The organism is Novosphingobium sp. GW835-FHT14H07, from assembly GCF_058793515.1.
The window spans coordinates 55,998-109,274 of the sequence record NZ_JBXAFX010000010.1 but is presented as its reverse complement, the minus strand read 5'-3'; the positions used below and the strand labels follow the sequence as shown (position 1 = coordinate 109,274).

Here is a 53,277-nt window from a genome sequence, read left to right as displayed (position 1 = left end):
GCCTGCCATTTGCCCGAAGGCGCGGTCAAGCGCGCCTGAGATTGCGGCCGGTTGCTGGGCTGGGGCGGGGCCGGCAGCCTGTGCCATCGCGTAATGCGGCAGCAGTGTCAGCGTCGTGACAAGGATCGCGAAAAGGCGCTTCACTGTGCGTCCTCCGCTTCCACCCTCGGCCGCGCCGGGGCTTCGGCAAGGCGGACGAGGCCGTTCTTGCCGGCAGAAACGAGAATCTCGCGGCCGTGAAACTCGATCACGGCAAGCCGCAGGGTGGGGCTGAGCATCTGCGTCTCGACGATGCGCACCGACTTGGGCGCGCTGCCCGCCATGAAGCGGCCTTCCATGCGCTTGGCGAACTTGAGACTGGCCCAGGCGAGGCCGCCGATCAGCGGCAGCAGCACCAGGAGCTTGAGGACGTACCAGAACATCAGGCGACATCCCCCTTGGCGGCTTTCTTCGCCGGGGCCGCAGGGGTTTCCTCGGGCTCGCTGCCGGCAAGCTCGACGATCCTGAGGCCGAAGCGGTCGCCTTGTGCAACCACTTCGCCGCGCGCGATCAGCTTGCCGTTGACCATTACGTCAAGCAGTTCATCGGTCAGGCGGTCGAGCATGACCACGGACTCCTCGGTAAGGCCGAGCACGTCCTTCAGCTTCATCGATGTGCGGCCGAGTTCGACGGTCAGGCGAACGTCCACGTCCTTGAGGAAATCGAAACCGCGGGGCTGGAAGGTCATGGGGTCAGGGCCTCTTCGGGAAATCAGGAAAGCTGGTTGAGCTGGATGGCGACGCGGTCTTCGAGCGCGCCGATAGTGCCGGTGGCGTAAGTCTTGTCGCCGACCTTGACCGGCACGTTGCGTGCGATCGGCACGGGCAGGACCTGTCCGATGCGCAGGCCCGAGACGACCGCGAGCGGGAGCCGCATGTCGACCAGCACCGCCGCAAGCTCGACCGGCAGGTCGGCAAAGGGGGCGTCGGTCGGCTGCGCCGGACCGCGCCGGGGCTTGGTGGGGCGCTTGGCATCGCCGTGGGCGAACATCAGGCCAAGCGTATCGTGCGGGAAGGCAATCGAGATGGCCCAGGGCATCCGTCCCTGCTCGACGACGTTCAGCGTCAGTCCGGCAACCCTGGTCGCATCGGGCATCGCCTGAAGCTGGGCAAGGCTGGCATCGCGCCGCACCGCACGGATTGGACCGCCACTGCCGCCCAATGCGACGGTGAGCGCGGAGGCGACGAGCTGTTCGATCCGGCCGATCATCAGCTCGGCAGAAAGCGGGAATTCCTTCGGCAGCGACGAAGGGGTATCGCCGGGACCGCCAAAAGCGCGGTCGACCAGGCGCAGCACGTTCTCGCCTTCGACGGTGACCATGAAGGGGGCGCTGCCGATGTGCATCAGGCTGTTGGCGGCAAGTCGCGGGATTTCCGAGCAGAAATCGGCAAAGTCCGTGTCCATCGGCTTCATCGGATTGATCTGCGGTTCGGCTCCGCCGAGAAGGGGGACGAGCGCCCCGCGCACCGCCTTGGCCAAGCGTTCGCTCATCCGGGTGAGCGCCGGGATCAGTTCCGCGGCGCTGGGGCCGGGGCGCAGCAGGGCCGGATCGTGCCGGGCAATGGCACGTTCGGCGATGAAGGCGCGTTCTGGTTTCATGGGGCGCTGGAGCTTTCCGGCTTGCTGGACGATGCCAGACTTACTGAACGATGAAGGTCTTGAAGTAGACGTTGTCGACGCCGCCAAAGCCTTCGTTCTCGGTGAGGACCTTGTTGATCGCGGCAGTCAGGCGCTTCTGCAGGCGTGCCTTGCCTTCCGGGCTGATGACCTCTTCCTCGGGCGTATCGGCAATGGCGATGAGCAGCGCCGAGCGGATTGCCAGCTCGTGCTTCTTCATCCACAGCACCACGCGATAGTCGCGGCGAGTGGAGGCCGAGATGTTCACCTGCAGCAGCGCATCGGTGTTCTTCAGGTTCGAGGTGAAGTCTTCGGCGAAGTTGTAATAGACAGTGCGGAACTCGCTGCCGCCTTCACCATCGGTTTCGCCAGCCCCGCCTTCGCCTTCACCTTCCTTGGCGACCGGGGCGTAGGGGTCTTCCTCGCCCTTGCGCACCAGCTTGGGATTGTTGTCCACCTTGACGACTTCATGCGTGCCGCCGCCGATGATGCCGGCAGCAACCAGTCCGAACACGCCGCCCGCGCCGACGCCCAGCAGTGCGACAGCGCCGACGATCTTGATGATCATGCCACCGCCCTTTTTCTTCTTGGGCTTGTCTTCCTTGTCGCTCTTGTCGCTCATCGGGGTTCTCTCAGGAAATGGGGATCAGGATCAGGCGTAGATGCCGCGATCGTCGCTGCGGCGGCGGGGCGCTTCTTCCTCGCGGGACGAAGTGCCATTGCCGGAGAATGGTCGGGTCGGAGCCTGCTCGGCCTGGCGCGGCTGCTGGCGCTGGCTTTCGCCCTGGCCGCCCTGCGTGCGCGGATCCGCTTGCGGCTGATGGTTCTGGCCGGCGCTTTCGCCGGAGGTGCGCGCTGCTTCGGCAGTGGCGCTGACCGCGCGCGCAAAGCCGGGATCGGCGCTGGTCATCGCCACCGACATGCCGCGATCCTCGCCCTGGTCGAAGCGCAGGGTGACCCGGCCGAACTCGGCGTGGTTGATCGACGCGGTCACGGCACGCGGCGAGGCTTCCTCGCGAGCGCGGGCCAGATTGTCGACCAGCGCGGCGAAATCGACGCGCTCACTGCGGGCTTCGTGGCGGACCGACGACGGGGCAGTGTTGTCTGGCGTTGGGAGGGAACGGTCCGCGAGCAGGCTCGTGGTACTGGTCGCTTCGACGCGCGGTGTTTCGGCCCGTTCGCTGTCCATAAGTGGCTTCGCACCGGCAACCAAGGCAGGCTGCGCCGATGCTTCGGAAGTTTCACCTTCTGCGCCCGTTGACTTGTTCTGGCGAACCTGACGTGCGGCCATGATCTGCGCGGTCGGCGTGGCTGCGACCGCTTCGGGCTGGACCGGGGCAGTAGCCGCCTCCGGCTCTGTCGTCAGTTCGATCTGTGCAGTGCGGGCCAGCGCAATTGCTGTCTGAGCGGGGGATTGGGGTGCAGTCGGTGCTGGCGCCGCCGAGGCAACGGTTGCGCGAGGGAGTTCAGTTGAAGGGCGGGCACCGGTACCCTCGGCCGGCACCAGGCGATCCGGCGCGGCGAAGAGCGCAGCGATAAGGGCCGCGTCTGGCAGAGCGGCGTCCGGCAGTTCCGGTACATCCCGGAAGTCGTCTTCGGCGTACTCGGCATCGGTCCGCGGCGTTGCGGGCTGAGTTTTCACCGGCACATCGGCCGGGCGCACTTGCGGCAAGGCGGCGAGCAGCTTTGCCGCATCCGGCAAGATCTTGCCGCTTTCCGGCAAGGGCGCGTCTGCCGGTTCTGCCGGGGTGAACTGCATGGCAAGGAGTGCATCGAAGGCAATACCAGGGGCAGCAGTGATGCCATCCGCCGATTCCGGCGCATTTCCGCCATTCTGCAACGGCGCAGCCTGCAGGGCAGGAGCGGCTGTCGGCTGGGAAAGGGCGGCAAGATCAAACATCAGCAAGGCTCCGTGGCGGTGCGTTAACCGTGTTTATTCAAGACCCGTGCCAGATTGCCTTTTGCCGGTAGTAGGTGTTGTTGCGGATGCCACCTTGCGCGCGATCAGACGCTCCTGCGCCTCGGCGCGCTCTTCCACGGCGGCGCGCCGACGTTCTGCGGCGGCGGCCTCCTGCGCCTTGGCATCGGCGATCCTGCGCGCAGCATCGGCATCGGCGCGTGTGCCCGACGTGATCCGGTCGAGTCCGGCCACGAACTGCCGCAATTGCTGCAACCCGTGCGCGTCGCGCGCATCGGTGCGGGCGGCGTACTCCGTCGAAAGACGTTGAGTCCTGTCTGCCAGCCCCTGCAACTGCGCCAGCGTGCCCTCGGCCTTGCCCGCTTCGGCGAGCGCGGTCTGGCGGGCGATGTCCCGGATGCGCTCAAGCCGTTTCAGGCGCGCCAGGCGCTCGCGCTCAGCCTTCATGCACCGATCAGCTGGCTGAGCGCGGCGACGCTTGCCGCCATCGACACGACTTCACGCTGCGGCTGGCTGATGAACCCGGTCAGCGCCTCATGCATGGCGATGGCCCTGTCGAGCTGGGGATCGGCCCCGCTGCGATAGGCGCCCATCAGGACCAGATCGCGGTTGGCCTCGTAACTTGCCACAAGCGCACGGAAGGTGCGGGCGGCGCGCTGGTGCTCGGGTGCAGTGATGTCGTTCATCACGCGGCTCAAGGATGCCGCAATGTCGATGGCCGGGTATTGCCCACGCTGCGCCAGATCGCGCGAGAGCACGATGTGTCCGTCGAGGATCGAACGCGCGGTGTCGACCACCGGATCGTCCTGGTTGTCGCCATCGGCAAGGACCGTGTAGAGCCCCGTCACCGACCCGCCGCTTTCCGCCGAATTGCCGGCGCGCTCGACAAGCTTGGTGATCGTCGCGAGGGCCGAGGGCGGATAGCCGCGCGCCGCGCCCGGTTCGCCCAGCAGCAGCGCGATTTCACGGCCCGCGTGGGCCACACGCGTCAGGCTGTCCATGATCAGCAGCACGCGCTTGCCTTGGGCTCGAAAGTATTCGGCGAGCGCCGTCGCCATCATCGCGCCGCGTATGCGCAAGTTGGGCGCATGGTCGGCAGGGACCGCGACAACGACGGAGCGTTCGCGCTTGGAGCCCTGCATGTGCCGCTCGACGAAGTCGGAGACTTCTCGTGCACGTTCGCCAATCAGGCCGACGATGACGATCTCGGCCTCGGCGCCATGCGCGATCATGTCGAGCAGCACCGACTTGCCGACGCCTGATCCCGCCATGATGCCGATACGCTGGCCGATGCCGAAGGTCGTCAGCGCATTGAGCGCGCGCACGCCGGTATCGAAGCTCTCGCGCACTGGCGAGCGGTCGAGCGCGGCGGCCCGAATGCCGCCTGCCGGCCATTCGCGGCGGTTGTGGATCGGCCCCATGCCATCAATCGGCTTGCCCTCGCCATCGATCGCGCGGCCGAGAAAAGCCTCGCCTACCGGCACCATCCCGGGGCGGCCTTCGGGCCTTACCCTGGCGCCGGGGCGCAGCAGCACCGGATCGCCCAGAAGCATCATCAAGGTACGACCATTGCGGAAGCCGATGGTCTCTGCCGTCAGCGATCCCGACCCATGAGCGATGCGGCATTGCGTGCCAATGGGGACCGAAAGCCCCGACACTTCAAGCATTCCGCCATCACACGCGGCCAGCAAGCCATAGCGCGCAGGCGTGAAGTCGGGTTCGCACAGTGCCAGGGAATCCAGCGCCCGGTCGAGCACGGAGAAAGTGGGTCCCATCAGCATTGGCGGAGCGCCTCATGGATGGCCCGGCGCCATTGTTCAGGTCCATCCTCGACTCCGCCGGTCGCGCCTTCCACGCGCAGAGCGCCGCGTTCGAGCGAAGCGTCGGGTTCGAAGTGCCAGTCTTCCGGCAATCGCGCGGCAATCAGGGCAAGGTCTTCGGGATGGAGCCGTATCACGCGCTGGTCTTCGGCGCGGGCGAGCATGGTGGCGGCCGCTTCGACCCGGCGGGTCAGCGCGTCGGGGTCAAGGGCCGCAGGCGCAATGGCAGCCTCGCACAAGGCGATCACCGTCTCGCGCAGTCGGTCTTGCAGTTCGGTCTGCATCGCCACATCCAGCTTGCCGAGCGCGAATTCGATCTTCTGACGCGCTGCTTCCTGTTCGGCAATGAGCTGCGCAGCGGCTTCCTGCGCCTCGCCCAGACCCTTGGCATAGCCATCGGCCCACGCCTCCGCGATAGGGTCGTGCGGCTCGCGCTCGTCTTCCACCGGCACCATGACAGGTTCCGGTTCGGGCGCTGCAAATTCGCGGAAGAAGCGGCGATCACGCGCGAAACCTGTGGGCACTTGCCCAAGGTCCGCCAGCGAGATCGCCCGCAAGCTGTCAGACATAGTCGTCGTCGCCCGCGCCGAACACGATCACGCCTTCGGCCGAGAGACGGCGGGCTGCCGTGACCATGGCCTTTTGCGCCTCGATCACTTCGGCCATCTTCATCCGGCCACGCGCGGCAATCTCGTCGCGCACGCCGTCCGCAGCACGGCTCGACATGGCGCGGAAGAAGCATTCGCGCTGCTCTTCGGGAATGCCCTTGAGCGCGGCGATCAGCGTATCGCTGTCTACCTCGCGCAGCAGTGCTCCCATCGACTTGTCGTCGAGCGCGAAGAGGTGCTCGAACTTGAACATTTCGTTCTCGATCGCCTTGGCAAGCTGGCGATCCTGCTTGGCGATCTCGGGCATGACGCGCTTTTCGACCGCCCGGACGGAGGCGTTGATGATGTCGGCCGCTTCGCGCGGCCCGCCCATGGCAAAGGCGCCCTGGCCGTGCCGTTCGCCGATACGCTGGTGCAGCATTTCCTCGAGCATCGCGATGGCTTCGGGTGCAACCGGTCCGAGCGTGGCGATGCGGTGGACGACCTGCGGTTGCACCTCGTCGGGCAAGCCATGCAGGACAGCCGCGGCCACTTCCGGATCCAGCTGAACCAGCAGCACGGCAATCGCCTGGGGATGCTCGTCACGGATCAGAGGCACGATCACTTGCGGAGTCAGCCATCTGGCAAGCTCGATGCTGGGCGTGCGCGAGGGGTCGTCAGGCAGGATGCGCTGCATCAGGCTGTCTGCCTTTATCTCGCCCACGGCGCGAGTCATGAGCGAGCGCACTTGTCCGACGCGATCGTGCGCGATCAGGCCAAGTCGCTCGGTCTTCTCGACAAAGCCGGCAATCGCCTGTGCGATTGCAACCGGGCCGATCTCGCCCAGCGCACACATCTTTTCGCCCAGCAGGCGAAGTTCTGCGGGCTCCAGCTGCGCAAGAATCTTCGCGGCCTGATCGTCCTCCAGCAGCATGACCATGACGGCTGCGCGTTCGGGATCGGAAATGGCGGGGGCTTCCATCAGATCGCTCATGCGCTGGCACCTTCCTCTTCAGGCTCTTTCAGCATCTGCTTGAGGGCAACCAGCGCACTGTCGGGCTTTTCGACGACAAGCCGCTGGGCAAGGCTGACCTGCCGGGCCAGTGCCTCGGCATCGACGACGCCCGTTTCGGGATCTTGCGCGGGCTGGATTGCCTGTGCGACTTCATCAGCGGTGACAGCCTCGATCGCCCCTTCTTCGGCCTCTCTGGCGTCCTCGTCCTCGTCGCCCGTCGCTTCACCTTTCTTGCGCTTCTTTGCAACCTTCACTTCGGCCGGCGCGGGTTCCTTCTTCAGCGCCTTGATCAACGGACGGACGCCGAGCAGCAGGACAAGCAGGACCGCGATCAGCGCCACGGCATTGCGCAGGATCGTGGCGAACCACGGCGTTTCCCAGAACGGTGCGGGGGCAACGTCTGCGGGCTTGAAGGCACGGACGGCCACGGCAACCTGATCGCCGCGGGCCGGGTCGGCGCCGACCGCCGCGCTGACCAGCTGCTTGATCTGCTCGATGTCCTGCGGCTTTGCCTTGGCCATGGTCTCGGCGCTCAGCGCGACGGCGACGGACAGGCGCTTGATCTTGCCGGGGGTCTGGTTCGATACCGCAACCTCGCGGCCGAGTTCATAGGTGCGCGAGGAACTGGATTCGCCGTTGGCGCCGGGGGTTGCCGCAGCCGCGGGCGTTCCTTGCGGGGCGCCGGGCTGGGCAGTCGTGGCAGGGGGCGGCGTGTTGGCGGTAACGCCGGGCACGCCCTGGGCAGTGCCGGCGCCGGTCTGCTGCGAGGCGCTTTGCGTTTCCTGCCGGACGACGCCTTGCTTGTCATAGCTTTCGCGCGCCGACGTCACCTGGTCCATGTCGAGATCGAGCTGGATCTCGGACGAGAAGTTCCCTTCGCCCAGCATCGGCGTGAGCAGTTGCGCGACCTGCTGGCGAAGCTTCTCCTCCATGCGCTGCTGGAGCTCGAGCCGGTCGCCATCGGGGCCGGAAGGGTCGGAGAGCAATGCGCCGTGCTGGTCAACGACCCGCACCGCGTCTATCGAAAGCCCGGGCACGGAACCCGCGACCAGGTTGACGATCGCGCGGACCTGGCTTTCGGAAAGCTGGCGACCGCGCTTCAATTTGACCATGACCGAGGCCGATGGCGGCACGTTCTCGCGCACGAAGACCGACTTTTCCGGTTCGGCGAGATGGACGCGCACGGCCTCCACGCCGTCGATCTCCATGATCGTCAGCTCAAGCTCGCGCTCGCGCGCGGCCTGCAGGCGCTGGCCCTCAAGCCCCCGGCTCGCGCCCATCGGCAGCTTGTCGAGCATCTGCGTTCCGGTTTCGGGCGTCGCGATCGCGCCGTCCGATGCGGCGGCCATGCGCGCCCTGTATAGGTCGTCCTCGCCGACAGTGATCGCACCGGTTGCGTTGTCGATCTGGTAGGCGATGTTGGCCTTTTCGAGGCTGGCGGTAACTTCGGACCGCTCGCTGTCGGAAAGCTGGCTGTAGAGCGTGCGCTGCGGTGCGGGCGCCATGGTCAGCCACAGCACGCCGGTCAGGCCGGCTGCGGAAACGCCGGCGAACCACGGAAGGGTGCGCCGCACTGGCGGCTGCGCCAGAAACGCCTTGGCCCGCGTCCCGAAGCTTCCGGCTGCGGGATCGGTCAGGACGCCGAAAGTGGATGGAGCTGGCGCGGCAAGGCCAGAGGCGGGAACGAGGTCAGCCATTCAATCACACTCCCATCCGCATGATGTCCTGGTAGGCGTTCAGCAGCTTGTTGCGCACCTGCAGCGTGGCCTCGAAGGCAACGCCAGCTTCCTGCCGCGCCAGCATCACCTTGGCCACGTCGACCACTTCGCCTTTTTCATAGGCTTCGCTGATCGCACTTGCCTTCTGCTGGCTGGCGTTGACGTTATCGAGCGCACCCTTGAGGCTCTCGGTAAAGCTACCAGCCGGGCCGGTGCTGGCCTGTGGTCCTTGTGCACCCTGCGTCGCTTCGGGTGACTTGACCTGCTGGAGCAGCTGCGAGCGCTCCATGATCTGCTGGCGCAGCGCCATGATGTCCTGGATGCCGGAAGCCCGGCCGCCGATGCCGGAAACGCTCATCGCCTGCCACCGACGGCTCTACCGTCCACTGACCGGCCGTTCACTTCAATCCCGGCCTCACGGAAGCTGGCGAGGCGATAGCGCAAGGTGCGTTCCGAAATGCCGAGCTGGCGGGCAGCGGCAACGCGGCTGCCGTTGCAGGCCTCGAGCGTCGAAAGGATCGCGCGGGCTTCGGACATCTGCACGATGTTGGAAAGCTTGGCATCGGCCGCGGCAGGAACCGCAACCGGTTCGTTGATCAGGCGGGCAGGGCGATCGAACACGATGTGCGAAGCCTTGATGACGGAGGCGTTCCCTGCAAGCACCAGAGCGCGACGCATCACGTTCTCGAGTTCGCGCACGTTGCCGGGCCAGCTATGCGCCGCCAACATCGCCAGCGCTTCGTCGGAAATCCAGGGAGCGACCTGCGAATGGCGCATCGCCATCGCGAAGGCGAGCGGCGCGATATCGTCGGGCCGCTCGCACAGAGCGCGCAGGGCCAGCGGGAAGACGTTTAGGCGGTAATAGAGATCGGCGCGGAAGCGGCCTTCCTCGACTTCCAGCGGCAGATCGCGGTTGGCGCAGGCGATTACCCGCACGTCCACCTTTACCGGCTGCGTTGCCCCCAGCGGCACCACTTCGCCTTCCTGCAGCGCGCGCAGCAGCTTGGCCTGCAGGGTCAGCGGCATCTCGGCGATCTCGTCGAGGAGCAGCGTGCCACCGTCAGCCGCGCGGAAGAAGCCTTCGCTGGCTGCATTCGCGCCGGTGAACGCGCCCTTCTGGTGGCCGAACAGCAGCGCCTCGAGCATGGCTTCGGGCATGGCGGCGCAATTGATGGCGATGAACGGCTTGTCGGCGCGGGCCGAGTGTTCGTGAATGAAGCGGCTCAGCACTTCCTTGCCAGTGCCGGTCGGGCCGTTGATCAGGACGGGGATGTCGGTGGCGGCGATGCGTTCGGCCAGGGCAAGGACAGACAGGCTTTCAGGATCGGCGGCAATGGGCGCGCCTGGCTTCGCGGCGCAGGCCAGCAGTGCCGACAGCGCAGCCTCGCCCGCCCCATCGGTGTATCGCAGGGTCGCCGTCCGGCTGCCGGGCTGGCGCTCGATCGCTGGCACAGCCGAACGCTCCAGCAGCACCACCTGTTTGCGCGGCGGGAGCTTCGCGTCCTCGAAGGCATCAGCCAGCATCGACTGTCCTTCCGCACCGTAGCTCGAAAGCACCGAAGCTGCGCGCTGGACAAGCGCTGCGTGGGCTTTCGCCGCCGCTTCGGTGAACTGCAGTGCCCCGCAATCGCGAATCATTTCAAGACCCCTGTTAACCATCCTGTCTGTGACCTTCTTTCGCGCGGGACCGACAAACAGGTTGAAACTTTAAGGGGACGGGTAACCCTAAGGGCGACTACCTAAGTCCGGCATTCTTTTGCCGGGCGGCAACTTAAAACCGGCTGCCATTTGCCGGTCTTAGTCCCGACAGCCGTGTCGATCCTCTGACCCGGCGGTCCTTTCGGGAACGACACACCACCCTACCGGAGAATGGAAAATGGCGGTTATCAATACAAACATCAGCGCCTTGAAGGCGACGAACTCCTCCAACACGGCCAACAAGATGCTTGGCCAGGCGATGGAGCGACTGTCGACCGGCAAGCGCATCAACGGCGCCAAGGACGACGCGGCCGGTCTGGCAATTGCCACCAGCATGACTGCCCAGATCAAGGGCATGAACCAGGGCGTTCGCAACTCGAACGACGGCATCTCGCTGGCACAGACCGCGGAAGGCGCGCTGAACGAAGTTTCGAACATGCTCCAGCGTGTCCGCGAACTGGCCGTGCAGTCGGCTTCGGGCACGTATCAGGACGCCACGGACCGTGCCTACATGCAGACGGAAGTTGACGAACTGACCGCGCAGATCGGCCAGATCATCGACAACACCAAGTTCAATGGCACTCAGCTGTTCGACGGCTCGCAAGCGACCGTGACCGTTCAGACCGGTGCGAACGGTTCTGACACCGTCGACCTGACCATGGCAGACCTCACCACCCTTTCGGCGAACGGCGGTGCTGCAGGGTCGTACGACGTGTCCAGCGCAACGGCGGCGAACACGCTCCTCGGCACGCTTGACACCGAGCTGGACTCGATTTCGAGCGCCCGTGCAACGCTCGGTGCCGGCATGAACCGCCTGGAATCGGTGGTGAACAACCTCAACGACAACATCACCAACCTGTCGGATGCCCGTTCGCGCATTCAGGACACCGACTACTCGACCGAAACCACGCAGATGGCCAAGGCCCAGATCCTTTCGCAGGCATCGACCGCGATGATCGCCCAGGCCAACCAGAGCCAGCAGAACGTGCTGTCGCTGCTGCGCTAAGCCATGACCTCCGCCTGTCTCCACCAGGCGTGATCACAAGCCCGGCGGCCCATCGCAGGCCGCCGGGCCTTCGTGCGTTCCTCGGTAAAGAAGAAGGGCGGCTCCTTGCGGGGCCGCCCTTCGACGTTTCAGCAAGGCACCCTGATCATTTCACGCCGATCGGGAACCTGACGCCATTCGGCGCTGCGGTGGACAGGCGCCCGTCGCTGCGCGGGCCACCGATGAGGACAAGACCGGCAAGGTGCGGTGTCGCCATGGATGTGCCGGAGATCGTGTTGTAGCCGCCGTTGAGCCACGTCGAGAGGATCGATACGCCCGGTTCGGCAAAGTCCACCGGATCGTTGATCACCGAGTAATTCGAGAAGCTGGCAAATGTGTCCGAGCTGTTCACCGCCGCCACGGTGTAGATATACGGGCCATCGGCCCGTGCGGGCGAGTGATTGTTGGCGTCGTCGGTCTCGTTCCCCGCAGCAAGGGCAAAGATGACCTTGCTGCTGTTGGAGGCGTTGATCACTGCCGTGTCGAGTGCGTCGGATACTGGTCCGCCAAGGCTCATGTTGGCGACGTCGCCCGCTTGGCCCACCGAGGCGACGTAATCGACTCCAGCGATGACATCGGAATAGGCACCGCTGCCACGGCGATCGAGCACGCGCACCGCGACGACCTTTGCCCCGGCTGCTACTCCGACGACGCCGGCGCCATTGAGCTTGGCGGCAATCGTACCGGCTACGTGCGTACCATGGCCGTTCAGGTCATTCGGCGAGGTTTCGCGCGCCACGAAGTTGCGGCTGAGAGCGGTGTCGACGTTCAGATCGGGATGCGTCAGGAAGATGCCGCTATCGATCACGAATGCCCGTCCCGAGCCGGCATAAGCCGCTCCACCACCAACTCGCGTGATGCCTGCGGGCGTCGTCTCGGTGGTTGAACCGCCGCCGCCGCCCGGCTTCGCCAACGCATTGATCGGGTCGATCACGGTGGCGACCTGGTCGGCCTCGCAATACTCGATGTTCGGGTTGTGCTTGGCGACGGCTGCGGCACCTTGCGCTGGCAGATTGATCGAGAAGCCCTGCAGTGCGTAACGGTAGACGTGCCCGATCTTGCCGCCAGCCTTGCCGGTGACCTTGCTGGCCTCGGCCTGTTCGGCACCCGGCGCGACGCTGCCCTTCTTGAAGACACAGATCCAGCTGTCGGGGATGGCCGATTCGGCGACTGCCGCTGCAGTGGGCCGGGCTGAAACTGCGGCAATAGAACCCGACGTTGCGGGCAGCAGCACCGCTCCCGAACCCGTGGCCTTCCCGCCCCCCGCGGCGGCAAAAACGATTCCGGCCAATGCCACCGCCGATACGGTGGCCAAAGCTGCAAACTTGCGCATCTGGATTGAACTCCCTGTCCTTTGGGCGTTGCGGTTCGTGGCTTGCGCACGACGCACCCCGCAATGACAGGAAGCTGCAGTGAAGCAGTTGCACTTGCAACCGGAACTTTCACCAATATTTCATGATGGTGTCAGTTTGTTGCTTAATCAGCCGGTAATCAAAATCGACATACGCCGATTGCGCGGGTCGGCCGGATTGTTCTGCACCAGCGGTTCGCGGTCGGCAACGCCCTCGATCCGGCGGAAGCGGGGCTCGGCAATGCCCTGGCGCATCAATGTCTGGCGTGTCGTTTCGGCGCGACCGGCTGACAGCGACCAGTTGTTGGCCACGCCGTTCTTCCACGGCAGGGAGTCCGTGTGGCCGCGGATCGTCAGCTGGGTCGGGTCGGGCGCGATGGCCTGGCCGATCGCGCGGAGAAGTTCGGCGGCGTCAGGCGTCAGCACGGTCGTGCCCAGCAGGAACATCGAGAAATCCGCATCGTCCACCAGATCCAGGCGGACGCCTTCTGGAGTCTCGGTCATGCGAACCTGCCGGGCCAGCTTCTTGAGCTTTTCGGATTGCGCGAGCTTCTGGGCGATACGTTCCTTCATCACCTGGGAGCGCTTGATCTTGCTGCCGCCCTCCTTGGGGCCGCCTGTGGCATCGCGGGGCACCGACAGGGTCTTGTTGCCGGTCTGGCCGGCGCGATGCGGATAGTCGTCGACATCGGTCAGCGATGATCCGCCGAGTACGCCATACCCGCCGGCACTTCCCTGCCGCATCTTGACGAGTGTAGGAGTGAAGTAGTCGGCAATGCCCTTGCGCTGCTTTTCGGTGGTTGCGCCCAGCAGCCACATCAGCAGGAAGAACGCCATCATCGCGGTCACGAAGTCGGCATAGGCCACTTTCCAGGCGCCGCCGTGATGCCCACCGGCAACGATGGTGATCTTCTTGACGATGATGGGCTTCGGGGGTTCGTTCTTCCCCTTGGTCGGTGCCTTGGCCACGTGCAGGGCTCCTTAGCGGCCGCGCATCGCGTCGAGCAGTTCGGAAAGTCCCGGGCGGAAGGCATGCCCCAGACCGGAGCGCGCGCTTTCGACGACGAGGGGTTGCGGCCAGCCGTGGAGGCTGGCGATGATGACCTGCTTTACCGCCTGGAAAATCATCTCGTCCTGCTCGAGCACCTGCTTGAGCCGACCTGCGATCGGGCCAACCATCCCGTAGGCGAGCAGAATGCCGAGGAACGTGCCGACGAGCGCCGAACCGATCATCGCGCCGAGAATGGCCGGCGGCTTGTCGATCGATCCCATGGTCTTCACCACGCCGAGCACTGCCGCGACGATGCCCAGCGCCGGCAGCGCATCCGCCAACCCCTGGATGGCGTGCTGGGCTTCGTGCTCCTCATGGAAATGCGTCTTCATCGCATGATCCATCACCTCCTCCACCGCATGCACTTCCAGCGTGCCCGAAGATACGACGATCAAGGTCAGCGTGTCGCAGATCAGCGAAGTCAGGGCAGGGTTGGCCAGTAGGCGGGGATACTCGGCGAAGATCGGAGAGTTCTTCGGATCGGTGACATGGCTTTCAAGCGCGACCGGTCCATCGCTGCGCAAGATCTTCATCAGTTTGGTGCACAGCACGATAACGTCTACGTGATCCTGCTTGTTGTGCTTGGGGCCCTTGAAGGTCTTGGTGAAGCCAGCGCCGATGCCTTTGAGTTCGTGCATCGAGTTTCCAGTGACGAGCGCGCCAACGGCGGCCCCGCCGATGATGAGCATCTCGTGGGGAAGTGCATGCAGGACCGGTCCAAGGTCACCGCCAGTGATGGCGAAGCCGCCGAAAACCATGGCGAGCAGGATGACGATGCCGACAATCACGAACATGAAACAGGTTCCCGGTGAGCTTGCGCGCTCAGTTCAGCACGCTGAACAGCGAAAGGTTGGCGAGCTTGGCAAAGCTCGCCTGGCTGGCCTGCAGCACCAGCATGGTGTTCTGCAGGCGGGCGATGGATTCGGTCAGGTCCGCGCCGCCGACCTCGGTTTGTTCGGTGGTGCGCATCTCGGAAAGCGTGGTGCGGCGCTCGGTGTTGAGGTCGATCCAGTTGAGCCGCGATCCGACCACGGTCTGCGCCGTGGTGATTGCATTGAGGCCATCACCCAGGGCGGTGAGGGCGGCATTGGCCGTGGCCACGCCACCGGCACCGGATTTCAGGTCGTCCGCCAGGGCCTTGGTCATTGCCAGCAGGTCAACCGTTCCGCCTCCTGACTGGAACTGCAGGAACTCAGGTCCTGTCACCCCCCGCGCGACAGATTGACCGCCGCCGATAGAGATGGTCCCTGCCGCGCTGGTGCCGGCATACGTGGCGTTGCCCGAAGCATCGAGGGTGTAGGCATCGGCTGCACTTTCGCCACCGAACAGGGCGTTGCCATTGCCATCCCGCGAATTGGCGAGTGCGACGAGGCTGTCCCGCAATTGCGCTATTTCCTCGCCGATGCCCGCGCGCTGGCTGTCGTTGACGGTCGAGTTCGCGGCCTGCGTCGTCAACTCCTGCAGGCGGGTGACGATGCTGGCGAACTGCGACAGTGCGGTGTCGGTCAGCGTCAGGTCAGTCGTGGCGCGGTTGGTCGCGGCGGTGTCGATGTCGTCGAAAACCCCTGCGCGGGCGAGCTGGCGCAGCCGCGAGGCGGCGACCGGGTCGTCGGAGGAGCGCTGCAGGCGTTCTCCGGTCGACATCTCGGCCTGCGTGTCCTCGGCCTGCTTGCGCAAGGCAGTAAGGTCCATGAGGGACCGCTCGAAGAACGCGGCTGTAGATGTGCCAAAGATCGTGCTCATGGCCGGTTACCTGATTCCCAGAAGGGTGTCGAAGATGTCGGATGATACCTGCATGACCTTGCCGGACGCCTGAAAGGCCTGCTGGAATCTTACTAGGTTGACCGCTTCCTGATCGAGATCGACGCCCGATTGCGCAGAGAGGGCAACTTTCGCGGTGTCGGCAATCGTCTGTAGCGCGCCCGACGTCACGTTGCGCCCGGCCAGCGTGCCTGAAACGTCGAACAGGATCGCATCCATCGTGCCCGACGGATTGACGCCCGCCAGCGCTGTGCGGATCGCGGTAAGGTTTGCCGCATCGCGGCTGCCCGGCGTTGTCTCGCTGGCAGGAGCGGTGGCGATCTTGCGGCCGTCCTCGACAGCGAGTGCCATCGTCGCGGCGCTCGTGCCCGAGAAGATTGCGACACCCATCGCGCCGTCGAGATCGCGACCCCCGGTCTGGGCGGTGTTGAAGGCATCAACGATGTCACCGGCAAGCGTGTCGAGATCGGTCTTGAGCTGTGCGCCCTTCGCCAATGCGAGTTGCTGTCCTGCCAGCGATCCGCCAGCGAGAGTCAGCGCCGTGCTGCCGACAGTGAAGCTGATGGTGCCGTCAGTTGGAGATGTGGTCATACCCAGGGTGGCGGCAGTGTTGCCCGTCACCAGGTCCGCCCCGCTGCTCCCGCCGATCTTGATCGCAACCTGCCCATCGGCCGAGAATTCGGTCGAGATGTTCGCAAAGCCGCTCAATTCCTCGAGCAATTGGTCGCGCTGATCGAGCAGGGCGGTCTTGTCGCTGCTGGCGTCGGACGCGCGGGCAAGGCGGGTGTTGGTGCGGGCAAGCTCCTGGGCAATGCGGTTGACCTGCGTCACCCCGTCCGAGGCCAGAAAGCGCAGACCGTCGGCCGCCGCGTCCAACTCCTGCGAGGCGATCTGGAACGTGCCGGCCATGGTGCGCGCCTTCTCGATCACCGAGGCGCGCAGGCTCGTATCCGTGGGGTTCTGCGTCAGTTGCTGGAGAGAGGACTCGAAGCCGACAATTGCGTCATAGACGCCCGACTGCTCGATCGCGGCTTCGATGTTCTCCAGCCCAGAAACTTCGGCACTGGCTCGCGCCACGTCCGAATTGGTACGGCGGACTTCGGCCTGGCGAAAAGCATCGGCATTGCGCACGATGCTGGTCAGCCGCACGCCTGAAAGGGAAAGATCGCCAATACGATAGGCGCCGCCAGTCGAAGCCACTTCGCTGAACGCGGCCGAACGCCGGACATAGCCGGTGGACGAGGCATTGGCGATGTTCTGCGCCGTGATGTCTAGGCCGATGCGGGCAGCCTGGACGCCGCTGCGAGCGATCGAGAGGAGATCGGATGCCATGGCTTAGGCGCCTCCCTCTGGCGTAGTGCCTTGGGGCAGGAGCGCGGCAAGGTGGTTCTCGATCTGCCGGGCAAAGCCGAGCGCGCCGGTCTGCGAGGCGATTTCGGCAAAGCGGTCGTCGCGCATCTGCACGAAAGTCTGATCCATCTTTCCGAAGACGTCATCGTCCCCGAAGTTGCTGGCGCGCGCGGCGGACAGCATCTGGCGCACGAAAATCGCCTCGAACTGCTTCGCCGCGCCCGAAAGCTTCTCGCGCTCGGTCTGCGCCTTAGGCGTGAGCGAAAGGTTGGCGGCGGATGTGGAAATCGTGGTCATATCACCACCATCTCTGCCTTGAGTGCGCCTGCCTGCTTGAGCGCTTCGAGGATTGCGACGAGGTCCGAAGGGCTGGTGCCAAGCTTGTTCAGCGCATCGACCAATGAAGAGAGCGAGGCACCAGGCTTGAACAGGGCAACCTTGGCCTCCTTCTCGACCGCGTCGATCTGGCTGTTGGGGACCACGGCCGTCTGGCCGCGGCTGAACGGAGCGGGCTGGGAGACCTGCGGCTTCTCGTCAATCTTCACCACCAGCTTGCCGTGGCTTATCGCTGCGGGAGAGAGACGCACCGCGCTGTTGATCACCACCGTGCCCGTGCGGCTGTTGACGATGACCTTGGCCGCGGTTTCGGCAGGCGTCACCTCGAGCATCTCGATCGCCGCCATCGTCGTCGCGCGGCTGTCGGCGCCTGCAGGCAGGCGCAGCGCCAGCGTGACGCCGTCCTCGATCGTTGCGGACTGGGGAAAGCGGGCGTTGATCGCGTCGCGCACGCGCTGGGCGGTCATGAAATCGGCGTCGAACAGGTTCCAGCGCAGCACTTCGCCACTGTCGAACCCGGTGGCGACGGCGCGCTCTACACTGGCCCCTTCGGCGATGCGGCCCACGGTTGGCACGTTGACGGTCAGTTGCGAGCCATCGCGGGCGGCAATGCCGAGGCCGCCGACGGCAAGGTTGCCCTGCGCCATCGCGTAGATCTGGCCGTCCGCACCATAGAGCGGTGCAAGGATCAGCGCACCCCCGCGCAGCGACTTGGCCTTGCCGATGGTCGAGACAGTCACGTCGATGCGCTGGCCGGGCTTGGCGAAGGCGGGAAGCTCTGCCGTCACCAGCACGGCGGCGGCGTTCTTGAGGCCGGGCGAAATGCCGGCGGGGAGCTGCACGCCCAACCGGCCTGCGGTGCCCTTCATCGCCTGGGTCAGGTATTCGAGATTGTCGTCGCCCGTTCCGGCAAGGCCAACCACCACGCCATAGCCGGTGAGCTGGTTTGCGCGCACGCCCTGGAACTCGCCAAGGTCGCGCACACGCTCGGCCAGGGCGGGCATGGGCAGGGCCGCCGCAAAGGCTGCAAGAACAGGGAGGATGTACCGGACCAGCATTGCATCAACCTTCAGAAGGGCGAAATCGCGTTGAAGAACTTCGAAAGCCAGCCTTCGCGGCTTGCCCGTCCGACCGACCCGTTGCCGGTGTATTCAACCCGCGCATCCGCGACCTGGCTGGAAAGAATGCGGTTCTCCTGATCGATGTCACCAAGTCGCACGATGCCCGAGAACTGCACCCACTCCTGTCCCTGGCTCAGCATCATGCGCTTTTCACCGCGCACCAGTGCCGTGCCGTTGGACCTCACTTCCGCGATCGTCACCGCAACCTCGCCGGCAAGCGTGCTCGTCTGCGAGGCATTGCCCTGACCATTGAACGACGAACCGCCCGAAGCATTAAGGGCGCTGGGCTTGATGAACGACAGCGGGCCGGTGGTTGGCGGTGTCACGGAGAACTGGCCGGACTTCTGCGTCTTCGATCCGGCCGTCTTGGCGCTGGTCATGTTCTCGACCAGCATGACCGTGACCAGATCGCCCACCGCATGGGCACGGCGGCCCTCGACAAAGCCGGTGTAGCCGGCGCTGGCATTGAAGATCGAACCAGCGGTCGGTGCTGCGGTCTGGACCGGCAGAGGCGGCGCGACCACCGGCTCGAAGCCTTTCTTGGGCTTGGCGGCAGAGGCCGGCTCCATGCCGAAAACGACAGCGGCGGCCACCAGCGATCCCACCAGCAGCGCGCGCAGGGCGGTTCGGCGGCGGCGAGGGCTGCCGAAGCGTTCGGGGGTGAAATGGCGATCGAAGGGCGTTTGCATCGGTGTCACAGAGTCTGGTTCGCGTTCTGGAGCATGTCGTCGACGGCCGAGATCATCTTGGAATTGATCTCGTAGGCGCGCTGGCATTCGATCATGTCGACCAGTTCCTCGACCACGTTGACGTTCGAACCCTCAAGGTAGCCCTGGCGAATGTTGCCGCGTCCCAGTTCTCCCGGAACGCCCACCTGTGCCGCGCCCGAGGCTGCGGTTTCCTGCAGGAAGTTGTCACCCATCGACCTGAGGCCGCCCGGGTTGGCAAAGCTGGCGACGGTGATCTGGCCAAGCTGCGCGGGCTCGTTCTGCCCGGCAATGGTTGCAGATACGGTGCCGTCATTGGCGATGGTGATGGCGCTCGCGCCCTCGGGAATGGTGATCGCGGGGTTGAGCGGATAGCCCTGCGCGGTCACCAGCACGCCTTCCGCCGAGCGCGAGAAGTTTCCGGCGCGTGTGTAGGCCAGCTGTCCGCCCGGCATCGTCACCTGAAAGTAGCCGTCGCCATCGAGCGCAAGGTCGAGCGCGTTGCTGGTGCTTTGCAGCGTGCCCTGGCTGTCGATGCGGGTGGTCGCCTGCACGGCAACGCCGGTGCCGAGGTTGAGGCCCGTGGCATAGGCGGTCTCGTTCGACGATTGCTGACCCGCCACGCGCGCGTCCTGATAGGCAAGGGTGGCGAAGTTGGCGCGGTCGCGCTTGAAGCCGGTGGTGCCGACGTTGGCAAGATTGTTGGCAATCACGCGCATCCGCGTGTCCTGTGCCTCGAGACCGGTGCGGGCGACGTGAAGAGCTGAGCTGGGCATCGTGGGTTACCTTTGCGATCAGGAAATGCGCATCAGCGATGCGCTGGATTCGTCGACTTCCTTGGCCTGGGCGACGACCTTGGTGCGCATGTCGAACAGGCGCTGGGCTTCGACCATCTCGACAAGGATGCGGGTGGGATCGACATTGGACTGTTCAAGGCTGCCGACCATCAGCTTGGCCTTTTCGTCCTGCGGCAGGATGCCGGGCTGGCCATTCTGGCCGGGGACGCGGAACAGGCCATCAAGGCCTTTCTCGATCCTGCTGCCGGTGGTCGATGCGATCTTGATGCGCCCGACCAGCTGGGGGGGCTGGTCGGGCGTCTCGGGATTGGCGACGGAAACGCCGCCATCGGGGGAAATCGTGACCTTCGAGCCGAGCGGAACGGTGATCGGCCCGTTCTCGCCGATGACCGGTCGGCCATCGCCGTTTTCCAGAACGCCGCCCGCGCTGACCGCCAGATCGCCGCGCCGCGAATAGGCTTCGCTGCCATCTTCTGCCTGCAGTGCAAGCATGGTGTCGCCGGTGAGCGCAACGTCGAGCGGCTTGCCGGTGGAGATCAGCGTGCCCTGCGCCATCGACGATCCGCGCACTTCGCCTTCGGTCATTGCCCGCGCTTCGAGGCTGGGGCCCTTCAGCGTCATGGGCGTGGCGGTCAGCATCTCGGCGCGAAAGCCGATCGTCTGTGCGTTCGCCATGTTGCTGGCGATCACGCGCTGGCGCACGGTCGAACCGGTCATGCCGGAATAGGCGGTGTAGATCAGGCGGTCCATCGGTCAGGCTCCGGGAGCGTTCAGGATCAGCTTTGCAGCTGGATCACCGTCTGCGAGATCTGCGTTGCCGTATCGATCGCCTTTGCGTTGGCCTGGAAGTTGCGCTGCGCGGTGATCAGGCTGACCAGTTCTTCGGCGATGTCGACGTTCGAGCGTTCAAGAGCGCCCGAAAGCAACGAGCCGTACTGACCTGTGCTGGGCTGGCCAAACGTTGGGGCGCCCGAGATGCCGGTCGTCACCCAGTTGGATGAGCCGACCTGCTTCAGCCCTTGCGGCGCGATGAAGCTGGCCAGAGCGACCTTGCCGATGATCACGTTGGAACCATCGGCGTACGAGGCGGTCACGGCCCCATCGTCGCCCACGGTGATGCCGGCGAACTCGATCGGATTGCCGTTGGCGTCGGTTCCGTTGGTCGCTGGGATCAGCGCATCGGCAGGGGTGGTCGAGGTGATCGTGCCCACCGCATCCGTCGGGAAAACCTGCAGCCGGTTGCCCGAGCCATCGCTGATGTATCCTGCGCCATCGACCGTCAGGCTGCCGTTGCGGGTAAACAAGGTCTGGCCGGTGACGACATTTTTCGTGGTAAAGAAGCCATCGCCGTTGATGGCAAGGTCGAGCGCCGAACCCGTCTGCTCGACCGGACCGAGCGCGAAGTTCTGGTTAATCGATTCCACCGCCGCGCCGATGCCGACGACCAGCTTCGGGTTGGTGAAGGCGCTGCCCACCACGATGTCGGCAAACTCGGTGCGGCTCTTCTTGAAGCCGGTGGTTTCGGCATTTGCGATGTTGTGGCTGATTACGCCAAGATCGGTCTGGGCATTCTTGAGGCCGTTGAGCGAGGTGTAGAAGGACATGCGCGTCTCCTGCGGGGCTTAGGCGTTAGTCGAGGTCGAAGTGGGCTGGCTGGCTAGCAGTTGCGCCACGGTGCTGTTCAGCGTGTCGAGCTTGGTCGCGATGGCGGAAAGCGTTTCGGACTGCCCGGTAATGGTGCCGAGCGAGTCCTTCATGTCGTTGAGGTTCGACAGCGACGAGAACTGCGCCAGCTGGGCCAGCATCTGGGTGTTGTCGACCGGCTCGGTCGGGTCCTGGTTCTGCAACTGCGTGGTCAGCAGCTTGACGAAGTCCTCCGCGCCCATTGCGCCCCAGCCTTGGCCGGCTTTCGAGGAGGTAGTGGCGCCGTTGACGCCGGTGCTGGAAGTGGCGGAAGCGATCGACATTATTTCATCCTCATCGTTTCGAGCATGAGCTGCTTTGCGGTCTGCATCGCCTCGACCACGTTCTGGTACTGGCGCGAGCTTTCGAGCATCTCGACCATCTCGGCGTTCTCATCGACCGGTGCGGTCCAGACATCGCCATTGGCATCGGCGAGCGGGTGGCCCGGATCGTGCTGGCGAATGGGCGTGGCGTCCGAGCGCTGGACTGCGGCAACGCGCACGGTCGAAAGGCCATTGGCCTGATCGAGCTGCTCGGCAAAGACCGGACGCAGGGGGCGATAGGCCTCCTGTTCGGTCGTGGTGACGGTTCCGGCATTCGCGAGATTCGACGCGGCGGCGTTCATCCGCACGAGTTGCGCCGACATCGCCCGGCCGGTGACCTGGAACAGGGTAAGGGGAGTGCTGCCAGCCATGGCTTATTCTCCCTTGATCGCGCGGGTGATCGTCTCGACCCGGCCCTTGAGGAAGTTGAGCGTGGCCGAGTATCCTACGGCATTTTCGGCAAATGCCGTCTGTTCGGTCGCCATCTCCACCGTGTTGCCATCAAGGCTCGGCATTACCGGCACGCGGAAGCGCGTGGCCGAGGCGATCGCCTTGTCCTCGCTCATGCCGGCGTTGCGGGCCTTGAGCGCAGCTGCGAAGTCTATGTCCTTGGCCTTGAAGCCGGGCGTCGCGGCATTGGCGATGTTCGAGGTCAGCAGGCCCATGCGTTGCGAACGCAATTCCAGCGCCGCGCCGTGAATGCCGAAAAGGGAGTTGCTCATGGGGTTGCCTTCACTGGCTGTCAAAACTCTGCCGGTGTTTCAGCAAGGGGCGTGCCAATTGCCCGAAGGCGCCGGAAACCGGCACCATTCGAGGTACTGGCAGGCGATGACCGGCAAGGGCTTGCCGGATGGCGGCAGAAACGCGCCCGTCGCTTTGCAACAGACTGAAATTCCTGAAGGCGCGGCCGTTCTCTTGTGACAGGAGACGTTCCGCTCATGCCACCTGCCCTTCTTTTCGACGGCCTGTCATTGTCGATTGTCCTTGCCGGAACTGCGCTGGCCACCGTGCTGCGCTCGGGCCGGCATGAACTGGTGGTCACTGGCCGGGCCATTGCCGGACTGTTTGCGAAGCGCTTCTCTTCTGTTCAGGCCAAGGCTGATCTTGCCGCACAGGTTTCGGCAATCCGCCGCGATGGGCTGCTGCGCGCCAGCACCAGCGCGATCGGCGATCGCGAGTTCGACGACGTGACCGACGTGCTGATCCGCTCGCGCTCGCTCGATGCCTTGATCGAACGACACCATGACCATCGCCGCAACAGGATCGCGGCAGCCAACGCGGCTGTCCGCACATTGGCCCAAGCCGCCGAACTCGGGCCGGTGTTCGGCATGGTCGGCACGCTGGTCTCGCTCAGCCGCCTGCCCGCGACCGGGCTTGAACAAGGCGCACTCAGCGGCGCGATCTCGATGGCCGTGCTGACCACGCTTTATGGCCTGCTGCTGGCCAATCTCGTGCTTGCGCCCCTTTCCCGGGCGGTTGAGCGGCGCTCCCAGGACGAGGAACGGCACCGACAGGAGGTGATCGACTGGCTCTCGGCGCAGATCGAACCGGCCTTGCCATCCTCGCTGCACCCAACATCGGTATCTCTGGTATCCGGCGCTTCGCATGGGCACGGCCATGGAATGCGCCCCCAGCACGGCCATGGCGGCACCGCCGCATGATCGTTCGCGCCGGAACTGGGTGGCAATACGCCCTTGCCGACCTTTCCCTGATCCTCTTTCTCGCCACTGCTTCCGCGCTTTCCCAGGCAGGTGACAAGGCTCACCAGTCGGCCACTGCCGTCCTGCCCGTTGCCGCTGTTTCCGAAAGCGAACCCGTTGCGGTCTGGAGCGCGGGCAGCAACGCGCCACCCTTGGACACATGGTTGGGGCAGGTCGCCAAGGATCCTCGGCTCGAGGTGCGGATCGTCATCCGATATACTGGCGACAGCCGCTCAGCAGCGATGGCGCAGGCGGCGCAATTGGCTGAGAGTGGCGGCCCGCGCGCAAGTCAGGCGCGCATCTTCGTTGAGCCCGGCCAGCGTGCGGGGGCCAGCGTGACGCTGGTCTACACCAGCGAAGTCTCGGCCAGGCGGCAGACCAACGACGCGGCCCGTCCGGTGATCCAGTCTGGAACCTAGGGCTCTGGCACGATGATTGCTGGGCATGGGCATCTCCAGTCTGGATGCCTGAAAATGACCAATCGTAATGCTCTTGCCAGTACCCTTGTCGCCAGTGCGATCATTGCCTGCGCCGCTGCTGCGCCCTCTTCGGCGCAGTGCTCTCCGTTCCACGATCTCGTTGCGATCGACCGCGCCGTGGCGGCTTTTACCGGCGCCGGTATCGGTGAGCCAGGTGGCGCAACGCTGCCGGTTGACCGCCGTCTGCGCCTTGCTGCGTGCCGCTCGCCCTTGTCGCTAGACTGGCAGGGCAACCGGCAGGATACTGTTCTCGTCCAATGTCCCGATGCCGGAGGCTGGCGGCTTTTCGTGGCGCTATCCGGCAACGCCCGGCAAGCTCCTGCCGCTGCACCGGCAATCTCCCGCGGCGAAGCGGTAACGATCACTGCAGCGGGCGAGGGATTCTCGGTCGCGCAGTCAGGCGAAGCTTTGGATTCGGGTGCCTTGGGCAGCTGGATACGCGTGCGGACCAGTGCTCGCGCCACCCCGATCCGCGCGCGTATCGAGCGGCCCGGGCTTGTCGTCGTGCCTATCGACTGACGCCCGCGATCGCCAATTTTAACAAACCGGCAAAAATTTTCCGCTCCCGCCCTTAAGAGATCGGCAAGACCACCGTTCTTGCCTGTATCAAACGCTAGGAGCGGAACCATGTCACCTATTGAAATCGGTGCATCGCGCCCGGTTGGGCCGGTGCAGGTCAGTACGCCCAAGTCCACGAAGGCTGCAGTGGCGGCCCCGACCGTCGACAATGCCCCCGTTGCCGATGCCGGCGCAGCTGCACAGATCGAACGCTCTGTCGCACTCGACGCAGGGCAGGCCGCGCCGGTCGATGCCGAGCGGGTCAAGGACATCCGGCACGCCATCGAGACCGGAAACTACCCCATCATCCCCACCAAGATCGCCGACGCCATGATCGCGGCCGGCATGCTGCTGAGGACTGCACAGTAATGGCCACCTCTACCGTTGCTCGCCCATCGGACCTTCGCGAGACGCTTCGGCAGATGCTTGCCGTCCTGCAGCAGGAGCGGCATGCGCTTGCCGGGCTCGATCTCGACATGATCATGGGCTGCGCATCGAACAAGGCGGACTTGTGCGGCACGCTCGCCGATGTCGACCAGACCCTGGTGGACGAGGAATGCCGTGGCCTTCTTGAAGCCGCGCGCCGCCAGAACGAGGCCAATCGCAAGGTCCGCAACCTGATTGCGGCCAATGTCTCGGCCCGTCTCGACGCGCTTTCGGGATCGGCGCCGCTCTACCGCGCGAACCCGCAGGTCCACCGCCTTCGCACGGCCTGATTCCCGGGCGCTCCCAAATTGGCACGCCCCTTGCTGAACGCTCTCCGACACGCCGCCAACCTGCGGCCGGAAGGACAGTTCAGTGAGTTCAGCCGAGACCTTTGCCTTACCCCAATCCCCGGCCGCCATCAGCGGAGCCGGGGTAAGCGTGCGTGGGGCAATCGCCGGGGCCGCGCAGGCTACGGGCACCGACTTTGCCTATCTCATGGCGCAGGCCAAGCTGGAGTCGAGCCTGGATCCGTCCGCCCGGTCGCGCACATCGAGTGCTTCGGGGCTCTACCAGTTCACCACCGGAACCTGGCTGCGCACGCTCGAAAAGCATGGCGCCGAGCACGGCCTCGCCTGGGCCAGTGACATGATCCGCAGCGGCGCGGCGAGCGATCCTGCTGCCCGCGCCCAGTTGCTTGCACTGCGTTTCGATCCGCAAGTCGCCGCAACGATGGCGGGTGAGCTGGCGGGCGACAATGGCGATTACCTGAGCGGGGTGCTCGGCCGACAGCCTGACCATGCCGAGCTTTACCTTGCCCATTTCTTCGGAGCCGAAGGGGCAGGGCGCTTCCTGACCGCCTTGGGCAACGATCCCTCGCAATCGGCGGCCGCCTTGCTGCCTTCGGCAGCGGCTGCCAATCGCTCCACCTTCTACGACCGCAGCGGATCGCCGCGCTCGGTCAGCGACGTCATGTCCCTTATCCGCAACCGCATGGCAGCAGCCAGCGAGGGTGCAAGCGGCGACGAAGCGCTGCAATGGGCCGCGAGCTTGGGCGTCACCCCGGCCACGGCGCAGGCGCAGCAATTCACCGGCGGACCGATCGCCCGCGAATTCCAGAGCGCGGCGGCAGGTAGCGGCAATCCTGTGCCGGCGGCAGCCAGCTCGATGGCCGATACACTCAAGCAGGCCTTCGCCCTCAACGACGGCGCATCGGCGCCCGCGCATGTGCGGCAGGCCTATGGCCGCCTTTCGGCAATGGGGCTCTAGGCCATGCTGAAGCGCTTCGGCTCCCCCGCCGCGATGGCCTTGCCCGCTGGCATCCTCATGCTCATCGTCCTGATGGTCGTGCCGATCCCGGCCATCCTGCTCGACGTATTCTTCGTGCTGAACATGGCGCTTTCGGTCGCCATCCTGATGGCGGCGATGAATGCTGAAAAGCCGCTCGATTTCTCGGCGTTCCCCTCGGTCCTGCTTTTTGCCACGCTGCTGCGTCTGGCACTCAACGTCGCATCCACACGCATCGTGCTGGTGAATGGCCATGAGGGCGGCGCGGCAGCAGGCCACGTCATCGAGGCCTTCGGCGCATTCCTGATCGGCGGCAACTTTGCGGTCGGCCTGTTCGTCTTCATGATCCTGATGATCATCAACATGGTCGTCGTCACCAAGGGCGCGGGCCGCGTCTCGGAAGTGTCCGCGCGCTTCACGCTTGACGCCCTGCCGGGCAAGCAGATGGCGATCGACTCCGATCTCGCCGCTGGCCTGCTCACGGCCGATGAAGCCAAGGCACGCCGCCGCGAAGTTGCGACCGAGGCCGATTTCTACGGCTCGATGGACGGCTCGTCCAAGTTCGTGAAGGGCGATGCCATCGCCGCGCTGCTGATCCTGGGGGTGAACATCATTGCCGGCTTCTGCCTCGGCATGATCAGCCACGGCTTGACCGCATCCCAAGCCGCAGAGTTCTATATCACGCTCGCCATCGGCGATGCGCTGGTGGCCCAGGTCCCCTCGCTCCTGCTCTCGATCGCCGCTGCCGTGATCGTCACCCGCGTGTCGGACAGCCGCGACCTTACCGGCCAGATCGGCGGCCAGTTCGCCAACCCTGCCATCTGGCTGCCCGTTGCCGTGATCATGGGTGCGATCGGCGCGATTCCGGCGATGCCGCAGATCGTGTTCCTGCCTGCCGCCGCGCTTGCCGGTTGGCTGTGGTGGGCGCTCAAGAAGCGCGCCGAACGCCCGGTGGTCGAGCCCGTCGTCGCGCCAGAGCCGATCGATCCCAACCGCATCACGCTCGAGGATGTCAGCGACCACACCCTTGTGACCATCGAGATGGGCTATGGCCTGATCCATCTGGTCGACGAAAGGCGCGGCTCACCGCTGGTCGCCAGGCTCACCGGCGTGCGCAAGCAGCTCAGCCAGGCCTTCGGCTTCATCGTTCCCCAGTTCCGCGTGCGGGATTCGCTGGAACTTGGCGCCAAGGCCTACCGTATCCTGCTCGGCGGCGTGCCCGTCGGCGTTGCCGACATGCGCCCCGAAAAGATCCTCGCCATCGATGCGGGCGACGCCAGCCCGGACCATGGCCTGCGCGGCGAAGCCACCCGCGATCCCAGCTTCGGCTGCCCGGCTATCTGGATCGATCCGGCGCAGCGCGATCTGGCCATTGCCGAGGGTTTCCTCACGGTCGATGCCAGCACCGTGGTCGCCACCCATCTCAATCAGGTTCTGGGCGACCGTCCCTCGGCGCTGCTCGGCCCTGACGAGGTCAAGGCCATTCTCGAGGGTGTCAAGGAACGCGCCGCGGGCCTTGTCGAGACGATCCATCCGCAGCCGATGTCCCTGGGTGCGCTTACCCGCCTGTTCCATGCCCTGCTCGACGACGGCATCTCCATCGCCCACCCGCTCCCGATCCTTTCGGCGCTGAGCGAGGCACTGCAGCAGACGAACGACCACGATCGCTTGGTGGACCTGCTGCGCGCAGACCTTGGTGCCATGATCGTCGGGCGCATTTGCGGTCCTGACGAGTGCCTGCCTGTCGTCACGCTCGAAGCCGGGCTCGAACAGATGATCGTTGGCGGAATGCACGATCCTGCCACCGGCCAGCCGGTGATAGAACCCGATCTCGCGCGCGGCATCGGCGAGCGCATCTCCACGCTGATCGCCGAGCGCGGGCCTGCCGCGCCATCGATTGCCCTGATCGTCCAGCCCCGCGCTCGCCGCCCGCTTGCCGCATTGCTGCGCCTGCGCGCGCCGAACTGCCTTGTCATGTCGATTTCCGAACTGCCGCCTTCGCAGCCGATCGAGGTCATCTCGGTCATCGGCGGAGAAGCACCGCCGCAACCTGCCCGTCCAGAGCTGCCTATCCCTGAGGGACTTGCCGCATGAAACACGACCATCGCGGTTTCGCCGCCGCCCGCGCCTATGCGAAGAACGAGGCCGCCGACAGAATCCGCCGCTTCCTGCCGCTGGTGAAACGCCTTGCCTGGCACGTCCACGGATCGGGCCGAGCCGGGATCGAGATCGAGGACCTCATCCAGGCCGGCTTGGTGGCGCTGACCGAATGCGCCCAGCGCCACGATGGCCCCACCGAGGATGGCTTTGCCGCCTATGCCAAGCTGCGCGTGCGTGGCGCCATGGTCGACCTTGTGCGCCGCTCGACGCCGCTCTCGCGCTCGGCGACCGAACGCCGTCGGCTTCTGCGCGAGAAGACCACGGCGCTGACGAACGATCTCGGTCGTCCGCCCAGTGATGCCGAACTTGCCGCTGCCATGGGCCTGACCGAGCGCGAGCTGGCAGACCAGCAGGCCGCCGACGAACCCCTGCGCTTCGAAACCATCGACGATGCCTATTCCGACAGCAACGCTGCCTTTGCTGACGATCGCCCGGATGCCTTCGCCATGCTCGCGGATGACGAGATGCGCGGCGCGGTAGCGTCGGCGGTCGCCGACTTGCCGGAGCGGCTGCAGATGATCATTCAGCTCTACTTCGTCGAGGAACTGAACCTTGCCGAAATCGCCGAAGTCCTCGGCGTCAGCATCCCGCGGGTCCACCAGTTGAAGGCCCAGGCACTCGACAAGCTGCGGTCAGCGCTGGGCGAGGGCTACGATATTCTCTGACCCCGCTTGCCAAGTTCCCTGAGTCAGTTTAACCGATCAGTTAAACGCGCATTGGGGAGAGGCAGGAATGGCGATCAGGACCCGTATCACCGAAATGCTCGGCATCGAGCATCCGATCGTGCAGGGCGGGATGATGAATGTCGGCTATGCCGAATTGGCGGCTGCGGTCTCGAACGCCGGTGGCCTCGGCATCATCACGGCGCTGACCCAGCCCAGCCCGCAAGCCTTGCGCGAAGAGATCGAGCGCACCCGCGCGATGACCGACAAGCCCTTCGGCGTGAACATGACGATCTTCCCGACCGTCAATTCGCCGGACTACAAGGCCTATGCCCAGGCGATCATCGATGGCGGCGTGAAGATCGTCGAAACGGCGGGCACGCAGGCCGTCCGCGAGATCTGGGAAATGCTCAAGCCGCACGGCGTGACGATCCTGCACAAGTGCACCGCCGTGCGCCACGCGCTTTCTGCCGAGCGCGCCGGGTGCGACATCATCTCGATCGATGGCTTCGAATGTGCTGGCCACCCCGGAGAAGACGACATTCCGGGCCTGATCCTGATTCCGGCGGCTGCCGACAAGGTGAAGATCCCGCTGCTCGCCAGCGGCGGCTTCGGCGATGGGCGCGGCCTTGTCGCGGCGCTTTCGCTCGGCGCCGAGGGCATCAACATGGGCACCCGCTTCTGCGCGACGGTCGAGGCGCCGATCCACGACAACGTCAAGCAGGCCTATATCGACAACGACGAGCGCGGCAGCTTCCTGATCTTCCGCAATTTCAAGAACACCGCCCGCGTCGGCCGTAGCGAAGTGTCGGAAGAAGTCGTCCGCCGCCTGTCGAAGCCCGATGCGAAGTTCGAAGACGTGCAGGAACTGGTCAACGGCCGCGCCGGCAAGCAACTGCTCGAGACTGGCGACTTGTCCAAGGGCGTGTTCTGGGCGGGCATGGTGCAGGGCCTGATTCACGATATCCCGACCTGCCAGCAACTGATCGAGCGCATCGTTGGCGATGCCGAAAGCATCATCCGCGGTCGCCTCGGAAGCCTGCTGGCATGAAGATCGATGGTTCGATCAGCGCTGTCGTCACCGGGGGCGCATCCGGGCTCGGCCGCGCGACAGCAGAAGCACTGGCCGCGGCGGGCGTGAAGGTCGCGATCTTCGACGCCAACGAGGAGCAGGGCGAAGCCGTGGCTCAGGCCATCGGCGGCCTGTTCTGCAAGGTCGACATTACCTCGGAGGACTCGGTCGTCGCAGGCTTCACCAAGGCGCGCGCGGCCCACGGGCAGGAGCGCGTGTGCGTCCACTGCGCGATGACCCATCGCAAGGGCAAGACCGTCAGCCGCAACCGCGAGACCGGCGAGTTCACAAGACTTTCGACCGAGGACTACGAGTACGCCGCGCAGGGCATCCTGATTGCCAGTTACCGCATCGCCTCGCTCTCGGCGCTGGGCATGGCGAGCCTCGAACCGCTCGAAGATGGCGAACGCGGTTCGATCATCCTCACCGCCTCGGTCGCGGCGCAGGACGCGCAAGTGGGGCAGGTGGCCTACGGCTCGCTCAAGGCCGGGGTCAACGGCCTCGTCCTGCCGATGGCGCGCGACCTGATGGACCTCGGCATCCGCGTCAACGCGATCATGCCGGGGATCTTCGGCACGCCACTGCTGGGCCGGCTGCCCGACAAGGTGCTCGACAGCCTCAACGCTTCCGTCCCGTTCCCCAAGCGCCTCGGCAAGCCCGAGGAGTTCGCCAGCCTTGCCATGGAACTGGTCCGCAACAGCTATTTCAACGGCCAGGCGATCCGTCTTGACGGCGCGATCCGCATGGCCCCCCGCTGAGGATTTCCGCATGACCCACTCCCCGTTCCGTGACGACGTCCTCGCCGGAAAGACCGCGTTCATCGCGGGCGGCACCAGCGGCATCAACCTTGGCATTGCCAGGCGCTTTGCAGAACTCGGCGCCCGCGTGGCGGTGCTTGGCCGCAATCCCGAGAAGGCCGCCAACGCTGCTGCCGAGATCGGCCATGACGCTGTATGGCGAGCCGCCGACGTGCGTGATTACGGCGCGATCTGCGAAGCGATGAAGTCCGTGCGCGATGAAATCGGCGCGCTCGACATTGTCATCTCGGGCGCGGCGGGCAACTTCCTAGCGCCCGTCCTCGGCATGTCGGCCAATGCCTTCAAGACCGTGGTCGATATCGATCTGCTCGGCACGTTCAACGTATTTCGCGGCTGCCACGAACTACTCAACCCCGGCGCCTCGCTGATCGCGATCACGGCGGGGCAAGCCGAACAGGCGATGGCGATGCAGGCCCATGCCTGCGCGGCCAAGGCCGGGATCAATCAGCTTGTCCGCACGCTTGCGATTGAGTGGGGCCCGGACGTACGTGTCAACGGCATCTCGCCTGGGCCGATTGCGGACACCGAAGGCATGGCGCGTCTTGCACCCGACGAGACCACCCGGCAGGCACACTACGCCCGCATCCCGATGAAGCGCTGGGGTACAGCTTATGAGATTGCTGAAGCTGCAGTCTACCTGTCCACCCCCGCCGCCAGCTACGTGACCGGCGCAATTCTCGATGTCGACGGGGGCAGCTCGGTCGGCGATGCTTCAAGGACCAGCACGAGCAAAGGACTGGCCTGATCTTGCTCCCCTCCCTCAAGCGGGAGGGTTGGAGGTGGGCACTCGTCAGCTGGCGTGTTCGCCTGTCAGGATCGGGTCGCCCACCTGCATGGTCCTGCCGTCGGTAACGATCACCTTGTCGCCCAGGCTGGCGATGCGGAACAGCTTTTCGGCAAAGGCATCGGGCACGCCAATGCAGCCATTGGTGGCATAGCCCTTTTCCACCTTGCTGCCGTGGATCGAGATACCGTCGTTGGTCAGGCGCATCATCCACGGCATTGGCGCGTCGTAGATGTTCGATACGTGGTCGGCGTCCTTTTCGGTGATCGGGAAAACGCCGGTCGGGGTCGGCTTCTCGCCATAGCCCTTGAGGATCGCCGCCGCACCGATCTCGTGCCCGTCGCGGAATACCGAGATGACCCGTGCGGCAAGGTCGACGGTCACCACCAGCGCGCCCGAAGCAGGTGCGCGGCTTTCGTCCCAGTAGAACTTGCCGAAGCGGATCGGCTCGTTGATCGGCAGGATCGACTTGACCACGAACGGCCCGTCGACCGGCTTTGGCGCCACGGCGGGAACGGGCTTGGGCACTGCGACCATGGCAGGCGCGGCTTCTGCAGTGCCGTTGCCAAAGGCGATTTGCGCGATGTCTTGTCCGGCGTGGAAGGCGAGCAATGAAGCGGCGCCCGTGGCGATCATGCCCAACGGCATCCGCACCCAGCGCTTTGTCCACCAACCCGATTGCCCGGCCATTCGCGCCACTCCTTTCCCGTTAAGGAATAGGCGTTAACGCTTGGGGGTGCCAGTCCCGATCCGCCCGCGTCCCGCTGCGGGACGGCGGGGATTTGGCAGATTACCAAGCTTGGTTAACGCGCCCCAAGCGCCAGTCGGCGCCACGCCCGCTCCAGCGGACCTTGCCCGAAACGCCGCAGCCAACACTGTGGCCAGGCCAGCATCGCCACCCAGCCCAGCAGCACGAACGCCGGAAGCCAGGCGCGCGGCATCTCCGGCCCAAGGCCAAGGGCGTACCCCGAGAAGATCGCCGTCATCAGCACGGTCGTCCCGAGATAGTTGCTGAACGCACAGCGCCCCGCGGCGGCCAGCGCCTTGCCGATCCGCCACTGCCGCACGGTTGGGAAGATCAGAACCAGCAAGGCGGCATAGCCCAGTGCCATCAGCAGGTGCGGCAGGGCCATGCCGTCCTCGATCGCCAGAAACATTGCCTGCGGCGGCCAGCCGTGCCCTTCCAGCCACCGCACCGCAATAACGGTCGGGACCCCACCGATGACAATGCCCGACCCGGCCAGCATCGCCAGCCGCCGGCGTGGCCAGCCCGTGAAGAACCCGCCGCGCACCATCGCCATGCCCAGCAGCATCAGCGGCACCGTCTCGGTGAAGGTTGAAAGCGTTGTGGTCAGAGGCTGGAGGGGGTTGTCGGTCAGCTTGAGCCAGATTGCCTGGAGGAACCCCGCGTTCAGCACAGCGGTGTCCTTTGCCACCGACGCGGCAATGCGCCCCACCATCGCGGCATGTCCGGCAACGTCGGGCTGGGACGCAGTGCCCGCCAGCACTGCCTGCTCGGTCAGCGCGCCGGGCAGGGCGGTCAGCGCTTCGATAACGTGAACCAGCACGTAGAAGGGCAGGGCGATCAGTACCAGCTGTCGCGGCTCCAGCCGGCGCAGCAGCAGCGCAGCCAAGCCGCACACCGCGTAGAGAAACAGGATGTCGCCCCACCACAGCAGCGCGAAGTGCAGGTAGCCGAACAGCGCGAGCCACAGCAGCCGCCGGATTTGCGCTACGTCAGGGTCCACGCCCTTGCGCTCCGCAGCTTGGGCGAACAGCACCATGCTGGCTCCGAACAGCATGCTGAACAGCGCCCGCATCTTGCCCTCGAACACCACGAAGGCAAACGCGAACCAGCCGTAAGAGGCAGGCTCGGCTCTGGGTATCGCCGGGGAGAAGGTGGCGAGCGAGGGCCCCCAGAACCCGGTGACATTGATCGCCAGAATCCCCAGCACGGCCACGCCGCGCAGGAAATCGATCGCGTCTATGCGGGCAGTGGCAGCGCGGGTAGGGGGAAGGTCTTCGTCCAAGTCATCAGGGCTTTACCACCAGGCAAGTGAAGCCACCAGCCTTGAGCGCGCCGCAAGCCCTGTCTGCCTCGGCCTGACCGGCAAACCCCCCGGCAAGCAGGCGCGTGACCGAACCGGACGGAAGATCGATGCGGCCGTGGCCTGCCAGTTCGGGTCGGGCCTTGACCTTGCTCCACAGCCCATCCGCATTGGACTTGACGCCGAATGCACCCAGCTGGATGCGCCAGTTGCCTTTGGCCTGTGGGGCAGGGGGAACAGGAGCAGCGGCAGCAGGCTTCGGCGCTTTGGGTGCGACCGGCTTTGCTGCCGGAAGTTCCGCCATTTGCGCAGCAGCCGATGGTGCCTTCACGATCGGCTTTGCTGCCGGGGTATTGCTGCCGACCACGCGCTTGGGGGCGGGCAGAGGCACCGGATTGGCAAAGTCGGCGCCTGCGGTAATGATCGATGGCGGCACCTCTGTCTTCTCCAGCGAGCTCGTCGGGGTGCTCGGACGGACCGGCGCGGTCGGCATGGCCTTGGCACCCAGATCGGCCGCCGCAAACTGCTCCGCGCGCTTGGCCTGTGCCTTCTGTTCAAGGTCGGCCGCCAGCGATACGCCAAGCTGGCGCTGTTCGAGCGGGACCATGTTGTCCATCATGGCCAGCGCCCGCGTGGCCTGTTCCAGCCCGTTCGACGAGGCCCGGCTCATCAGGGCATAGGCGCGAACCCAGTCCTTGCCCACCGTGTCGCCATTGAAGTGCGCAATGCCCAGGATGTACATCGCGCGCGGCTCGCCGCGTTCGGCCGATGCCTGCAGGAAAGGCATGGCATCGGCCTTGCGGTTGTCCTGGAACAGCAACAGCCCCAGCGTGTCTGACGCCTTGATATGGCCCTGCTCTGCGGCCTTGCGATACCATGCTTCGGCGCGCTTCAGGTCCTGCGGCACCCCTTTGCCCAGCTTGTAGGCCTGCCCCATGTTGAACTGCGCATCGGCATCGCCCTTGGCAGCAGGGCCGAGCCATTCCTTCACCGCCGCTTCATGCTCCCCGCGCGACCACGCCTCGACGCCCGTCTTGGTATCGGCCTGTGCCGGAGCAGCGGTAAGCATCATCGCCGCAGCGGTGATCGCCAGACTGGAATTGCGCTTGAAGTCTCTCATGGTCGCCAAAGTCCGTCCCGGTGGAATGCCAGTAAAAAGTCTTGTCCCGATCGTTCCTGCAACCCGCAGCCACCCCGTTCGGTCAGTGCCAGTTGCGATCCTGGCCTTGCTGCGCGAGCCGTATAGTCAACGAGGCGTTAGCGAAGTCTTAGCAACGGATTGTGGCTGAAAAGTGCAGTGGCCCCGACGTCTGGCCGTAGCACGTCGCCGATTGGCCATTCGCGGAATGGAACCGACGTTAACCGAAATTTCAGCCCGATCTGCGAATCCGGACGCGAAGAGAACGTGGCGTGCGCCTGCATCATTGCGAGGTGCGAATATCAGGGGGTTTGGCTTTGCGCGTACTGGCATTGGCATCGCAGAAAGGCGGATCGGGCAAGACTACGCTGTCCGGTCACCTCGCCGTCCAGGCCCAGCGCGCTGGAGCAGGGCCCGTCGTGCTGATCGACATCGACCCCCAAGGCTCCCTTTCCGATTGGTGGAACGAGCGCGAGGCCGAATTTCCGGCCTTTGCCCAGACGACTGTTGCCCGCCTCGCTTCCGACCTCATGATCCTGCGCCAGCAGGGCTTCAAGCTTGCGGTCATCGATACCCCGCCCGCCATCACCATGGCCATCCAGTCGGTGATCTCGGTCGCCGAACTGATCGTCGTGCCAACCCGCCCGAGTCCGCACGACCTGCGCGCCGTCGGTGCCACGGTTGACCTGTGCGATCGCGCCGGCAAGCCGCTGATCTTCGTGGTCAACGCCGCCACGCCCAAGGCGCGCATCACCTCGGAAGCCGCCGTGGCACTTTCGCAGCACGGCACGGTAGCCCCGGTGACGCTGCATCATCGCACCGATTTTGCTGCCTCGATGATCGATGGCCGCACCGTCATGGAATGCGATCCCGGCGGCAAGTCGGCGGCGGAAGTGGCTGCATTGTGGACCTACATTTCCGAGCGACTCGAAAAGAACTTCCGCCGCACCGTCTTTGCCGTGCCGCAGCAGGCCGCTGCCATCCCGATGGCAGGCGCGCCGCGCCCGATGGGTGGCTTCGGCCGCCGCGTCGTCGGTTCCTGAGGAGGCGCCGCCCATGAGTGCCGCCAAGCCTCTCGCCTCGCTTTCGCCCAGCCTGCTTGCCCGCAAGGGGGCTGCCCGTCCGGCGATGCGCCCGCAACTGGCCATCAGCTACGATGAGCAGAGCCGCTTCCTCTCGCAGGACGATCTCGGCTGGAATGACCTTGGCGAAGACATCGCCGAAGTCGCCGCTCCGGCTCAGGTGGAGCAGCCCGTGGTCGTCCAGCAGATCGAAGCGCTGGCCGAAAAGGTCGCCGCCTTCGAGAAGCCTGCGCCGTCGAACGAATTTGCCTCGGCAGCTTCGATCAAGATCGTCCGCAATCGCCTGAAGGGCGGCAAGCCGGTCCGGTCCGCACTGCAGGAAGGCCGCAAGGCCGCTTTCACGCTACGCCTCGATAACTACCGCCACATGCGCCTTCGCCTGGCCTGCACGCTCGAAGATCGCAGCGCGCAGGAACTGGTGACCGAGGCGCTCGACCGCTTCCTGGCCGAACTTCCCGGGCTTGAAGACCTCGCCCGCCGCGCCGTGACGCGCAACTGACGCCTGAGGGGACCATGGACATGATCACCGCATTCGCACCCAACCGCGCCGCCCGCCTGGTGATGTCCACCGCGCTGGCCGCCGGCGTCCTGACCGGCTGTGCCAGCGGCGGCGCCCACCCCGACAAGTACGCATCGTCGGCCCAAGCCGCACTGGCCAAGGGCACCACGACGGCCGCGATCGACAATGCCGAGAAGGCTGTCCTCGCCGATCCGCGCAACGCCGCCTACCGCGTGCTGCTCGGCAATGCCTACCTCAAGGCCGGGCGCTTTGAATCCGCGCGTCAGGCCTATGACGATTCAATGGAGCTTGGCGAAGACTCGAGCCGCACCGCGCTCAGCCTCGCGCTCGCCGACATTGCCCTTGGCCGCCATGCCGAGGCGATCGACACGCTCAATTCCTACCGCGACAGCATTGCCGCTTCGGACTACGGCCTCGCGCTGGCGCTCGCCGGCCAGCCGCAGCAGGGGGCACAAGTGCTTGCCCAGGCCCTGCGCGGTGGTGAGAACACGCCCAAGGTTCGGCAGAACCTCGCGCTTGCCTATGCGCTGGCTGGCCAGTGGCGCGAAGCGCGCACCATGGCCGCGCAGGACGTGCCTGCCAGCGAGCTTGGCGACCGCATGGAGCAGTGGGCGCTCATGGGCTATTCCGAACGCACCCGCGATCGCGTGGCCGGTCTGCTCGGCGTGCCGCTGCGTGGCGATACTGGCCAGCCGCAGGCGCTGGCGCTGGCGAACTTCCCGGCGACCGAACAGCTGGCCGCAGAAGCCGCCACCCGCGCGGAACCTGCCGCCGCTCCGGCACTGGCCGAAGCTGCGATCAAGGAACTGCCTGCAACAGAGCCTGAATCACCAGCCCCTTCGCTCGCCGATTCCTCGTCGCAATCGCAGCAGGCGCAGCTTGCCCTGATTGACCTGCCTGCTTCGCAACCGGCTGCGTCGCAGCCTTACGCCCGCCCCGCCGCCGTTCCGGCGCGCAAGAAGGTGCCGGCTGCAAAGCCCGTCGCGGCCCCGGCAAAGGCTGGCACCCATCTGGTCCAGCTCGGCTCCTTCTCGACGCCGGAGGGTGCCCGCCGCGCCTGGCGCCATTACACCGCGCGCAATCCCGAACTGAAGGGGTTCACGAACGTGACCACCAAGGTCTCGGTCAATGGCAAGGCGTTCTGGCGCGTGCAGGCTGCCGGCTTTGGCGGACAGGCTTCCGCCAACAGCATGTGCGGGTCGGTCAAATCGCGCGGCGGCGTGTGCCTTGTCATGCGTGGCAGCGGTGCAGCGATGCCCGGCCCGCAGCGCCCGACCGAAAGCCGCATGGCCAAGCGCTGAGTTTCTAGAGCACTTTCCGACCAATCGGGCTTACCGTGATTGTCGCAGGGAGCTTCTCGGCAAGGAGCCTTGTGCAGGGCGGGCTGGTTGCCCGTCCAAGCAAGGCGACGCTGTCCGAGGGGCTCCCTCCTCGATCCTCGCGCTCGGCCAAAATCGGCTCCGTCACGGTGAGCCAGATTGGTCGGAAAGTGCTCTAAAGTTACCGTGTGAGAGCGGGCGGGGGGCGCGGTACCGAAAGGTTCCGCGCCCTTGCCGTATCAGTCGATCCGCGCGCCGCCCTTGAACAGCGCGGTCACGCGGCCTTCCACGGGCCTGCGATCGAACGGCGTATTCCCGGCCGCCGCTGCCATCTTGTCGGAATTGACGATCCACGGCCGGGCAGGATCGACCACCGCGATGTCCGCTTCCGTGCCCACCTCAAGCCGCCCGGCCTCCACGCCCAGCAGCCGCGCCGGGTTGGCGCAGAGCAGTTCGAATGCGCGGGCCATCGTGATCACGCCATCGCGGACGAGCGTGAGCGTCAGCGGCAGCAGCGTTTCGGCCCCGGCCATGCCCGGTTCCGCATCCGCGAAGGGCAGGCGCTTGTCCTCCGGCCCGCGCGGATCGTGGCCGGATGAGATCACGTCGATCGTGCCGTCGCCGATCGCCGCGATCACCGCCTTGCGGTCCGCATCCTGCCGCAGCGGCGGGGACATCCGGCAGAAGGTGCGAAACCCGACGAGTTCGAGGTCAGACAGGATGAAGTGCGCCGGCGTAACCCCCGCCGTCACCTTCACCCCACGCGCCTTGGCTGCGCGCACCAGATCGAGCGCCCGCGCGGTCGTCACCTGCCGGAAATGGACATGCGCGCCGGAAATCTCGGCTAGCGCGATGTCGCGCGCCACGGCCAGTGCTTCGGCCTCCGCTGGCGCGCTTGGCAGGCCCAGACGCGTCGCCACGTCGCCTGCCGTCGCCACGGCGCTGCCGGTGATCCCAGCGTCCTCGGCATGCGTCACCACCACCAGCCCCAGCATCGCGCAATAGCGCAGCAACCGAAGCATCACGCCCGAATCCGCGATCCAGCCGCGCCCGGTCGCCACGGCCTTCGCGCCCGCATCGCGCATCAGCGCCAGTTCGGCCAGCTCGCTGCCTTCAAGCCCGCGCGTCGCCGCCGCCAGCGGGTGAACCCACATGTCCGGCTTGCCAGACTGTGCCGCGAAGCGCACCCGCGCCGGATGGTCGAGTGGCGGCCCCTGGTCGGGCATCAGCGCCGCCCGGGTGATCCCGCCGAAGTGGAACGCGGGCTTGTCGATGGCAAAAACGCCCAGATCAACAAGGCCCGGCGCGATCAGCTTGCTGCCCGCGTCGAAGACGTCGTCCCCTTCCTGCGGCGTCACATCGCCGAGCGCCACAATGCGCCCGCCCTCGCAGCGCACGGCTCCGGCCACAGGCTCGCCTGCGCCCAGCACCAGCTTCCCGCCGGTTATCGTCAAAGGCCGCGCGATCATGCTGCTGCTCCTTGCGCATCCCAGCCCGGCACGCCGCGCGTCCGGCGGGTCAGCACTTCCAGGCAGGCCATGCGGATCGCCACTCCCATTTCCACCTGCCGCGTGATCAGGCTGCGCGTTGGGTGGTCAGCCACGGTCGAATCGATCTCGATCCCGCGGTTCATCGGACCCGGATGCATCACGAAGGCATCGGGCTCGGCCTTCGCCAGCCGCTCCGGCGTAAGCCCGTAAAGATGGCGGTATTCGCGGGGCGAGGGGATGAACTGCCCGCTCATGCGCTCCTGCTGCAGGCGCAGCATCATCACGATGTTGGCGCCCTTCAATGCCGCATCGAAATCGTGGAACGGGGTCACACCCATTGCCTCGACCTCGGCCGGCATCAGCGCGGGCGGCGCGCAGACCCGCACGTCCGCGCCCAGTGCGGTCAGGCTCAGGATGTTGGATCGCGCCACGCGGCTGTGCAGGATATCCCCGCAGATCGTCACCTTCAGCCCGTTGAGGTCTGACCCCACCGGCAGCCCCAGCGCGTGGCGCATCGTCAGCGCATCCAGCAGCGCCTGCGTCGGATGCTCGTGCTGGCCATCGCCCGCATTGAGCACCGGGCAATCGACCTTCTCGGCAATCAGCCGCACCGCGCCGGAACTCGCATGGCGGATCACGATGGCATCGGCGCGCATGGCGTTGAGGGTCATCGCCGTGTCGATCAGCGTCTCGCCCTTTTTCACGCTGCTGGTGGCGGCGTGCATGTTGACCACGTCCGCGCCCAGCCGCTTGCCCGCGATCTCGAAGCTCAGGAGCGTCCGGGTGGAGTTCTCGAAGAAGGCGTTGATGATCGTCAGACCGTTCAGCAGATCGGTCTTCTTCTTCGGCTGCCGGTTCAGCTCCACCCACTGCTCCGCCTCGTCGAGGAGGTAGAGAATCTCGTGGCGCGCGAGCTGGCCGATGCCGGTCAGGTCACGGTGCGGGTAGGCGAGGCCGCCCGCTGGATAGCGGCCCGCTTGGGGTGTTGTTGGGCTTTGCATTGAAACCAGTTCCCTAGAGGGCAGTTGGTTCAGTCTCAAGCCGTTTCCCGCTGGTCAGGGCAGGTCGTCCACAATAGAGTCTCGCCCATGAGCTTTGCCAAATCGGTCTGGAAGATCCTCGTCGCCATCAAGGACGGTCTCGTCCTGCTGTTCCTGCTGCTTTTCTTCGCAGGCCTCTACACCGTCCTCACGCTGCGGCCCGCTCCCGGCATGGTCCGTGAAGGTGCGCTCTACCTGCCGCTCGAAGGCCGCGTGGTCGAGGAAGCGAGCGAGATTTCGCCCACCCAACTGCTCTCAGGGCAAACGCCCGAACCGGAATACACCGCCCGCGACCTCTCGCGCGCCATCTCGGCTGCGGCAGACGATAAGCGCATCAAGGCCGTTGTGCTCGATCTTGAGGCTTTCGGAGGCGGCTCGGCCGTCCACCTCAGCCAGATCGGCGCAGCGATGGACAAGGTGCGCGCGGCAAAGAAGCCCGTGCTCGTCCGCGCGCTGATCTACACCGACGATGCGATGCAACTGGCCGCGCATTCGTCCGAAGCCTGGGTCGATCCCATGGGCGGCGTTGCCATCAGCGGCCCCGGCGGCACGTTGCTGTTCTACAAGGGCCTGATCGACAAGCTGAAAGCCAACGTCCACGTCTTCAAGGTCGGCACCTACAAGAGCGCGGTGGAGCCCTACATCCGCGCAGAAATGTCGCCCGAAGCGCGCGAGGCGATGCAGGCAGTCTATGGCACGCTGTGGCAGAACTGGCAGGACGAGGTGAAGAAGGCCCGCCCCAAGGCCGACCTGACCCTCGCCACCACCGACCCGGCCAAGTGGGTGCGCGACAACGGAAACGACGCTGCACAAGCCGCGCTCAAGTCCGGCCTTGTCGACAAGATCGGTGACCGCGTGGCCTTCGGAAAGCGCGTGGCCGAGATTGCCGGCGCAGACGAAGACGCCGGGCTTGGCGCCTTCAAGGCCACCGAACTCCCGGTCTATCTGGCTGACAAGCCCGTCTCGAAGCAGGGCAGGGCCGTCGCCGTCGTCACCGTCGCGGGCGAAATCGTCGATGGCGATGCCGGCCCCGGCACCGCGGGCGGCGATCGCATCGCCGATCTGGTCGACGGCGTGGCGCAGAGCGATGACTATGCGGGCCTCGTCCTTCGCGTCGATTCGCCGGGCGGCTCGGTCATGGCGTCCGAACGCATCCGCGCGGCGGTGGAGCGGGTGAAGGCCAGGGGCCTGCCGGTCGCCGTCTCGATGGGCAGCCTTGCCGCCAGCGGCGGGTACTGGGTCTCCACGCCTGCCCAGCGCATCTTTGCCGAACCCAGCACGATCACCGGCTCGATCGGCGTCTTCGCCGTGCTGCCCACGCTCGAACAGACGCTGCCGCAATATGGCGTGACCACCGATTCGATCCGCACGACCCCGCTCTCGGGCCAGCCGGACCTTCTGGGCGGCCTCAGCCCGCAGGTCGAAGCGCTGCTGCAGGGCCAGGTCGAACAGACCTACACCCGCTTCCTCGGCCTCGTCGCCAAGGCGCGCGGCAAGTCATCGGCCGACATCGACAGAATCGCGCAGGGGCGCATCTGGGACGGTGGCACCGCCCGCCAGCTCGGCCTCGTCGACCAGTTCGGCGGCCTGGATGATGCGGTGGCATGGGTCGCCAAACAGGCCAAGGCAGAAACCTTCCACGCTGCCTACATCGAAGACGAACCCAGCCCCTTCGCCCAACTCCTCCGCCAGATGGAAACCGGCGAAGCGCCCGAGGCACGGGCACACGATCTGGCGGGCGCTTTGGCGGCACAACAGCAGGGCCTGCTGGCGCGGATGCAGGCGGACGTGATGCGCCTGATGGAAGGCGGCGGGATCAGGGCTTATTGCCTGGAGTGTGAAAGCAACTCCAACGGCTCGGCACCCTCGAGTTCCGACGCGTCATCCAACGCAACTTGGTCACTGATCGCCAGGCTTCTGGCATGAGGCAATAGCGAGATCACCCATGCCGATGGTTGAAGTCTATGGCGAAGATGAAATGAAGCCCATGTTCAAGGGTGAATTTTCGTTCTTGCCCCGCTTGGGCGAATACATTTCGAAGGATGCGGGAGGCTACTTCGACTATTGGACAGTGAAGGAAATCTGGCACAGAGAAGAGGGTGAAACGGGCGTCTTTCAAGCGTGTCTGCGCGTGGAAATAAATGACTGACAACAGTCATCACGCCTGCAGATTCGTCACCCTGAACTTGTTTCAGGGTCCATATCTCCCTTTGCAAGGTCCGTGGTTGGCGAGAAATGGATGCTGAAACAAGTTCAGCATGACGACGCTTTCAACCAATCTCCTGCTGCTTCAATCCGGTGCAGCTGGCACCTCCTGCGGTGCGCCCGGTTGCACCTGATCCGGCTCCACCACCGGCGCCTCGTCGGGCTGGATGACGGGCGGCACGCCGTCCGGTTCAATCACCGGTGGGCTTTCGGGCGGGGACTGGGGTTCGATTCGGTCTGGTTGCGGGGAATCGGGGGTCGTGGCCATCGTGCGGCTCCTTGAAAGGTTTGCGCTTTCTTCCCCAACTCAGGCCGTCATACACTGTTCCGACCCGTAATTCCAAGGCGCTTGCCCTTTTCAAGCCACTGCGATAGGGGCACCGCTCGCTTTTCGCCGGATGCGGGCGTGGCGGAACTGGTAGACGCGCTGGATTTAGGTTCCAGTATCGCAAGATGTGGGGGTTCGAGTCCCTTCGCCCGCACCAGTCCGCGCGCCGGCGTCCGAGTCAGCTTTTCCCGCGCAAGCGCGTGACATACATGAAAGTTGGATCAGGATGCAGATCGTCGAAACCACCAACGAGGGCCTGAAGCGCGCCTACACCGTCACCATCCCCGCGGCCGACATCGCCGCCCGGGTCGAAGGTGAGGTCAAGAAGATCGCGCCGCAGGTGCGCATGCCCGGCTTCCGCCCCGGCAAGGTGCCCGCCAACCTCGTCCGCAAGATGCACGGCCCGGCGCTCCACCAGGAAGCGCTGCAGACCACCATCCGCGAAGCGATGGACAAGCTGGTTGCCGACAACAAGCTGCGCCCCGCGATGCAGCCCGCCGTCTCGCTCGGCGAAGGCTATGACGAAGGCAAGGACGCCGAGCTGACCGTCGAGCTGGAAGTCCTGCCGCAGATCGAAGCGCCGTCGCTCGATGGCCTGAAGCTTGAAAAGCTGACCGTTCCCGTCACCGACGCCGAAGTCGACGAAGCCGTTGCCCGCATCGGCGCTGGCCAGAAGTCCTTCACCGACGCCAAGAAGGGCGCGAAGGCCAAGGACGGCGACCAGATCATCATCGACTTCCTCGGCAAGGTCGATGGCGTTGCCTTCGAAGGCGGCGCGGCTGAAGACACCCCGCTGGAACTCGGCGCGGGCCGCTTCATCCCCGGCTTCGAGGAACAGCTCGTCGGCGTGAAGGCCGGTGACGAAACCGTCATCACCGTGACCTTCCCGAAAGACTACCCGGCCGAGAACCTCAAGGGCAAGGAAGCCACCTTCGACATCAAGGTCAAGGCGGTGAAGAACCCCGGTGAGTTCGAAGCCAACGACGAATTCGCCAAGATGCTCGGCCTCGAAAGCCTCGAGCAATTGAAGACCCTGCTGCGCGGCCAGCTGGAGCAGGAAACTGCCGGCCTGACCCGTACCCAGATGAAGCGCGCGCTGCTCGATCAGCTTGCCGCCGGTCACGATTTCGCCGTGCCGCCTTCGATGGTCGATGCCGAGTTCGAGCAGATCTGGGCCCAGCTTCAGCAGGAAGCCCAGAACGAAGAGAACCCGGAAGAAGCCCTGAAGGAAATCGAGGCCGAGAAGGACGACTACCGCAAGATCGCCGAACGCCGCGTGCGTCTCGGCCTGCTCCTGTCGGAAATCGGCCAGGCCAACGGCGTGACCGTTTCTGCCCAAGAAATGGAAATGCTGATCCGCCAGGCTGCGCAGCAGTACCGCGAACAGGACCGCCAGCGCTTCGTCGACTACGTGCGTTCGGAACCGCTTGCCGCCGCCCAGCTGCGCGCGCCGCTCTATGAGGACAAGGTCGTCGACTTCCTGTTCGACAAGGCCGAAGTCACCGAGCGCGAAGTGACCAAGGAAGAGCTGCAGGCCGCGATCGAGGCTGAGGAAGGCGCGGCCGCCGCTCCGGCCAAGGCCGCCAAGAAGGCTCCGGCCAAGAAGAAGGCTGCCAAGGACGAAGCTCCGGCCGAGGAAGCTGCTGCTCCTGCTGAAGCTGAAGCCGAAGCGCCGAAGAAGAAGGCCGCTCCCAAGAAGAAGGCCGCCGAGGAAGCCCCTGCTGCCGAAGCCGCCGCTGAAGAAGCGCCTGCTCCGAAGAAGAAGGCTGCACCGAAGAAGAAGGCCGAAGGCTGATCGCCATTTCGGATTGATCCGGCTTGCGAAGGCCGGATTTCGGACGGCCCGGCGCGCATCAGCACGCCGGGCCGTTGGCGTTTCTGGCCATGCGCTACGTAATTGCGCGCCGCTTGAATGCGTATTTCGTTAGGAAAAGTGCAGACCATTCGGTTTCCGATCCATCTCCCGTTCGCACCCAAGTCGCATTGTGCCAGCATCCATCGGCAAGGAACCTCGTCTGGGGGAACTGCCATGCACACCGTTCGCAATCGTGTTGCCTCGCGTCCACGTCCGCCCCGCGCTTCCATCAGGGGGAAAGCGCCTCGCTCCAAAGTGTCGGCAGTCTCGCTGCGTGAGCCTTCCTTCCTGCTGCGCCAGGCAAATCCGCCAGCCTTTCCCGATCACCTTATCCTGCCAGCACCGCGCGGCGCGGTGATCGCCAGCATCCCGTGGCCGGAAACGCCAGCCACGCCCTCATCGAAGAAGCCCCGCAAGGTCGCCAAGGGGAAGAGCGCAAAGCGCCGCCCCACCACCGCCCGCAAGGCCAGCCGCAAGAAACCCGCAAATCGGACCAAGGCCTCCGCGAAGCGAGCTTCGGCTGTAGCAATCGCTGCGCTGCCGTCCACGGAGACTCCGGCTGCCATGACCACGATCGACCTGCTCGACCGCGCGCTCGCGCTGGAGCCCGAAGTTCCCGAAGCACTGCCTGAACGCCATTCGGCCACAGCCTCCGCAACCGTGGCCGAACCCACCCCGCTGCCGCGCTCGCACGCCCCCTGCGTCCGCGCGGCAGCGGCCTTCTGGAAGTCATCTCGCATTGGTTCCACAGCCTGGCGGCCTGGCGCAGGATGCGCAGGGACACCGCGCAGAAACGCAGCAGCCTCGCTCGCGCCAATGCCCGCCAGCGCGCGCTGCAATCGCAATTCGAAGCCCTCGGAGCCCTGCAGTCGCAGACGCAAATTCAGGCGCAATTTCAGGCGCAAACCAAATCCTAACCCTGCTTGCGCGAAGGAATGGCCTGCCCCGGTCAGGAGATTCCCTTTGCGCGCCTTCATCGCCCTGCTGCTCGCCACGACCCCGCTACCCGCTGCCGCGCAGATCATCAGCGGCAATGCCACGGCACTCGATGGCGACACGATCGACATGACCGGCCAGCGTATCCGCCTGTTCGGCATCGACGCGCCCGAACTCGGCCAGAAATGCGCGCGCGGCGGCACAAACTGGGACTGCGGCGCAGATGCGAAGCGTCATCTTGGCCTGCTGTTGCAGACGGGTGAGGTGAAATGCAGCGTCCGGGCGCAGAACGCGCAAGGCCTCGCGGTTGGCCAGTGCATGATTGACGAACGGGACCTGTCCGAAGCCATGGTCGCCGCCGGGTTTGCCGTTGCCATTGAAAACAGCCCCGGCGACGCGCCCTATCTGGAAGTGGAGCAGGCCGTGAAGACCGCGAAGGCCGGCATCTGGGAGGGCACTTTCGATCGGCCATCAGACTGGAGGAAGGCCCGTCCTCAGGCCGGTATTGCGGCCAGCGCCAGCCAGAGGGCGCAAGGGGTTGCGCGATCGACGCGGACTGGCGGGGCCCAGGTCTATCGCAACGCCTTCGGCTGCGCGATCAAGGGCAATGTCAGCCAGCGCAACGGCGAGTACATCTATTACCTGCCCGGCATGAAGTACTATGACGGGACCCGGCCCGAGCGGCTCTTCTGCACCGAGGATGAGGCCCAGGCCGCAGGCTTCCGCCGGTCACGCGGCGGCTAGGGACCTTACTCCCCCCAGCGCTTGAACGAGGGGACAGGCACTGCGGCGGTCCGGGCGCGTTCGTAGGCAGCGCCCGCTTCCAATACGCGCTTGTCGTCCCACTTCGCGCCCATGATCGAAAGGCCGATGGGCAGGCCCTCTACCGCGCCCATCGGCACGGACAGATGCGGATATCCCGCGATGGCCGAGAGATTGCCGGCGCCCACGCCAACGAAGTGATCGCCCAGCACCAGGTCGATCGGCCAGGCCGGGCCCTCGGTCGGCGCGACAAGGAAGGTCACCTTGTTCTCGCGCAGCAGCCTGTCGATGCCTTCGGCCCCGGCGAGCTTGAGCGAATTGGCGCGTGCGGCGGTATAGCCGATCTGGTCGGTCGTCGCTTCGGCCTGCTCGAAAACGTCCTGCCCGAACCAGCGCAGTTCGTCTGGATGCGCCTTGTTGAAGGCGATCAGGTCGGCAAGCGACTTCGGCCCCTGCTTGGCGGGCAGGGAGCGCAGGTAGGCGCCCATGTCCTCGCGCAGTTCGTAGAGCAGCACGGTGAACTCGTCGCGGCCCATTTCGGGCGAGGGTTCGAACGCGATCTCGACCAGCTCCGCGCCCGCCGCCTTCAGGTCGGCCAGCGCCTTGTCGAACAGGGCAAGCAGGGCAGGGTGGTTGCCCGCCTGCTTGCGCAGCACGCCGATGCGGACGCCTTTCAGGTTGGCGGTGGCGAGGCCTGCGGTGAAGTCTGCCTTGCGCTTGTCGGCCTCGGCGGTGGCGCTATCGGCGGGGTCGGTCCCGGCGAGCGCATTCATCAGCAGCGCGGCATCGGCGACGCTCCGGGTCATCGGTCCCGCCGTGTCCTGGCTGTGGCTGATCGGGACCACATAGGTGCGGCTGACCATGCCGACGGTAGGCTTGAAGCCGACGATGCCATTGACCGAGGCCGGGCAGGTGATCGACCCGTCGGTCTCGGTGCCGATGGCTGCCCAGGCAAGACCCGCGGCAATAGCCGAGCCGCTGCCTGATGACGATCCGCACGCCGTCCGGTCGATCGCGTGGGGGTTCTTCGTCTGTCCTCCGATCGCGCTCCAGCCGCTGGACGAGGAGGACGAGCGGATGTTGGCCCATTCCGAAAGGTTGGTCTTGCCCAGGATCACCACTCCCGCCTTGCGAAGCCTTGCGACAAGCGGAGCGTCGCGGCCGGTGACGTTGTCTTTCAGGGCCAGGCTTCCGGCGGTCGTGGCCATTGGGCCTGCAACCTCGATATTGTCCTTGATCAGCACCGCCTTGCCCGCAAGCGGTCCCTTGACCTTCCTGGCGGCAGCCTCCTCCTTCGCCGCATCGGGGTTGATCGCCAACACCGCGTTGAGCTTCGGTCCGGAGTCGTCGACCGCCGCGATCCGTGCCAAGTAATCGGACACACTCTGCGCCGCGCCGCATGAAGGTAGTGCAGCAGCGGCCATGGCAGAGCAAAGAAACAGCATTCTCATCAAGCCGACCCCACGCCAGAATCTCCGCCGGATGCTGCGCACGGCCCGCCGCACTTGCAAGCGCCTTGATGGCGGCAGCACCTTCGGGCGTGTCACCAAACCGGCTTTCGACCCGCAAATCCCCGGATTCGGGGTTAACGCCCTTGAACATCGCGTCGTGGCACGCGACATAGCGAAGCCTAACCATATGAGGATTTCCATGCTCGACCTGTTCGGCGCATCGAGTGCGCAAGGCAAATTCACCACCGATCCCGTCACGGGCGCGCTGATCCCGGTCGTGGTCGAACAATCGAGCCGCGGCGAACGCAGCTTCGACATCTATTCGCGCCTGCTGCGCGAACGCATCATCTTCGTGACCGGCGAAGTCGAAGACCACATGGCCTCGGTGATCATCGCCCAGCTCCTGTTCCTCGAATCGGAAAATCCGTCGAAGGACATCTCGATGTACATCAACTCGCCGGGCGGCGTGGTGACGGCAGGTCTCGCGATCTACGACACCATGCAATACATCCGCCCCCGCGTGTCGACCGTGTGCATCGGCCAGGCTGCGTCGATGGGCTCGTTCCTGCTTGCTGCCGGTGAGCCGGGCATGCGCATTGCGCTGCCCAACGCGCGCATCATGGTCCACCAGCCTTCGGGCGGCGCACGCGGCATGGCCTCGGACATCGAGATCCAGGCGCGCGAGATCCTGCGCATCCGCAAGCGCATGAACGACCTTTACGTCAAGTTCACCGGCCGCTCGCTCGACGAGATCGAGAAGGCGATGGACCGCGACACCTTCCTCGAAGCCGAGGAAGCGAAGAACTTCGGGCTCGTCGACAAGGTGTTCGAATCGCGTCCGGTGACCGATTCGGTCGGCGGCGAAGAAGGTTCGGGCGGCGCACCCGCATAAGGAATAACCCTGAGGGTCAAGGCCTTAAGCCCAGCGAAAGGCTTTGCCCCTTAGGATCACGTTACTGTAATCGAGTCCGGTTGATTAATGCCCTTGCGGTAGTAGGATGATCGGGCCCGCCTCTCGTGGAGAGGCGCCTGGGATGGACGAATGACCAAGCTTTCCGGATCGGATACCAAGAGCACCCTCTACTGCAGCTTCTGCGGCAAATCGCAGCACGAAGTGCGCAAGCTCATCGCCGGGCCGACCGTGTTCATCTGCGATGAATGCGTCGAACTGTGCAACGACATCATCCGTGAAGAGACCAAGGCCGGCATCGCCGGCAAGAAGGATGGCGGCGTACCAACCCCGCGCGACATCTTCGAGACTCTGAACGACTACGTGATCGGCCAGGACCGCGCCAAGCGCGTGCTCTCGGTGGCGGTCCACAACCACTACAAGCGCCTCAAGCACAGCGGCAAGGGCGGCGATGTCGAACTGTCGAAGTCGAACATCCTGCTCGTCGGCCCGACCGGTTCGGGCAAGACGCTGCTGGCACAGACGCTTGCCAAGACCTTCGACGTGCCCTTCACCATGGCCGATGCCACCACGCTGACCGAAGCCGGTTACGTGGGCGAGGACGTGGAGAACATCATCCTCAAGCTGCTGCAGGCGTCCGACTACAACGTCGAGAAGGCGCAGCACGGCATCGTCTACATCGACGAGATCGACAAGATCAGCCGCAAGGCCGAGAACCCCTCGATCACGCGCGACGTTTCGGGCGAAGGCGTGCAGCAGGCGCTGCTCAAGCTGATGGAAGGCACCACCGCCTCGGTTCCCCCGCAGGGCGGGCGCAAGCATCCGCAGCAGGAGTTCCTGCAGGTCGACACCACGAACATCCTGTTCATCTGCGGCGGCGCCTTTGCGGGCCTCGACAAGATCATTGCCGACCGCCTGCAGAAGCGCTCGATTGGCTTCGGCGCGCACGTTGCCGATCCCGAAAAGCGCCGCGTGGGCGAACTGCTCCAGAAGTCGGAACCTGAGGATCTCCTCAAGTTCGGCCTGATCCCCGAATTCGTCGGCCGCCTGCCCGTGATCGCGACCCTGAACGACCTCGACATCGAGGCGCTGGTCAAGATCCTCAAGGAGCCGAAGAACGCGCTGATCAAGCAGTACGCCAAGCTGTTCGAGCTGGAAGACGTGACGCTGACCTTCACCGACGACGCCCTTGAAGCGATCGCCAAGAAGGCCATCGAACGCAAGACCGGCGCGCGCGGGCTTCGCTCGATCGTCGAAGGCCTGCTGCTCGACACCATGTTCGACGTGCCGACCGAGACCGACATCAACGAGGTCGTGGTCGACAAGGACGTCGTCGAAGGTCGCAAGGAACCGATCCGCGTCCACAAGGGCAAGGAAGAAGCGGCCTGATTTCTGGCTTCGACTGAACATGAAAGAGGGCGGGTACCGAGAGGCACCCGCCCTTTTTGTTGGCCACTGCCCCCCTGTTGGAAGGGGCAAGCAAGATCAGTTCGGCAGCGAGACCGCGTCGGTCACATGGATCACGCCGTTCTTCTGCATCACATCGGCTTGCGTCACGTGGGCCATGCCGCCCTTTTCGTCGGTGAGCATGACGGTATCGCCCATCAGCGAGGCGGTGAGCTTGCCGCCCGCGACGGTGGTGAGTTCGGTCTTGCCGCCATCGGCCTTGATCTTGGCGACGAGCTGCGCCGCCGTCACCTTGCCCGGTACCACGTGGTAGGTCAGGACCTTGGTCAGCGCGGCCTTGTTCTCGGGCTTGAGCAGGGTGTCGACAGTGCCTGCAGGCAGCTTGGCGAAGGCAGCGTTGGTGGGAGCGAAGACGGTGAACGGACCGGTGCCATTCAGCGTATCGACGAGGCCGGCGGCCTTGATCGCGGCGACAAGCGTGGTGTGATCGGCCGAGTTCACCGCGTTCTCGACGATGGTCTTCGAGGGGTACATTGCGGCGCCGCCGACCATCTTGGTCTCTTCATGGTGGTTGGCGAAGGCAGGCGTGACGAACGCGGGTGCTGCAGTGGCGGCAGTAGCGGCGAGGGCCGCGATCAGGAACTTCGAGCTCATCGGTAACTCCTTGGTCGAAACGTGGCTGTATCCGGCGCAAGATCTGAGGCTGCCGGCCCGCCCCTCCGTGACCAGAGGTGGTAGCTGCCCGGGGCGATTCCACATGGCCCATGGTGCATGTGCTTGATTACGAAGTGTAATTGGCAAAAAATAGGCGCGCTGCGTGGGGCAGCGCGCCTGAAGAATTGGTACCCCCGGCCGAAGGGAACGAGTAGCCGGGGATCAAGGGAGGAACCGGGGCGGAGGGGTAAGTCTGCCCCGATCGGAACGTCTCCTGATGCCGATATGGCCCTCTGTGCCGTGCCCTGCGACCTGTCTCTTGGGACATTGAGGGATGCACGATGGGGCTGTTTACACCACGTTATCGTGCAACAGCGCGCATTCGTGGCCATCGATCGTCTCGACCTGGACGGTTGCGTGGCCAATGCCGAAATCATGGTCCAGTTCATGCGCGAGCTGGTGGAGGAAGCTGTCACCCGGATGGCCGCCCGGCATCACGAGGTGCGCGGTCAGCGCGGTCTCGGTCGTGCTCATCGGCCAGATGTGCAGATCGTGCACCGCCTCGACCCCGCTCAGCGAGTTGAGGAAGTGCCGCACTTTCTGCTCGTCGATTCCGGGCGGAACGGCGTGCAGGCCCATGCGCAGCGAATCCTTGAGCAGCCTCCATGTGCCTGCGGCGATGATGCCGACAATGACAAGGCTGGTGACCGGATCGATCCATTGCGCACCTGTCAGCGTGATCAGCAGGCCTGCGACAACGACGCCGGCCGAAACCGCAGCGTCTGCAGCCATGTGCAGGTAGGCGCCGCGGATGTTGATATCGTGCTTGCGCCCCCGCATGAACATCAGCGCCGTGACGGTGTTGATCACGATGCCGACGGCGGCTACCGCCATGACCGGACCACCCGCAACCGGCTCGGGCTCTATCAGCCGGCGGATCGTCTCGACCAGGATGGCGCCCAGCGCGACCAGCAGGAACGCGGCATTGCCGAGGGCGGCCAGGATCGAGCTGGACTTGAAGCCATAGGTGAAGCGGGCCGAGGGCGGCCGCGCTGCCAGCACGCTGGCGGTCCAGGCGATGACGAGTCCCAGCACGTCGGACAGGTTGTGTCCGGCATCTGCCACCAGCGCCATCGAACCGGCCATCACACCGTAGACCGCCTCGACCACGACAAAGCCGAGGTTCAGCGTGATGCCGACGGCAAAGGCCCGGCCGAAGCTGGCGGGAGCGTGGGAATGGCCATGGCCATGGTGGTCATGCCCGTGCCCATGCCCATGATGATCGTGATGGTGATGATGGCCGCCGGACATGGACCCGTCCTAACAACTTGCAGCGCTGTAGGAAACCATCGAAGCGCCAGGGGGCCTGTAAGCCGGGTTCTGTAGCGCCGACGGTATCCCACAAGTGGACCGTATCGCCGCTGGCAGCCATTCCTCTAGGCGGACCGTTGCCGGAACGCTCAAGCAATCAACCCGGACTGCTGGCCCGAAACAAGCCTGCTCGGAAGAGCGCGCAGTCCCTATTCGATCTTGCTCCGGGTGGGGTTTGCCGTGCCGCTTCCGTTGCCGGTCGCGCGGTGCGCTCTTGCCGCACCCTTTCACCCTTACTCGTCCTTGCGGACTAGCGGTCTGCTCTCTGTGGCACTTTCCCTTGACCTTCCACCTTGCGGTGTCAGGCCCGGCGGGCGTTACCCGCCACCCTTGTTTCGTGGAGCCCGGACTTTCCTCGGGATCTTGCGATCACGCGGCTGCCCGGCCCCCTGGCGAGCGGTCACCTAGCATGACCGAGATCGCGTTCCAACAGGAGTTCGAACAGCAATGCGCCGATCTGGCCATCGACCTGCCCATCGATCCGGTGTGGCCGCCAGCGCCGCTGGAAGGCGCGCACTGCGGCTTCCTGATCGGAAATGTCATAGCCGAAGCGTTCGAGGGCGAGGAAGAACGCAGCCTCGTTGTCGTAGAGCAGCCGCATCGAGAGCTTGGGTGTGGGCAGGCAGAGGCGGTGCCGAGCGAGCAATTCCCACGGGAACAACTCGCCCGGATCTTCCTTGCGCGCCGGGGCGACGTCGGAATGGCCGACAACGTTGGCGCGGGGCACGTTGTGCCGCTTGACGATATCGGCGAGCAGCGGCAGCAGCGCCTCGATCTGTGCGTCGGGGAACGGGCGGTAGCCGAATTCGTGGCCGGGATTTACCAGTTCGATCCCGACGCTCGCCGAGTTTATATCGGTGATCCCGCGCCAGGAGGACCGC

General features: G+C 65.3%; 60 protein-coding genes, 1 tRNA gene and 1 other RNA gene (2 of these 62 running past the window's edge). 23 read left to right on the top strand and 39 right to left on the bottom strand.

Annotated elements, in window-relative coordinates; translation table 11 throughout:
• The 13 genes in view from fliP to AC1Q5P_RS11380 are tightly spaced (at most 53 nt apart) and all read right to left on the bottom strand, a layout consistent with a single transcriptional unit that may run on beyond the window.
• Positions 1-87, bottom strand: partial view of a flagellar type III secretion system pore protein FliP gene (fliP, locus tag AC1Q5P_RS11440; protein ID WP_052242576.1) — the 5' end (the start) only. The gene continues 642 nt to the left of window position 1, outside the view; 87 of the gene's 729 nt are visible here — the first part of the coding sequence; its start codon is at positions 85-87; its stop codon lies beyond the left edge, outside the window.
• A gap of 53 nt (positions 88-140) precedes the next feature.
• The gene (locus tag AC1Q5P_RS11435; RefSeq protein ID WP_039336193.1) at positions 141-422 is read right to left on the bottom strand and encodes a flagellar biosynthetic protein FliO; all 282 of its coding nucleotides are present in this window, start codon (positions 420-422) and stop codon (positions 141-143) included.
• Positions 422-727, bottom strand: coding sequence for a flagellar motor switch protein FliN (gene fliN / locus AC1Q5P_RS11430; protein ID WP_193827644.1), 306 nt, complete (start codon positions 725-727; stop codon positions 422-424). Before fliN ends, AC1Q5P_RS11435 begins: the two co-directional genes overlap by 1 nt.
• Before the next feature lie 23 nt (positions 728-750).
• A complete protein-coding gene (locus AC1Q5P_RS11425) occupies positions 751-1,638 on the bottom strand; it encodes a FliM/FliN family flagellar motor switch protein (protein ID WP_062345857.1) in 888 nt (295 codons plus the stop codon).
• Between the two features lie 40 nt (positions 1,639-1,678).
• Positions 1,679-2,278 (bottom strand): flagellar basal body-associated FliL family protein, encoded by a 600-nt coding sequence (locus AC1Q5P_RS11420; RefSeq protein WP_039336187.1) that lies wholly within the window; start codon positions 2,276-2,278, stop codon positions 1,679-1,681.
• Positions 2,279-2,308: 30 nt separating this feature from the next.
• Positions 2,309-3,556, bottom strand: coding sequence for a phosphotransferase (locus AC1Q5P_RS11415; protein WP_492518990.1), 1,248 nt, complete (start codon positions 3,554-3,556; stop codon positions 2,309-2,311).
• Between the two features lie 33 nt (positions 3,557-3,589).
• The gene (locus AC1Q5P_RS11410) at positions 3,590-4,021 is read right to left on the bottom strand and encodes a hypothetical protein (RefSeq protein ID WP_039336183.1); all 432 of its coding nucleotides are present in this window, start codon (positions 4,019-4,021) and stop codon (positions 3,590-3,592) included.
• Positions 4,018-5,355 (bottom strand): FliI/YscN family ATPase, encoded by a 1,338-nt coding sequence (locus AC1Q5P_RS11405; RefSeq protein WP_193827647.1) that lies wholly within the window; start codon positions 5,353-5,355, stop codon positions 4,018-4,020. The genes AC1Q5P_RS11410 and AC1Q5P_RS11405 overlap by 4 nt, the downstream gene beginning before the upstream one ends.
• Positions 5,349-5,963 (bottom strand): FliH/SctL family protein, encoded by a 615-nt coding sequence (locus tag AC1Q5P_RS11400; RefSeq protein WP_039336182.1) that lies wholly within the window; start codon positions 5,961-5,963, stop codon positions 5,349-5,351. Before AC1Q5P_RS11400 ends, AC1Q5P_RS11405 begins: the two co-directional genes overlap by 7 nt.
• The gene (fliG, locus tag AC1Q5P_RS11395; RefSeq protein WP_492518989.1) at positions 5,956-6,975 is read right to left on the bottom strand and encodes a flagellar motor switch protein FliG; all 1,020 of its coding nucleotides are present in this window, start codon (positions 6,973-6,975) and stop codon (positions 5,956-5,958) included. Before fliG ends, AC1Q5P_RS11400 begins: the two co-directional genes overlap by 8 nt.
• Entirely contained in the window at positions 6,972-8,693 is a 1,722-nt protein-coding gene (fliF, locus tag AC1Q5P_RS11390) for a flagellar basal-body MS-ring/collar protein FliF (RefSeq protein WP_492518988.1), read from the bottom strand. The genes fliG and fliF overlap by 4 nt, the downstream gene beginning before the upstream one ends.
• A 4-nt stretch (positions 8,694-8,697) precedes the next feature.
• Positions 8,698-9,072, bottom strand: coding sequence for a flagellar hook-basal body complex protein FliE (fliE, locus tag AC1Q5P_RS11385; protein ID WP_039336180.1), 375 nt, complete (start codon positions 9,070-9,072; stop codon positions 8,698-8,700).
• Entirely contained in the window at positions 9,069-10,352 is a 1,284-nt protein-coding gene (locus AC1Q5P_RS11380; RefSeq protein ID WP_039336178.1) for a sigma-54 interaction domain-containing protein, read from the bottom strand. Before AC1Q5P_RS11380 ends, fliE begins: the two co-directional genes overlap by 4 nt.
• Before the next feature lie 238 nt (positions 10,353-10,590).
• On the opposite strand from AC1Q5P_RS11380, the gene AC1Q5P_RS11375 reads away from it, so the two are divergent.
• A complete protein-coding gene (locus AC1Q5P_RS11375) occupies positions 10,591-11,418 on the top strand; it encodes a flagellin N-terminal helical domain-containing protein (protein WP_039336176.1) in 828 nt (275 codons plus the stop codon).
• 145 nt (positions 11,419-11,563) lie between these two features.
• Here the strand turns inward: AC1Q5P_RS11375 and AC1Q5P_RS11370 are convergent, their stop codons facing one another.
• From AC1Q5P_RS11370 to flgB, 14 genes are all read right to left on the bottom strand, one after another.
• Positions 11,564-12,790, bottom strand: coding sequence for a S8 family serine peptidase (locus AC1Q5P_RS11370; RefSeq protein WP_082013425.1), 1,227 nt, complete (start codon positions 12,788-12,790; stop codon positions 11,564-11,566).
• A 147-nt stretch (positions 12,791-12,937) separates the two neighbouring features.
• Entirely contained in the window at positions 12,938-13,777 is an 840-nt protein-coding gene (locus AC1Q5P_RS11365; RefSeq protein ID WP_193827650.1) for a flagellar motor protein MotB, read from the bottom strand.
• Positions 13,778-13,789: 12 nt separating this feature from the next.
• The gene (gene motA, locus AC1Q5P_RS11360; protein WP_039336172.1) at positions 13,790-14,653 is read right to left on the bottom strand and encodes a flagellar motor stator protein MotA; all 864 of its coding nucleotides are present in this window, start codon (positions 14,651-14,653) and stop codon (positions 13,790-13,792) included.
• Between the two features lie 28 nt (positions 14,654-14,681).
• On the bottom strand, positions 14,682-15,602 hold the full coding sequence (locus AC1Q5P_RS11355; RefSeq protein WP_193827651.1) for a flagellin N-terminal helical domain-containing protein: 921 nt from the start codon (positions 15,600-15,602) through the stop codon (positions 14,682-14,684).
• Positions 15,603-15,608: 6 nt separating this feature from the next.
• Complete coding sequence (gene flgK / locus AC1Q5P_RS11350) at positions 15,609-16,952, bottom strand: flagellar hook-associated protein FlgK (protein ID WP_492518987.1); 1,344 nt, start codon at positions 16,950-16,952, stop codon at positions 15,609-15,611.
• 3 nt (positions 16,953-16,955) lie between these two features.
• Positions 16,956-17,267, bottom strand: coding sequence for a hypothetical protein (locus AC1Q5P_RS11345; protein WP_039336165.1), 312 nt, complete (start codon positions 17,265-17,267; stop codon positions 16,956-16,958).
• On the bottom strand, positions 17,264-18,364 hold the full coding sequence (locus AC1Q5P_RS11340; RefSeq protein WP_039336163.1) for a flagellar basal body P-ring protein FlgI: 1,101 nt from the start codon (positions 18,362-18,364) through the stop codon (positions 17,264-17,266). The genes AC1Q5P_RS11345 and AC1Q5P_RS11340 overlap by 4 nt, the downstream gene beginning before the upstream one ends.
• A gap of 11 nt (positions 18,365-18,375) precedes the next feature.
• Positions 18,376-19,116: a flagellar basal body L-ring protein FlgH gene (locus tag AC1Q5P_RS11335; protein ID WP_492477382.1), complete on the bottom strand. Its 741-nt coding sequence runs from the start codon at positions 19,114-19,116 to the stop codon at positions 18,376-18,378.
• A gap of 5 nt (positions 19,117-19,121) precedes the next feature.
• Positions 19,122-19,910 carry a flagellar basal-body rod protein FlgG gene (flgG, locus tag AC1Q5P_RS11330; RefSeq protein WP_039336161.1) on the bottom strand — a complete coding sequence of 263 codons (789 nt, stop codon included), beginning with the start codon at positions 19,908-19,910 and terminating at the stop codon, positions 19,122-19,124.
• An 18-nt stretch (positions 19,911-19,928) separates the two neighbouring features.
• Positions 19,929-20,681 (bottom strand): flagellar basal body rod protein FlgF, encoded by a 753-nt coding sequence (locus AC1Q5P_RS11325; protein ID WP_492518986.1) that lies wholly within the window; start codon positions 20,679-20,681, stop codon positions 19,929-19,931.
• A gap of 26 nt (positions 20,682-20,707) precedes the next feature.
• Positions 20,708-21,535, bottom strand: a complete 828-nt coding sequence (locus AC1Q5P_RS11320; RefSeq protein WP_039336157.1) for a flagellar hook-basal body complex protein — start codon at positions 21,533-21,535, stop codon at positions 20,708-20,710.
• A gap of 18 nt (positions 21,536-21,553) precedes the next feature.
• Positions 21,554-21,898 carry a flagellar hook assembly protein FlgD gene (locus AC1Q5P_RS11315; RefSeq protein ID WP_492518985.1) on the bottom strand — a complete coding sequence of 115 codons (345 nt, stop codon included), beginning with the start codon at positions 21,896-21,898 and terminating at the stop codon, positions 21,554-21,556.
• Positions 21,898-22,308 (bottom strand): flagellar basal body rod protein FlgC, encoded by a 411-nt coding sequence (gene flgC / locus AC1Q5P_RS11310; protein WP_039336154.1) that lies wholly within the window; start codon positions 22,306-22,308, stop codon positions 21,898-21,900. Before flgC ends, AC1Q5P_RS11315 begins: the two co-directional genes overlap by 1 nt.
• Before the next feature lie 3 nt (positions 22,309-22,311).
• On the bottom strand, positions 22,312-22,659 hold the full coding sequence (flgB, locus tag AC1Q5P_RS11305) for a flagellar basal body rod protein FlgB (RefSeq protein ID WP_039336152.1): 348 nt from the start codon (positions 22,657-22,659) through the stop codon (positions 22,312-22,314).
• Here flgB and AC1Q5P_RS11300 point away from each other — a divergent pair.
• The 12 genes from AC1Q5P_RS11300 (at position 22,658) to AC1Q5P_RS11245 (ending at position 31,841) form a co-directional block, all read left to right on the top strand.
• Positions 22,658-22,858 carry a hypothetical protein gene (locus tag AC1Q5P_RS11300; protein WP_039336150.1) on the top strand — a complete coding sequence of 67 codons (201 nt, stop codon included), beginning with the start codon at positions 22,658-22,660 and terminating at the stop codon, positions 22,856-22,858. The genes flgB and AC1Q5P_RS11300 overlap by 2 nt on opposite strands.
• A 17-nt stretch (positions 22,859-22,875) precedes the next feature.
• Positions 22,876-23,598, top strand: coding sequence for a MotA/TolQ/ExbB proton channel family protein (locus tag AC1Q5P_RS11295; protein ID WP_492518984.1), 723 nt, complete (start codon positions 22,876-22,878; stop codon positions 23,596-23,598).
• Positions 23,595-24,056, top strand: coding sequence for a hypothetical protein (locus tag AC1Q5P_RS11290; protein WP_193827657.1), 462 nt, complete (start codon positions 23,595-23,597; stop codon positions 24,054-24,056). Before AC1Q5P_RS11295 ends, AC1Q5P_RS11290 begins: the two co-directional genes overlap by 4 nt.
• A gap of 54 nt (positions 24,057-24,110) precedes the next feature.
• Positions 24,111-24,635, top strand: a complete 525-nt coding sequence (locus AC1Q5P_RS11285; protein WP_492518983.1) for a flagella basal body P-ring formation protein FlgA — start codon at positions 24,111-24,113, stop codon at positions 24,633-24,635.
• A 108-nt stretch (positions 24,636-24,743) separates the two neighbouring features.
• Entirely contained in the window at positions 24,744-25,043 is a 300-nt protein-coding gene (gene flgM, locus AC1Q5P_RS11280) for a flagellar biosynthesis anti-sigma factor FlgM (RefSeq protein WP_039336146.1), read from the top strand.
• Positions 25,043-25,390 carry a hypothetical protein gene (locus AC1Q5P_RS11275; RefSeq protein WP_052242566.1) on the top strand — a complete coding sequence of 116 codons (348 nt, stop codon included), beginning with the start codon at positions 25,043-25,045 and terminating at the stop codon, positions 25,388-25,390. Before flgM ends, AC1Q5P_RS11275 begins: the two co-directional genes overlap by 1 nt.
• A 148-nt stretch (positions 25,391-25,538) precedes the next feature.
• Positions 25,539-26,366 carry a hypothetical protein gene (locus AC1Q5P_RS11270; RefSeq protein ID WP_039336144.1) on the top strand — a complete coding sequence of 276 codons (828 nt, stop codon included), beginning with the start codon at positions 25,539-25,541 and terminating at the stop codon, positions 26,364-26,366.
• Between the two features lie 3 nt (positions 26,367-26,369).
• Positions 26,370-28,478 carry a flagellar biosynthesis protein FlhA gene (locus AC1Q5P_RS11265; protein ID WP_492518982.1) on the top strand — a complete coding sequence of 703 codons (2,109 nt, stop codon included), beginning with the start codon at positions 26,370-26,372 and terminating at the stop codon, positions 28,476-28,478.
• Positions 28,475-29,209 (top strand): sigma-70 family RNA polymerase sigma factor, encoded by a 735-nt coding sequence (locus AC1Q5P_RS11260; protein ID WP_427467559.1) that lies wholly within the window; start codon positions 28,475-28,477, stop codon positions 29,207-29,209. Before AC1Q5P_RS11265 ends, AC1Q5P_RS11260 begins: the two co-directional genes overlap by 4 nt.
• A 67-nt stretch (positions 29,210-29,276) precedes the next feature.
• Positions 29,277-30,257: an NAD(P)H-dependent flavin oxidoreductase gene (locus tag AC1Q5P_RS11255; protein ID WP_492518981.1), complete on the top strand. Its 981-nt coding sequence runs from the start codon at positions 29,277-29,279 to the stop codon at positions 30,255-30,257.
• Complete coding sequence (locus tag AC1Q5P_RS11250) at positions 30,254-31,036, top strand: SDR family oxidoreductase (RefSeq protein WP_492518980.1); 783 nt, start codon at positions 30,254-30,256, stop codon at positions 31,034-31,036. The genes AC1Q5P_RS11255 and AC1Q5P_RS11250 overlap by 4 nt, the downstream gene beginning before the upstream one ends.
• A 10-nt stretch (positions 31,037-31,046) precedes the next feature.
• Entirely contained in the window at positions 31,047-31,841 is a 795-nt protein-coding gene (locus AC1Q5P_RS11245) for an SDR family oxidoreductase (protein ID WP_492518979.1), read from the top strand.
• Between the two features lie 45 nt (positions 31,842-31,886).
• On the opposite strand, the gene AC1Q5P_RS11240 is transcribed toward AC1Q5P_RS11245, so the two are convergent.
• The 3 genes from AC1Q5P_RS11240 to AC1Q5P_RS11230 all read right to left on the bottom strand — a co-directional run bounded on the left by AC1Q5P_RS11240 (position 31,887) and on the right by AC1Q5P_RS11230 (position 35,048).
• Positions 31,887-32,570, bottom strand: a complete 684-nt coding sequence (locus AC1Q5P_RS11240; protein WP_062345818.1) for a L,D-transpeptidase family protein — start codon at positions 32,568-32,570, stop codon at positions 31,887-31,889.
• Between the two features lie 113 nt (positions 32,571-32,683).
• Positions 32,684-33,910 (bottom strand): DUF418 domain-containing protein, encoded by a 1,227-nt coding sequence (locus AC1Q5P_RS11235; protein ID WP_492518978.1) that lies wholly within the window; start codon positions 33,908-33,910, stop codon positions 32,684-32,686.
• Positions 33,911-33,914: 4 nt separating this feature from the next.
• On the bottom strand, positions 33,915-35,048 hold the full coding sequence (locus AC1Q5P_RS11230; protein ID WP_492518977.1) for an SPOR domain-containing protein: 1,134 nt from the start codon (positions 35,046-35,048) through the stop codon (positions 33,915-33,917).
• A 335-nt stretch (positions 35,049-35,383) separates the two neighbouring features.
• On the opposite strand from AC1Q5P_RS11230, the gene AC1Q5P_RS11225 reads away from it, so the two are divergent.
• The 3 genes from AC1Q5P_RS11225 to AC1Q5P_RS11215 are packed head-to-tail and all read left to right on the top strand — an operon-like array spanning position 35,384 to position 37,969.
• Positions 35,384-36,109 carry an AAA family ATPase gene (locus tag AC1Q5P_RS11225; RefSeq protein WP_039336128.1) on the top strand — a complete coding sequence of 242 codons (726 nt, stop codon included), beginning with the start codon at positions 35,384-35,386 and terminating at the stop codon, positions 36,107-36,109.
• A gap of 13 nt (positions 36,110-36,122) precedes the next feature.
• Positions 36,123-36,647 carry a hypothetical protein gene (locus AC1Q5P_RS11220; protein ID WP_039336296.1) on the top strand — a complete coding sequence of 175 codons (525 nt, stop codon included), beginning with the start codon at positions 36,123-36,125 and terminating at the stop codon, positions 36,645-36,647.
• A 20-nt stretch (positions 36,648-36,667) separates the two neighbouring features.
• Complete coding sequence (locus tag AC1Q5P_RS11215; RefSeq protein ID WP_492518976.1) at positions 36,668-37,969, top strand: SPOR domain-containing protein; 1,302 nt, start codon at positions 36,668-36,670, stop codon at positions 37,967-37,969.
• Between the two features lie 257 nt (positions 37,970-38,226).
• Here AC1Q5P_RS11215 and AC1Q5P_RS11210 read toward each other — a convergent pair whose 3' ends face one another.
• Together AC1Q5P_RS11210 and AC1Q5P_RS11205 are read right to left on the bottom strand one after the other, a co-directional pair.
• Positions 38,227-39,456, bottom strand: a complete 1,230-nt coding sequence (locus AC1Q5P_RS11210; RefSeq protein ID WP_492518975.1) for a dihydroorotase — start codon at positions 39,454-39,456, stop codon at positions 38,227-38,229.
• On the bottom strand, positions 39,453-40,478 hold the full coding sequence (locus AC1Q5P_RS11205) for an aspartate carbamoyltransferase catalytic subunit (RefSeq protein ID WP_492518974.1): 1,026 nt from the start codon (positions 40,476-40,478) through the stop codon (positions 39,453-39,455). The genes AC1Q5P_RS11210 and AC1Q5P_RS11205 overlap by 4 nt, the downstream gene beginning before the upstream one ends.
• Positions 40,479-40,565: 87 nt before the next feature.
• Between AC1Q5P_RS11205 and sppA the strand changes: the two genes are divergently transcribed.
• Together sppA and AC1Q5P_RS11195 are read left to right on the top strand one after the other, a co-directional pair.
• Complete coding sequence (sppA, locus tag AC1Q5P_RS11200; RefSeq protein WP_492518973.1) at positions 40,566-42,443, top strand: signal peptide peptidase SppA; 1,878 nt, start codon at positions 40,566-40,568, stop codon at positions 42,441-42,443.
• Between the two features lie 19 nt (positions 42,444-42,462).
• A complete protein-coding gene (locus AC1Q5P_RS11195; RefSeq protein ID WP_193827668.1) occupies positions 42,463-42,666 on the top strand; it encodes a hypothetical protein in 204 nt (67 codons plus the stop codon).
• Between the two features lie 141 nt (positions 42,667-42,807).
• Here the strand turns inward: AC1Q5P_RS11195 and AC1Q5P_RS11190 are convergent, their stop codons facing one another.
• A complete protein-coding gene (locus tag AC1Q5P_RS11190; RefSeq protein ID WP_193827669.1) occupies positions 42,808-42,990 on the bottom strand; it encodes a hypothetical protein in 183 nt (60 codons plus the stop codon).
• Positions 42,991-43,122: 132 nt separating this feature from the next.
• Here AC1Q5P_RS11190 and AC1Q5P_RS11185 point away from each other — a divergent pair.
• Together AC1Q5P_RS11185 and tig are read left to right on the top strand one after the other, a co-directional pair.
• Positions 43,123-43,207, top strand: a tRNA-Leu gene (locus tag AC1Q5P_RS11185).
• A gap of 69 nt (positions 43,208-43,276) precedes the next feature.
• A complete protein-coding gene (tig, locus tag AC1Q5P_RS11180; protein WP_492518972.1) occupies positions 43,277-44,845 on the top strand; it encodes a trigger factor in 1,569 nt (522 codons plus the stop codon).
• A gap of 383 nt (positions 44,846-45,228) precedes the next feature.
• Here the strand turns inward: tig and AC1Q5P_RS11175 are convergent, their stop codons facing one another.
• The gene (locus tag AC1Q5P_RS11175) at positions 45,229-45,645 is read right to left on the bottom strand and encodes a hypothetical protein (protein WP_492518971.1); all 417 of its coding nucleotides are present in this window, start codon (positions 45,643-45,645) and stop codon (positions 45,229-45,231) included.
• Positions 45,646-45,868: 223 nt separating this feature from the next.
• On the opposite strand from AC1Q5P_RS11175, the gene AC1Q5P_RS11170 reads away from it, so the two are divergent.
• Positions 45,869-46,585 carry a thermonuclease family protein gene (locus tag AC1Q5P_RS11170; RefSeq protein ID WP_492518970.1) on the top strand — a complete coding sequence of 239 codons (717 nt, stop codon included), beginning with the start codon at positions 45,869-45,871 and terminating at the stop codon, positions 46,583-46,585.
• 5 nt (positions 46,586-46,590) lie between these two features.
• Here the strand turns inward: AC1Q5P_RS11170 and AC1Q5P_RS11165 are convergent, their stop codons facing one another.
• The gene (locus tag AC1Q5P_RS11165; protein ID WP_492518969.1) at positions 46,591-48,054 is read right to left on the bottom strand and encodes an amidase; all 1,464 of its coding nucleotides are present in this window, start codon (positions 48,052-48,054) and stop codon (positions 46,591-46,593) included.
• 199 nt (positions 48,055-48,253) lie between these two features.
• On the opposite strand from AC1Q5P_RS11165, the gene clpP reads away from it, so the two are divergent.
• Positions 48,254-48,946: an ATP-dependent Clp endopeptidase proteolytic subunit ClpP gene (gene clpP, locus AC1Q5P_RS11160; protein WP_039336292.1), complete on the top strand. Its 693-nt coding sequence runs from the start codon at positions 48,254-48,256 to the stop codon at positions 48,944-48,946.
• 150 nt (positions 48,947-49,096) lie between these two features.
• Positions 49,097-50,353, top strand: coding sequence for an ATP-dependent Clp protease ATP-binding subunit ClpX (clpX, locus tag AC1Q5P_RS11155; protein ID WP_039336115.1), 1,257 nt, complete (start codon positions 49,097-49,099; stop codon positions 50,351-50,353).
• Between the two features lie 96 nt (positions 50,354-50,449).
• Here the strand turns inward: clpX and AC1Q5P_RS11150 are convergent, their stop codons facing one another.
• The 4 genes from AC1Q5P_RS11150 to AC1Q5P_RS11135 form a co-directional block, all read right to left on the bottom strand.
• On the bottom strand, positions 50,450-51,025 hold the full coding sequence (locus AC1Q5P_RS11150) for a fasciclin domain-containing protein (protein WP_492518968.1): 576 nt from the start codon (positions 51,023-51,025) through the stop codon (positions 50,450-50,452).
• Positions 51,026-51,376: 351 nt separating this feature from the next.
• Positions 51,377-52,336: a cation diffusion facilitator family transporter gene (locus tag AC1Q5P_RS11145; RefSeq protein WP_492518967.1), complete on the bottom strand. Its 960-nt coding sequence runs from the start codon at positions 52,334-52,336 to the stop codon at positions 51,377-51,379.
• Positions 52,337-52,378: 42 nt separating this feature from the next.
• Positions 52,379-52,789: RNase P RNA component class A (gene rnpB, locus AC1Q5P_RS11140), an RNA gene on the bottom strand.
• A gap of 7 nt (positions 52,790-52,796) precedes the next feature.
• A protein-coding gene (locus AC1Q5P_RS11135; protein WP_039336291.1) for an N-acetylmuramoyl-L-alanine amidase crosses the window boundary here: on the bottom strand, positions 52,797-53,277 show its 3' portion. The gene runs 224 nt beyond the window's last position; 481 of the gene's 705 nt are visible here — the last part of the coding sequence; its start codon lies off the right edge, out of view; it ends in the stop codon at positions 52,797-52,799.

What these genes read in the sequence shown, in the direction of transcription:
- AC1Q5P_RS11320 (WP_039336157.1), bottom strand. Translation starts at nt 21,535, where the DNA reads ATGTCCTTCTACACCTCGCTCAACGGCCTCAAGAATGCCCAGACCGAT.
- AC1Q5P_RS11255 (WP_492518981.1), top strand. Translation starts at nt 29,277, where the DNA reads ATGGCGATCAGGACCCGTATCACCGAAATGCTCGGCATCGAGCATCCG.
- flgG (WP_039336161.1), bottom strand. Translation starts at nt 19,910, where the DNA reads ATGCCCAGCTCAGCTCTTCACGTCGCCCGCACCGGTCTCGAGGCACAG.
- flgM (WP_039336146.1), top strand. Translation starts at nt 24,744, where the DNA reads ATGTCACCTATTGAAATCGGTGCATCGCGCCCGGTTGGGCCGGTGCAG.
- AC1Q5P_RS11375 (WP_039336176.1), top strand. Translation starts at nt 10,591, where the DNA reads ATGGCGGTTATCAATACAAACATCAGCGCCTTGAAGGCGACGAACTCC.
- AC1Q5P_RS11250 (WP_492518980.1), top strand. Translation starts at nt 30,254, where the DNA reads ATGAAGATCGATGGTTCGATCAGCGCTGTCGTCACCGGGGGCGCATCC.
- AC1Q5P_RS11400 (WP_039336182.1), bottom strand. Translation starts at nt 5,963, where the DNA reads ATGTCTGACAGCTTGCGGGCGATCTCGCTGGCGGACCTTGGGCAAGTG.
- clpX (WP_039336115.1), top strand. Translation starts at nt 49,097, where the DNA reads ATGACCAAGCTTTCCGGATCGGATACCAAGAGCACCCTCTACTGCAGC.
- flgB (WP_039336152.1), bottom strand. Translation starts at nt 22,659, where the DNA reads ATGAGCAACTCCCTTTTCGGCATTCACGGCGCGGCGCTGGAATTGCGT.
- AC1Q5P_RS11190 (WP_193827669.1), bottom strand. Translation starts at nt 42,990, where the DNA reads ATGGCCACGACCCCCGATTCCCCGCAACCAGACCGAATCGAACCCCAG.
- AC1Q5P_RS11405 (WP_193827647.1), bottom strand. Translation starts at nt 5,355, where the DNA reads ATGCTGATGGGACCCACTTTCTCCGTGCTCGACCGGGCGCTGGATTCC.
- tig (WP_492518972.1), top strand. Translation starts at nt 43,277, where the DNA reads ATGCAGATCGTCGAAACCACCAACGAGGGCCTGAAGCGCGCCTACACC.
- AC1Q5P_RS11210 (WP_492518975.1), bottom strand. Translation starts at nt 39,456, where the DNA reads ATGATCGCGCGGCCTTTGACGATAACCGGCGGGAAGCTGGTGCTGGGC.
- AC1Q5P_RS11335 (WP_492477382.1), bottom strand. Translation starts at nt 19,116, where the DNA reads ATGCAAACGCCCTTCGATCGCCATTTCACCCCCGAACGCTTCGGCAGC.
- AC1Q5P_RS11355 (WP_193827651.1), bottom strand. Translation starts at nt 15,602, where the DNA reads ATGAGCACGATCTTTGGCACATCTACAGCCGCGTTCTTCGAGCGGTCC.
- AC1Q5P_RS11370 (WP_082013425.1), bottom strand. Translation starts at nt 12,790, where the DNA reads ATGCGCAAGTTTGCAGCTTTGGCCACCGTATCGGCGGTGGCATTGGCC.
- sppA (WP_492518973.1), top strand. Translation starts at nt 40,566, where the DNA reads ATGAGCTTTGCCAAATCGGTCTGGAAGATCCTCGTCGCCATCAAGGAC.
- AC1Q5P_RS11300 (WP_039336150.1), top strand. Translation starts at nt 22,658, where the DNA reads ATGGGGTTGCCTTCACTGGCTGTCAAAACTCTGCCGGTGTTTCAGCAA.
- AC1Q5P_RS11340 (WP_039336163.1), bottom strand. Translation starts at nt 18,364, where the DNA reads ATGCTGGTCCGGTACATCCTCCCTGTTCTTGCAGCCTTTGCGGCGGCC.
- fliE (WP_039336180.1), bottom strand. Translation starts at nt 9,072, where the DNA reads ATGAGCGTTTCCGGCATCGGCGGCCGGGCTTCCGGCATCCAGGACATC.
- motA (WP_039336172.1), bottom strand. Translation starts at nt 14,653, where the DNA reads ATGTTCGTGATTGTCGGCATCGTCATCCTGCTCGCCATGGTTTTCGGC.
- AC1Q5P_RS11420 (WP_039336187.1), bottom strand. Translation starts at nt 2,278, where the DNA reads ATGAGCGACAAGAGCGACAAGGAAGACAAGCCCAAGAAGAAAAAGGGC.
- AC1Q5P_RS11230 (WP_492518977.1), bottom strand. Translation starts at nt 35,048, where the DNA reads ATGAGAGACTTCAAGCGCAATTCCAGTCTGGCGATCACCGCTGCGGCG.
- fliG (WP_492518989.1), bottom strand. Translation starts at nt 6,975, where the DNA reads ATGAGCGATCTGATGGAAGCCCCCGCCATTTCCGATCCCGAACGCGCA.
- AC1Q5P_RS11425 (WP_062345857.1), bottom strand. Translation starts at nt 1,638, where the DNA reads ATGAAACCAGAACGCGCCTTCATCGCCGAACGTGCCATTGCCCGGCAC.
- AC1Q5P_RS11285 (WP_492518983.1), top strand. Translation starts at nt 24,111, where the DNA reads ATGACCAATCGTAATGCTCTTGCCAGTACCCTTGTCGCCAGTGCGATC.
- fliF (WP_492518988.1), bottom strand. Translation starts at nt 8,693, where the DNA reads ATGGCTGACCTCGTTCCCGCCTCTGGCCTTGCCGCGCCAGCTCCATCC.
- AC1Q5P_RS11380 (WP_039336178.1), bottom strand. Translation starts at nt 10,352, where the DNA reads ATGATTCGCGATTGCGGGGCACTGCAGTTCACCGAAGCGGCGGCGAAA.
- fliN (WP_193827644.1), bottom strand. Translation starts at nt 727, where the DNA reads ATGACCTTCCAGCCCCGCGGTTTCGATTTCCTCAAGGACGTGGACGTT.
- AC1Q5P_RS11150 (WP_492518968.1), bottom strand. Translation starts at nt 51,025, where the DNA reads ATGAGCTCGAAGTTCCTGATCGCGGCCCTCGCCGCTACTGCCGCCACT.
- AC1Q5P_RS11165 (WP_492518969.1), bottom strand. Translation starts at nt 48,054, where the DNA reads ATGAGAATGCTGTTTCTTTGCTCTGCCATGGCCGCTGCTGCACTACCT.
- AC1Q5P_RS11220 (WP_039336296.1), top strand. Translation starts at nt 36,123, where the DNA reads ATGAGTGCCGCCAAGCCTCTCGCCTCGCTTTCGCCCAGCCTGCTTGCC.
- flgC (WP_039336154.1), bottom strand. Translation starts at nt 22,308, where the DNA reads ATGGCTGGCAGCACTCCCCTTACCCTGTTCCAGGTCACCGGCCGGGCG.
- AC1Q5P_RS11325 (WP_492518986.1), bottom strand. Translation starts at nt 20,681, where the DNA reads ATGGACCGCCTGATCTACACCGCCTATTCCGGCATGACCGGTTCGACC.
- AC1Q5P_RS11240 (WP_062345818.1), bottom strand. Translation starts at nt 32,570, where the DNA reads ATGGCCGGGCAATCGGGTTGGTGGACAAAGCGCTGGGTGCGGATGCCG.
- AC1Q5P_RS11265 (WP_492518982.1), top strand. Translation starts at nt 26,370, where the DNA reads ATGCTGAAGCGCTTCGGCTCCCCCGCCGCGATGGCCTTGCCCGCTGGC.
- AC1Q5P_RS11295 (WP_492518984.1), top strand. Translation starts at nt 22,876, where the DNA reads ATGCCACCTGCCCTTCTTTTCGACGGCCTGTCATTGTCGATTGTCCTT.
- AC1Q5P_RS11275 (WP_052242566.1), top strand. Translation starts at nt 25,043, where the DNA reads ATGGCCACCTCTACCGTTGCTCGCCCATCGGACCTTCGCGAGACGCTT.
- AC1Q5P_RS11175 (WP_492518971.1), bottom strand. Translation starts at nt 45,645, where the DNA reads ATGCGAGATGACTTCCAGAAGGCCGCTGCCGCGCGGACGCAGGGGGCG.
- flgK (WP_492518987.1), bottom strand. Translation starts at nt 16,952, where the DNA reads ATGGCATCCGATCTCCTCTCGATCGCTCGCAGCGGCGTCCAGGCTGCC.
- AC1Q5P_RS11290 (WP_193827657.1), top strand. Translation starts at nt 23,595, where the DNA reads ATGATCGTTCGCGCCGGAACTGGGTGGCAATACGCCCTTGCCGACCTT.
- AC1Q5P_RS11410 (WP_039336183.1), bottom strand. Translation starts at nt 4,021, where the DNA reads ATGAAGGCTGAGCGCGAGCGCCTGGCGCGCCTGAAACGGCTTGAGCGC.
- AC1Q5P_RS11215 (WP_492518976.1), top strand. Translation starts at nt 36,668, where the DNA reads ATGATCACCGCATTCGCACCCAACCGCGCCGCCCGCCTGGTGATGTCC.
- AC1Q5P_RS11260 (WP_427467559.1), top strand. Translation starts at nt 28,475, where the DNA reads ATGAAACACGACCATCGCGGTTTCGCCGCCGCCCGCGCCTATGCGAAG.
- AC1Q5P_RS11315 (WP_492518985.1), bottom strand. Translation starts at nt 21,898, where the DNA reads ATGTCGATCGCTTCCGCCACTTCCAGCACCGGCGTCAACGGCGCCACT.
- AC1Q5P_RS11435 (WP_039336193.1), bottom strand. Translation starts at nt 422, where the DNA reads ATGTTCTGGTACGTCCTCAAGCTCCTGGTGCTGCTGCCGCTGATCGGC.
- AC1Q5P_RS11415 (WP_492518990.1), bottom strand. Translation starts at nt 3,556, where the DNA reads ATGTTTGATCTTGCCGCCCTTTCCCAGCCGACAGCCGCTCCTGCCCTG.
- clpP (WP_039336292.1), top strand. Translation starts at nt 48,254, where the DNA reads ATGCTCGACCTGTTCGGCGCATCGAGTGCGCAAGGCAAATTCACCACC.
- AC1Q5P_RS11345 (WP_039336165.1), bottom strand. Translation starts at nt 17,267, where the DNA reads ATGACCACGATTTCCACATCCGCCGCCAACCTTTCGCTCACGCCTAAG.
- AC1Q5P_RS11145 (WP_492518967.1), bottom strand. Translation starts at nt 52,336, where the DNA reads ATGTCCGGCGGCCATCATCACCATCACGATCATCATGGGCATGGGCAC.
- AC1Q5P_RS11245 (WP_492518979.1), top strand. Translation starts at nt 31,047, where the DNA reads ATGACCCACTCCCCGTTCCGTGACGACGTCCTCGCCGGAAAGACCGCG.
- AC1Q5P_RS11205 (WP_492518974.1), bottom strand. Translation starts at nt 40,478, where the DNA reads ATGCAAAGCCCAACAACACCCCAAGCGGGCCGCTATCCAGCGGGCGGC.
- AC1Q5P_RS11195 (WP_193827668.1), top strand. Translation starts at nt 42,463, where the DNA reads ATGCCGATGGTTGAAGTCTATGGCGAAGATGAAATGAAGCCCATGTTC.